Source organism: Nonomuraea sp. NPDC003727 (genome assembly GCF_053586935.1).
The window spans coordinates 537,049-591,837 of record NZ_JBSFNE010000002.1; the positions used below are offsets into that span (position 1 = coordinate 537,049).

General features: G+C 71.8%; 56 protein-coding genes (2 of these 56 cut by a window edge). 28 read left to right on the forward strand and 28 right to left on the reverse strand.

What is annotated here, in order from left to right; translation table 11 throughout:
• A protein-coding gene (locus ACWDLG_RS07775; protein ID WP_449917129.1) for an AMP-binding protein crosses the window boundary here: on the forward strand, window positions 1-527 show its 3' end. 946 nt of this gene lie to the left of the window's left edge; the window shows 527 of its 1,473 coding nt (coding positions 947-1,473); the start codon falls outside the window, past its left edge; its stop codon occupies window positions 525-527.
• A 171-nt stretch (window positions 528-698) separates the two neighbouring features.
• On the opposite strand, the gene ACWDLG_RS07780 is transcribed toward ACWDLG_RS07775, so the two are convergent.
• Complete coding sequence (locus tag ACWDLG_RS07780) at window positions 699-872, reverse strand: hypothetical protein (protein WP_449917131.1); 174 nt, start codon at window positions 870-872, stop codon at window positions 699-701.
• A gap of 43 nt (window positions 873-915) precedes the next feature.
• Here ACWDLG_RS07780 and ACWDLG_RS07785 point away from each other — a divergent pair, with 43 nt between their 5' ends.
• The 3 genes from ACWDLG_RS07785 to ACWDLG_RS07795 are packed head-to-tail and all read left to right on the forward strand — an operon-like array spanning window position 916 to window position 3,430.
• The gene (locus ACWDLG_RS07785) at window positions 916-1,371 is read left to right on the forward strand and encodes a MarR family winged helix-turn-helix transcriptional regulator (protein ID WP_449917133.1); all 456 of its coding nucleotides are present in this window, start codon (window positions 916-918) and stop codon (window positions 1,369-1,371) included.
• Between the two features lie 6 nt (window positions 1,372-1,377).
• Window positions 1,378-2,790: a glycosyltransferase family 39 protein gene (locus ACWDLG_RS07790; protein WP_449917135.1), complete on the forward strand. Its 1,413-nt coding sequence runs from the start codon at window positions 1,378-1,380 to the stop codon at window positions 2,788-2,790.
• A gap of 40 nt (window positions 2,791-2,830) precedes the next feature.
• Entirely contained in the window at window positions 2,831-3,430 is a 600-nt protein-coding gene (locus tag ACWDLG_RS07795; protein ID WP_449917137.1) for a TetR/AcrR family transcriptional regulator, read from the forward strand.
• Here the strand turns inward: ACWDLG_RS07795 and ACWDLG_RS07800 are convergent.
• Window positions 3,408-4,310: a cyclase family protein gene (locus ACWDLG_RS07800; protein WP_354906813.1), complete on the reverse strand. Its 903-nt coding sequence runs from the start codon at window positions 4,308-4,310 to the stop codon at window positions 3,408-3,410. The genes ACWDLG_RS07795 and ACWDLG_RS07800 overlap by 23 nt on opposite strands.
• A gap of 31 nt (window positions 4,311-4,341) precedes the next feature.
• On the opposite strand from ACWDLG_RS07800, the gene ACWDLG_RS07805 reads away from it, so the two are divergent.
• A complete protein-coding gene (locus ACWDLG_RS07805) occupies window positions 4,342-5,502 on the forward strand; it encodes a serine hydrolase domain-containing protein (protein WP_449917141.1) in 1,161 nt (386 codons plus the stop codon).
• Between the two features lie 101 nt (window positions 5,503-5,603).
• Here the strand turns inward: ACWDLG_RS07805 and ACWDLG_RS07810 are convergent, their stop codons facing one another.
• The 9 genes from ACWDLG_RS07810 to ACWDLG_RS07850 form a co-directional block, all read right to left on the reverse strand.
• A complete protein-coding gene (locus ACWDLG_RS07810; RefSeq protein ID WP_354906847.1) occupies window positions 5,604-6,347 on the reverse strand; it encodes an SDR family NAD(P)-dependent oxidoreductase in 744 nt (247 codons plus the stop codon).
• Entirely contained in the window at window positions 6,347-6,937 is a 591-nt protein-coding gene (locus ACWDLG_RS07815; protein WP_449917144.1) for a cysteine hydrolase, read from the reverse strand. Before ACWDLG_RS07815 ends, ACWDLG_RS07810 begins: the two co-directional genes overlap by 1 nt.
• A 170-nt stretch (window positions 6,938-7,107) precedes the next feature.
• Window positions 7,108-11,676: a ThuA domain-containing protein gene (locus ACWDLG_RS07820; RefSeq protein ID WP_449917147.1), complete on the reverse strand. Its 4,569-nt coding sequence runs from the start codon at window positions 11,674-11,676 to the stop codon at window positions 7,108-7,110.
• A gap of 30 nt (window positions 11,677-11,706) precedes the next feature.
• Window positions 11,707-12,522 (reverse strand): sugar phosphate isomerase/epimerase family protein, encoded by an 816-nt coding sequence (locus tag ACWDLG_RS07825; protein WP_449917150.1) that lies wholly within the window; start codon window positions 12,520-12,522, stop codon window positions 11,707-11,709.
• A complete protein-coding gene (locus ACWDLG_RS07830) occupies window positions 12,519-13,757 on the reverse strand; it encodes a substrate-binding domain-containing protein (protein ID WP_449917153.1) in 1,239 nt (412 codons plus the stop codon). The genes ACWDLG_RS07825 and ACWDLG_RS07830 overlap by 4 nt, the downstream gene beginning before the upstream one ends.
• Window positions 13,744-14,724, reverse strand: coding sequence for an ABC transporter permease (locus tag ACWDLG_RS07835; RefSeq protein ID WP_449917156.1), 981 nt, complete (start codon window positions 14,722-14,724; stop codon window positions 13,744-13,746). The genes ACWDLG_RS07830 and ACWDLG_RS07835 overlap by 14 nt, the downstream gene beginning before the upstream one ends.
• Window positions 14,721-15,746: an ABC transporter permease gene (locus ACWDLG_RS07840; RefSeq protein ID WP_449917159.1), complete on the reverse strand. Its 1,026-nt coding sequence runs from the start codon at window positions 15,744-15,746 to the stop codon at window positions 14,721-14,723. The genes ACWDLG_RS07835 and ACWDLG_RS07840 overlap by 4 nt, the downstream gene beginning before the upstream one ends.
• On the reverse strand, window positions 15,743-17,176 hold the full coding sequence (locus ACWDLG_RS07845; protein ID WP_449917578.1) for a sugar ABC transporter ATP-binding protein: 1,434 nt from the start codon (window positions 17,174-17,176) through the stop codon (window positions 15,743-15,745). Before ACWDLG_RS07845 ends, ACWDLG_RS07840 begins: the two co-directional genes overlap by 4 nt.
• A gap of 2 nt (window positions 17,177-17,178) precedes the next feature.
• Window positions 17,179-18,213, reverse strand: coding sequence for a Gfo/Idh/MocA family protein (locus ACWDLG_RS07850; RefSeq protein ID WP_449917161.1), 1,035 nt, complete (start codon window positions 18,211-18,213; stop codon window positions 17,179-17,181).
• A 127-nt stretch (window positions 18,214-18,340) separates the two neighbouring features.
• Here ACWDLG_RS07850 and ACWDLG_RS07855 point away from each other — a divergent pair, with 127 nt between their 5' ends.
• Genes ACWDLG_RS07855 through ACWDLG_RS07885 form a run of 7 tightly spaced genes read left to right on the forward strand, consistent with a single transcriptional unit; the run spans window position 18,341 to window position 24,789 of the window.
• Window positions 18,341-19,471: an inositol-3-phosphate synthase gene (locus ACWDLG_RS07855; protein ID WP_449917164.1), complete on the forward strand. Its 1,131-nt coding sequence runs from the start codon at window positions 18,341-18,343 to the stop codon at window positions 19,469-19,471.
• On the forward strand, window positions 19,468-20,280 hold the full coding sequence (locus ACWDLG_RS07860; RefSeq protein ID WP_449917167.1) for an SCO3242 family prenyltransferase: 813 nt from the start codon (window positions 19,468-19,470) through the stop codon (window positions 20,278-20,280). The genes ACWDLG_RS07855 and ACWDLG_RS07860 overlap by 4 nt, the downstream gene beginning before the upstream one ends.
• Window positions 20,277-21,107, forward strand: a complete 831-nt coding sequence (locus ACWDLG_RS07865) for a sugar phosphate isomerase/epimerase family protein (protein ID WP_449917169.1) — start codon at window positions 20,277-20,279, stop codon at window positions 21,105-21,107. Before ACWDLG_RS07860 ends, ACWDLG_RS07865 begins: the two co-directional genes overlap by 4 nt.
• Complete coding sequence (locus ACWDLG_RS07870; protein WP_449917172.1) at window positions 21,088-21,576, forward strand: EboA domain-containing protein; 489 nt, start codon at window positions 21,088-21,090, stop codon at window positions 21,574-21,576. The genes ACWDLG_RS07865 and ACWDLG_RS07870 overlap by 20 nt, the downstream gene beginning before the upstream one ends.
• Complete coding sequence (locus ACWDLG_RS07875; RefSeq protein WP_449917175.1) at window positions 21,576-22,403, forward strand: TatD family hydrolase; 828 nt, start codon at window positions 21,576-21,578, stop codon at window positions 22,401-22,403. The genes ACWDLG_RS07870 and ACWDLG_RS07875 overlap by 1 nt, the downstream gene beginning before the upstream one ends.
• A complete protein-coding gene (gene eboE, locus ACWDLG_RS07880; protein ID WP_449917177.1) occupies window positions 22,403-23,467 on the forward strand; it encodes a metabolite traffic protein EboE in 1,065 nt (354 codons plus the stop codon). The genes ACWDLG_RS07875 and eboE overlap by 1 nt, the downstream gene beginning before the upstream one ends.
• On the forward strand, window positions 23,467-24,789 hold the full coding sequence (locus ACWDLG_RS07885) for an alkaline phosphatase family protein (RefSeq protein ID WP_449917180.1): 1,323 nt from the start codon (window positions 23,467-23,469) through the stop codon (window positions 24,787-24,789). Before eboE ends, ACWDLG_RS07885 begins: the two co-directional genes overlap by 1 nt.
• Here the strand turns inward: ACWDLG_RS07885 and ACWDLG_RS07890 are convergent.
• Together ACWDLG_RS07890 and ACWDLG_RS07895 are read right to left on the reverse strand one after the other, a co-directional pair.
• Complete coding sequence (locus ACWDLG_RS07890; protein WP_449917182.1) at window positions 24,767-26,818, reverse strand: protein kinase domain-containing protein; 2,052 nt, start codon at window positions 26,816-26,818, stop codon at window positions 24,767-24,769. The two genes, ACWDLG_RS07885 and ACWDLG_RS07890, sit on opposite strands and share 23 nt — an antisense overlap.
• A gap of 102 nt (window positions 26,819-26,920) precedes the next feature.
• Window positions 26,921-27,943, reverse strand: coding sequence for a phosphotransferase (locus ACWDLG_RS07895; protein ID WP_449917184.1), 1,023 nt, complete (start codon window positions 27,941-27,943; stop codon window positions 26,921-26,923).
• Window positions 27,944-28,008: 65 nt separating this feature from the next.
• Here ACWDLG_RS07895 and ACWDLG_RS07900 point away from each other — a divergent pair, with 65 nt between their 5' ends.
• The 4 genes from ACWDLG_RS07900 (at window position 28,009) to ACWDLG_RS07915 (ending at window position 32,497) form a co-directional block, all read left to right on the forward strand.
• Window positions 28,009-30,507, forward strand: a complete 2,499-nt coding sequence (locus tag ACWDLG_RS07900; RefSeq protein WP_449917186.1) for a LuxR C-terminal-related transcriptional regulator — start codon at window positions 28,009-28,011, stop codon at window positions 30,505-30,507.
• Window positions 30,508-30,588: 81 nt separating this feature from the next.
• Window positions 30,589-30,942: a GntR family transcriptional regulator gene (locus ACWDLG_RS07905; RefSeq protein ID WP_354906833.1), complete on the forward strand. Its 354-nt coding sequence runs from the start codon at window positions 30,589-30,591 to the stop codon at window positions 30,940-30,942.
• Window positions 30,939-31,799, forward strand: a complete 861-nt coding sequence (locus ACWDLG_RS07910; RefSeq protein ID WP_449917188.1) for an ABC transporter ATP-binding protein — start codon at window positions 30,939-30,941, stop codon at window positions 31,797-31,799. Before ACWDLG_RS07905 ends, ACWDLG_RS07910 begins: the two co-directional genes overlap by 4 nt.
• Window positions 31,796-32,497, forward strand: a complete 702-nt coding sequence (locus ACWDLG_RS07915) for a hypothetical protein (RefSeq protein WP_449917191.1) — start codon at window positions 31,796-31,798, stop codon at window positions 32,495-32,497. Before ACWDLG_RS07910 ends, ACWDLG_RS07915 begins: the two co-directional genes overlap by 4 nt.
• Before the next feature lie 113 nt (window positions 32,498-32,610).
• Here the strand turns inward: ACWDLG_RS07915 and ACWDLG_RS07920 are convergent, their stop codons facing one another.
• A complete protein-coding gene (locus ACWDLG_RS07920) occupies window positions 32,611-33,411 on the reverse strand; it encodes an alpha/beta fold hydrolase (protein WP_449917194.1) in 801 nt (266 codons plus the stop codon).
• A gap of 90 nt (window positions 33,412-33,501) precedes the next feature.
• Here ACWDLG_RS07920 and ACWDLG_RS07925 point away from each other — a divergent pair, with 90 nt between their 5' ends.
• A complete protein-coding gene (locus tag ACWDLG_RS07925) occupies window positions 33,502-33,639 on the forward strand; it encodes a hypothetical protein (RefSeq protein ID WP_354906837.1) in 138 nt (45 codons plus the stop codon).
• 131 nt (window positions 33,640-33,770) lie between these two features.
• Entirely contained in the window at window positions 33,771-34,070 is a 300-nt protein-coding gene (locus ACWDLG_RS07930) for a hypothetical protein (RefSeq protein ID WP_449917197.1), read from the forward strand.
• Here ACWDLG_RS07930 and ACWDLG_RS07935 read toward each other — a convergent pair whose 3' ends face one another.
• Window positions 34,071-34,700: a hypothetical protein gene (locus tag ACWDLG_RS07935; protein WP_354913829.1), complete on the reverse strand. Its 630-nt coding sequence runs from the start codon at window positions 34,698-34,700 to the stop codon at window positions 34,071-34,073.
• 20 nt (window positions 34,701-34,720) lie between these two features.
• On the opposite strand from ACWDLG_RS07935, the gene ACWDLG_RS07940 reads away from it, so the two are divergent.
• The gene (locus ACWDLG_RS07940; protein WP_354913835.1) at window positions 34,721-34,885 is read left to right on the forward strand and encodes a hypothetical protein; all 165 of its coding nucleotides are present in this window, start codon (window positions 34,721-34,723) and stop codon (window positions 34,883-34,885) included.
• A 2-nt stretch (window positions 34,886-34,887) separates the two neighbouring features.
• On the opposite strand, the gene ACWDLG_RS07945 is transcribed toward ACWDLG_RS07940, so the two are convergent.
• Window positions 34,888-36,456 carry an ABC transporter substrate-binding protein gene (locus ACWDLG_RS07945; RefSeq protein WP_449917199.1) on the reverse strand — a complete coding sequence of 523 codons (1,569 nt, stop codon included), beginning with the start codon at window positions 36,454-36,456 and terminating at the stop codon, window positions 34,888-34,890.
• 163 nt (window positions 36,457-36,619) lie between these two features.
• Here ACWDLG_RS07945 and ACWDLG_RS07950 point away from each other — a divergent pair, with 163 nt between their 5' ends.
• On the forward strand, window positions 36,620-38,512 hold the full coding sequence (locus ACWDLG_RS07950; RefSeq protein WP_354913506.1) for a sensor histidine kinase: 1,893 nt from the start codon (window positions 36,620-36,622) through the stop codon (window positions 38,510-38,512).
• The gene (locus ACWDLG_RS07955; RefSeq protein ID WP_354913508.1) at window positions 38,505-38,861 is read left to right on the forward strand and encodes a DUF742 domain-containing protein; all 357 of its coding nucleotides are present in this window, start codon (window positions 38,505-38,507) and stop codon (window positions 38,859-38,861) included. The genes ACWDLG_RS07950 and ACWDLG_RS07955 overlap by 8 nt, the downstream gene beginning before the upstream one ends.
• On the opposite strand, the gene ACWDLG_RS07960 is transcribed toward ACWDLG_RS07955, so the two are convergent.
• The 7 genes from ACWDLG_RS07960 to ACWDLG_RS07990 all read right to left on the reverse strand — a co-directional run bounded on the left by ACWDLG_RS07960 (window position 38,862) and on the right by ACWDLG_RS07990 (window position 44,931).
• Window positions 38,862-39,737, reverse strand: a complete 876-nt coding sequence (locus ACWDLG_RS07960) for an ABC transporter ATP-binding protein (protein WP_354913510.1) — start codon at window positions 39,735-39,737, stop codon at window positions 38,862-38,864.
• A complete protein-coding gene (locus ACWDLG_RS07965) occupies window positions 39,734-40,582 on the reverse strand; it encodes an ATP-binding cassette domain-containing protein (RefSeq protein ID WP_449917204.1) in 849 nt (282 codons plus the stop codon). The genes ACWDLG_RS07960 and ACWDLG_RS07965 overlap by 4 nt, the downstream gene beginning before the upstream one ends.
• Window positions 40,579-41,424 (reverse strand): ABC transporter permease, encoded by an 846-nt coding sequence (locus ACWDLG_RS07970; protein ID WP_449917207.1) that lies wholly within the window; start codon window positions 41,422-41,424, stop codon window positions 40,579-40,581. Before ACWDLG_RS07970 ends, ACWDLG_RS07965 begins: the two co-directional genes overlap by 4 nt.
• Window positions 41,421-42,437: an ABC transporter permease gene (locus tag ACWDLG_RS07975; RefSeq protein WP_449917211.1), complete on the reverse strand. Its 1,017-nt coding sequence runs from the start codon at window positions 42,435-42,437 to the stop codon at window positions 41,421-41,423. Before ACWDLG_RS07975 ends, ACWDLG_RS07970 begins: the two co-directional genes overlap by 4 nt.
• Window positions 42,434-44,059: an ABC transporter substrate-binding protein gene (locus ACWDLG_RS07980; RefSeq protein WP_449917214.1), complete on the reverse strand. Its 1,626-nt coding sequence runs from the start codon at window positions 44,057-44,059 to the stop codon at window positions 42,434-42,436. The genes ACWDLG_RS07975 and ACWDLG_RS07980 overlap by 4 nt, the downstream gene beginning before the upstream one ends.
• 105 nt (window positions 44,060-44,164) lie before the next feature.
• Entirely contained in the window at window positions 44,165-44,638 is a 474-nt protein-coding gene (locus ACWDLG_RS07985; RefSeq protein WP_449917217.1) for an anthrone oxygenase family protein, read from the reverse strand.
• Window positions 44,635-44,931 (reverse strand): hypothetical protein, encoded by a 297-nt coding sequence (locus ACWDLG_RS07990; protein ID WP_449917220.1) that lies wholly within the window; start codon window positions 44,929-44,931, stop codon window positions 44,635-44,637. Before ACWDLG_RS07990 ends, ACWDLG_RS07985 begins: the two co-directional genes overlap by 4 nt.
• A gap of 82 nt (window positions 44,932-45,013) precedes the next feature.
• Here ACWDLG_RS07990 and ACWDLG_RS07995 point away from each other — a divergent pair, with 82 nt between their 5' ends.
• A complete protein-coding gene (locus tag ACWDLG_RS07995; protein WP_354913519.1) occupies window positions 45,014-45,943 on the forward strand; it encodes an AraC family transcriptional regulator in 930 nt (309 codons plus the stop codon).
• A 143-nt stretch (window positions 45,944-46,086) separates the two neighbouring features.
• On the opposite strand, the gene ACWDLG_RS08000 is transcribed toward ACWDLG_RS07995, so the two are convergent.
• Complete coding sequence (locus ACWDLG_RS08000) at window positions 46,087-47,049, reverse strand: DUF5937 family protein (RefSeq protein ID WP_449917223.1); 963 nt, start codon at window positions 47,047-47,049, stop codon at window positions 46,087-46,089.
• A gap of 67 nt (window positions 47,050-47,116) precedes the next feature.
• On the opposite strand from ACWDLG_RS08000, the gene ACWDLG_RS08005 reads away from it, so the two are divergent.
• The gene (locus tag ACWDLG_RS08005) at window positions 47,117-47,590 is read left to right on the forward strand and encodes a cupin domain-containing protein (RefSeq protein WP_449917226.1); all 474 of its coding nucleotides are present in this window, start codon (window positions 47,117-47,119) and stop codon (window positions 47,588-47,590) included.
• 60 nt (window positions 47,591-47,650) lie between these two features.
• Window positions 47,651-48,028, forward strand: a complete 378-nt coding sequence (locus ACWDLG_RS08010) for a DUF4267 domain-containing protein (protein WP_449917228.1) — start codon at window positions 47,651-47,653, stop codon at window positions 48,026-48,028.
• 95 nt (window positions 48,029-48,123) lie between these two features.
• Here ACWDLG_RS08010 and ACWDLG_RS08015 read toward each other — a convergent pair whose 3' ends face one another.
• Window positions 48,124-48,276 carry a hypothetical protein gene (locus ACWDLG_RS08015; protein WP_449917230.1) on the reverse strand — a complete coding sequence of 51 codons (153 nt, stop codon included), beginning with the start codon at window positions 48,274-48,276 and terminating at the stop codon, window positions 48,124-48,126.
• Window positions 48,277-48,322: 46 nt separating this feature from the next.
• Here ACWDLG_RS08015 and ACWDLG_RS08020 point away from each other — a divergent pair, with 46 nt between their 5' ends.
• Window positions 48,323-49,633 (forward strand): FAD-binding protein, encoded by a 1,311-nt coding sequence (locus tag ACWDLG_RS08020; RefSeq protein WP_449917233.1) that lies wholly within the window; start codon window positions 48,323-48,325, stop codon window positions 49,631-49,633.
• A 16-nt stretch (window positions 49,634-49,649) separates the two neighbouring features.
• Here the strand turns inward: ACWDLG_RS08020 and ACWDLG_RS08025 are convergent, their stop codons facing one another.
• Complete coding sequence (locus ACWDLG_RS08025) at window positions 49,650-49,808, reverse strand: hypothetical protein (protein ID WP_449917236.1); 159 nt, start codon at window positions 49,806-49,808, stop codon at window positions 49,650-49,652.
• A gap of 523 nt (window positions 49,809-50,331) precedes the next feature.
• Here ACWDLG_RS08025 and ACWDLG_RS08030 point away from each other — a divergent pair.
• Window positions 50,332-50,853 (forward strand): hypothetical protein, encoded by a 522-nt coding sequence (locus ACWDLG_RS08030; RefSeq protein WP_449917239.1) that lies wholly within the window; start codon window positions 50,332-50,334, stop codon window positions 50,851-50,853.
• 258 nt (window positions 50,854-51,111) lie between these two features.
• Here ACWDLG_RS08030 and ACWDLG_RS08035 read toward each other — a convergent pair whose 3' ends face one another.
• Entirely contained in the window at window positions 51,112-51,636 is a 525-nt protein-coding gene (locus ACWDLG_RS08035) for a hypothetical protein (protein ID WP_449917241.1), read from the reverse strand.
• Between the two features lie 260 nt (window positions 51,637-51,896).
• A complete protein-coding gene (locus ACWDLG_RS08040) occupies window positions 51,897-52,313 on the reverse strand; it encodes a hypothetical protein (RefSeq protein ID WP_449917244.1) in 417 nt (138 codons plus the stop codon).
• A gap of 394 nt (window positions 52,314-52,707) precedes the next feature.
• Between ACWDLG_RS08040 and ACWDLG_RS08045 the strand changes: the two genes are divergently transcribed.
• Both ACWDLG_RS08045 and ACWDLG_RS08050 read left to right on the forward strand, forming a co-directional pair.
• Complete coding sequence (locus ACWDLG_RS08045; RefSeq protein ID WP_449917247.1) at window positions 52,708-53,283, forward strand: ArsR/SmtB family transcription factor; 576 nt, start codon at window positions 52,708-52,710, stop codon at window positions 53,281-53,283.
• 111 nt (window positions 53,284-53,394) lie between these two features.
• A protein-coding gene (locus tag ACWDLG_RS08050) for an alpha/beta hydrolase family protein (RefSeq protein ID WP_449917251.1) crosses the window boundary here: on the forward strand, window positions 53,395-54,789 show its 5' portion. It continues 15 nt past the right edge of the window; the window shows 1,395 of its 1,410 coding nt (coding positions 1-1,395); it begins with the start codon at window positions 53,395-53,397; its stop codon lies beyond the right edge, outside the window.

Genomic DNA, 54,789 nt, shown 5'->3' on the forward strand with positions numbered 1-54,789 from the left:
CGCTGGTCCAGGTGCGCATCCTGGCCGCCGACGGGAGCGAGGTGCCCGCCGGCGAGGTGGGCGAGATCTGCGCCCGCGGCAAGACCCTATTCTCCGGATACTTCGCCCGGCCCGAGCTCAACGCCCAGAAATCCCTGTACGGCTGGCACCACACCGGCGACCTGGGCAGGCGCGAGCCCGACGGCACGATCACGTTCATCGGCCCCAAGCTCCGGATGATCAAGTCGGGCAACGAGAACGTCTATCCGGCGGAGGTGGAGCGGGCGCTCAGATCGCATCCCGCGGTGGCCGACGCCGCGGTCATCGGGGTGCCCGACGCCCGATGGCACCAGGCGGTGAAGGCCGTGGTGGCGTTGAAGGGCGAGGCGTCGGCGGACGAGCTGATCGAGCACGTCAGGGGGCAGCTGGCGGGCTACAAGCGGCCCCGGCACGTCGACTTCGTGGAATCCATCCCGAAGAAGGGCTTCACGCCCGACTACGACGCCCTGGACGCCGCCCACGGAGGGGGCAACTACCCGGGGAGCTGAATCACGCGGCGGGCGGGCCCTCGTGGCCCGTGGCCGAACACCCGGGGTGCTGACTCACGCGGCGCGCAGGCGGTCCTCGTGATCCGTGGCCGACTCCCGCATGCCCGCCGCGATCACCGCGTCGAACGCGGCCTGCTCGAGACGTTCCGGTAGCCCGCGCCGAGTCGCGCGTCAGCGCGTCATGACCGGCGGCGCCGGCCGGCCGAGGTCGCCGACCGCCGCCTCGACCCCGGAGGGGGCCTTCGACGGATCGCGCTCGAGGACCCTGCCATCCTGCCTGGTAGGGAGAGGCGAGCGGGGCGGAGAGGAGACGGCACCGGTCGCGCCGGTGATGAGAATCGTCACGCGAAGCGCGATATAGTAAGCATCAGTGACCAAAGGAGCCTCGTTGAGCCGCGCCGAACGCAAGCAGGCCGACCCCGATCTCGGTGTCATGGCAGGTCAGGTGCTGTTCTCCCTCCAGAAAGAGCTGTTCGGCACCCTGGCCGAGCAGGGCCACCCCCGGCTGCGCCCGCGGCACGGCGCCGTCATGGCCTACCTCGACGAGGCCGGTAGCAGGGCCACCGACCTGGCCCAACTGTCCGGCCAGCACAAGCAGGTGATCGGGACGCTGGTGGACGAGCTGGTCGAGCTGGGATACGTGCGGCGGGAACCCGACCCACGCGACCGCAGGGCCAAGCTCGTCGTGCCGACCGAGCTCGGCCTCGACCAGATGGCCAGGTCCGACCGGATCGTGGCCGACATCGAGCGGCGGCACGCCGAGGCCGTCGGCGAGCAGGAGTACGCCGCGTTCAGGCGTGTCTTCCGGCGGGTGGCCGAGGGCCAGCGCAGCGGACTACGTTGATCGGATGTGCCCTCCTTAGCCTGGCGCCCGCTCGCCTTCGTCGCCGCCCTGCTGTCGGCGCTCCTGCTCGTGCTCAGCCCGCTGTACGGCTACCACCGTGACGAGCTGTACTTCCGCCTGCTGGCCGAGCACCCCGCGTGGGGCTACGTCGACCAGCCGCCGCTCACCCCGATGCTCGCCAAGGTCTCGATCGCGCTGTTCGGAGACACGCCGACGGGGCTCAGGGTCCCGGCCGCGCTGTCGGCCGCGGCGCTGGTCCTCCTGGTCGGGCTGATCACCAGGGAACTGGGCGGCGACCGCAAGGCCCAGGTGCTGGCCGCCGCGGGGATCGGCACGGGCGCGTTCGCGCTGGTCGCGGGCCACTCACTGCTGACGCTCAGCGCGGACCTGCCGCTGTGGTCGGCGGCGATCCTGTTCGTGCTGCGCGTGCTCCGCACCGGAGACGGCCGCTGGTGGCTCGCGGCCGGCGCGGTCATCGGCGCGGCGACCTACAACAAGCACCTGATCGCGCTCCTGGTCATCGGGCTGGCCGCGGGCGTCCTCGCGGTGGGCCCGCGCAGGATCCTGCGCGACCCGTGGCTGTGGGCGGGCGTCGCGGTGGCGGCGCTGATCGCCGCGCCGAACCTGATCTTCCAGGCCACGAACGGCTGGCCGCAGCTGGCGATGGCGGCCGCGCTCAGCGAGACCAAGGGCGCCGAGATGCGCGCGCTGTTCGTCCCGATGCAGATCGTGCTGTTCGGCCCCGTCGTGGCCTTCGTCGCGGCGCGCGGCTGGCTGCGGCTGTGGCGCGACGAGCGGCTGCGCTGCCTGGCCGTCGCCTACCCCGTGGCGGCGGCGCTGACGCTGCTCAGCGGCGGCCGGTTCGACTACACGGCCGGGCTGGTCATCCTGCTGTTCTGCGCGGGGGTGACCGAGGGCCTCGCGCCCGCGCTGGCGATCAACGGCGCGTTCTGCGCGCTCGTCGCGCTCCCCTTGATCCCCGTCTCGCTGGTGGGGATGACGCCGGTCCCTCGGGTCAACGAGGTCGCCAGGGAGTCGATCGGCTGGCCGGAGTTCACCGCGGCGGTCGGCGCGGCCGTACGGACGCTGACACCCGAGGAGCGGGCCAGAGCGGTGCTGCTGGCGGGCAGCTACGGCGAGGCGGGCGCGCTGCACCTGGCGGGCGGCCTGCCGCCGGTCTACAGCGGCCACAACCAGCTCCACCTGTACGGCCCGCCGCCCGAGGGCGCCGACGTGGCGGTGGCGGTGAAGTACCCGCGCCGGGGGCTGGAGACGGTGTTCCGGTCCTGCGTCGAGCACGGCAGGGTCGACAACGCGGCCGGCGTGGACAACGAGTTCCGCGGCCTGCCCGTGCTCGTGTGCAGGGGGCTCAGGATGCCCTGGAGCGAGGCCTGGCCGAGCTTCCAGGAGTACAGCTGATATTTGACAGACCGTTCCAGAAAGATCTAGCGTCGGGCGCATGGCCAGGACGAAGGAGTTCGATCCCGACGAGGCGCTGCAGAAGGCCATGGAGCTGTTCTGGCGGCGGGGCTACGAGGCCACCTCCATGTCCGACCTGGTCGAGCACCTCGGCATCGGCAGGGCGAGCATCTACGCGACCTTCGGCGGCAAGCGGGAGCTCTACCTGCGCGCCTACGACCGCTATCTCGAGCAGGGCGTCGACTTCGAGGGTCTGCTGTCGGGGCCGGGGCCGGTACTGCCCGCCGTACGGGATCTGGTCCTGAGGTTCGCCGACGAGGCCGCGCACGACGCCGACCACCGCGGCTGCCTGGTCGTCAACACCGCGGTCGAGCTGGCCCCGCACGACGAGGAGCTGGCGCGGCGGGTGGCGGCCAACTGGGACTTCGTCGAGGCCACCCTCGCCGCCGCGCTGACCAGGGCCCGCGAGCGGGGCGAGCTGGACGACAGCCAGGACCCCCGGGCGCTCGCCCGGTTCCTGCTGACCGTGCTGCAGGGGCTGCGGCTGGTCGGCAAGGGGGCCACCGATCCGGCCCGGCTGCGCGACACCGCGACGCAGGCGCTGCGCGTCCTCGGCCTCACAGGATCGCCAGCGGGTTGACCGGGCTGCCGGTTCCCCCCTCGATCTTCAGCGGCGCGGCCACGAAGACGAACTCGGCGGGCCCGGCCGCGGCCAGTTCCTCCAGCCACAACATCTCGACCAGGTGGATGCCATGGCGGTGGAGCAGGATCAGGTGCAGGTCGTCGGCCGGGCCCTCGTCGGCGAGCTGGCGGGCGTTCAACCCTCCGATGGCGGCGTTGTCGCCGGCGACCGCCGCGACGTCGCGCGCGGCCAGCCAGCGCCCCGCCTCCGGCGACAGCCCCGGCTGCCCGGTCCAGTAGGTGTCCGGCCAGGTCAGCGGCCAGCCCGTACGGATCACGGCCACGTCGCCCGGCCGGACGTCCGCGTGGATCTCCTCAAGCAGCGCCGGCTCGATCCTGAAGTGGGCGGGCAGGTGCGGCATGCCGAGGTGGCCGGGGACGTCGAAGAGGATCCCGCGCGCCACGACGCCCCCTGCGTGCTCGATGCCGCAGCGGGTCGCGCCGTAGGAACGGACCCGCGCCGCGGGATGGCCGTTGTAGAGCTCCTCGCCCTCCCACATGTGGCAGAGGGCGTCCATGTGCGTCGTGGTGCCGTGGGGGGTGACGACCAGCGCGTCGTCGGCCACGCGCAGGCCCGCGCCGATCCCCCGGGCGCCGGCCGCGTAGTCGCCGCCGTCGACCGACATGAAGTGCTGGGGCAGCGGTCGGCCGCGCAGGTGGGGGACGGTGGTCGGGGCGGGCGACGACGTGGCGCCCCTGATCGGCATCGACAGGCTGAGCACCCTGCCGGTCGTGGCACTGGCCAGCGCGCGCAGCACGACCTCAGGCGTGAGCAGGTTGAGCGTGCCGCGCTGGTCGTCTGGGCCGAAGCGGCCCCAGTTGTTAGGCTCGGTAACCAAGCAAGCGCTTCCTTTCTTCCGGAGGGTGTCCATGCGGCTTGACGAGGTTTTCTCGCGCCACACCGAGCTCGGCGCGGCGTTCGCCGTCCACGTGGACGGGGAACTGGTGGCCGACCTGTGGGGCGGCGTCGCCGACCGCCGTACCGGGCGCCCGTGGGCCGCGGACACGCCCGTGCTGACCTACTCCTGCACCAAGGCGATCACGGCGACGGTCACCCTGCTGCTGGTCGAACGGGGACAGCTCGCCCTCTCCACGCCGGTGAAGGAGATCTGGCCCGAATTCTCGGCCGCCGGGGTCACCGTCGAGCACCTGCTCACCCACCAGGCGGGACTGCCGGTCATCGAGGAGCAGGTGCCGGTCGAGGAGTACGGCGACCACGCTGCCATCGCCGCCCGGCTGGCCCGCCAGTCGCCGCTGTGGGAGCCGGGCACCGCCCACGGCTACCACGCGCTGACCTACGGGTTCCTGATCGGGGAGGTGGTGCGCAGGGTCACGGGCAAATCGGTGGCCGATCTGGTCGCCGCGGAGATCGCCGGGCCGCTCGGCCTGGACATGTGGCTCGGCGCGCCCGACGAGGTCCTCCCGGCGGTGGCCAGGCTCTCGGCGGGCGACCCTGCCCCCTCTCCATCCGACACGCCACCCGCCCGGCCCTCCGACCCGGCCGCCCCGCGCCCCCGCCCGGCCGTACCGCCCGCAGGTCCGGCCGCCGCGCTGAGTGCCGCCGAGCGGGCGGCGCGCGACCCGTACAGCCTCATGAACAGGGCGCTCGGCAACCCCGGCGTGCACCGGCTCAAGGGCGGCGCCAACCACCCCACCGTCCTGCGCGCGGGCTGGCCCGCCATGGGGCTGGTGAGCACCGCGAGAGCGCTGTCCGGCTTCTACCGCGCCCTGATCGCGGGCGAGATCCTGCGGCCCGACACGCTGGCCGATGCCGTCCGGCCCAGGGTCGCGGGCCCCGACCGGGTGCTCCACATCGGCACCGCGTTCGGGCTCGGCTTCATGACCTCCTCCGAGAGCTTCGCCCCGTTCGCCCCCACCGCGTTCGGGCACACCGGCCTGGGCGGCTTCCTCGGACTCGGCGACCCCGCGCGCGGGGTGGCCATCGCCTACACCATGAACATGCTGTCCGCCACCTTCGCCGCCACCACACCCGCGTGGGAGCTGGCCGCCGCCGTCTACGACGCGCTCTGAGCCGCCACCGCCGCTCCCACCACCGCTCCCACCGACGCCCTCACTGACAGCCTCACCGGCACCCGCGGCGCCACCGCCGCGGCCGACGACACGCGCGGCGCTCACTGCATGGTCACCCCGCCGCTGACCGACAGCGTCTGGCCGGTGATGTAGGCCGCCCTGTCGGTGCACAGGTACGCCACCAGGCCCGCCACGTCCCCCGGCGCGCCCAGCCTGCGCAGCGGGATCCCCTTCGCGATCCTGTCGACCAGGCCCGGCTTCTCGGCGTCGACCCTGCGCAGCATCGGGGTGTCCGTCGGGCCCGGGCAGACCACGTTCGAGGTCACCTGCCCCCTCGCCGCCTCCCTCGCCAGCGTCTTGGCCAGCCCGAACAGGCCCGCCTTCGTCGCCGCGTAGGCTCCCTCGCCGCCCGAGCCCGCCCTGGCCCCGTCGGAGGAGACGAACACCAGCCGCCCCCAGCCGCGCTCGACCATGCCGGGCAGCAGCAGCTTCGTCATCAGCATGGGCGCGCGCAGGTTGACCAGCCACATCAGGTCCCAGTGGGCCGGATCGCCCGCGGTGAACGGCTCGACGATGGAGACTCCCGCGTTGTTGACCAGGATGTCCACCGGCCCGGCGGACCCGCAGAACGCCGTGATGGAATCCGGGTCGGCGAGGTCGACGCGGCCGGCCGTACCGGATCCCCCGGGCAGCGACCGCGCCACCTCGGCCGCGCCCTCCTCGTTCACGTCGGCGACCACCACCCGCGCGCCGAGGGCGGCCAGGTCCGCGCAGATCGCGGCGCCGATCGCGCCCGCTCCCCCGGTCACCACGGCCGTCCTGCCGTCCAGCCGCATGCCCTCCATCACCGGCCGCCCTCCCAGACGCGCGCGGCCGTGACCCTGGTCGCCAGCAGGCCGATGGTGTGGTCGAGGACGGCCTGCGCGTACTCCTCGGGGATGCCTGCCACGGCGTCGGTCACCACCGTGACCCGGTAGCCAAGGGCGGCCGCCTCGATGGCGAGGCCCTGGATGCCGAGGTTCAGGGACACCCCGAGGGCCACGACCCGCTCCACACCCAGCGAGCGCAGGGTCATGTCCAGGCTGGTGCCGGTGAACGGCGAGAACCCGTGGAAGCGGCGGCTCTCCAGGTCACCGGGGTCCCATAACTCCGGCAGCACCTCGACGGCCGGGGTGCCGTCGAGCATGTGGGCCGGGTCCTTGAGCAGGTGGGCGAGGAAGGGCGTGGTGCGGGCGTGGGAGCCCGCCCGGTCGGCACGGAAGGCGGCCGTGCAGTGGATCACCGGGATGCCGGAGTTCCGCGCGCCCCGCAGGACGTGGGCGGCGTTACGGAAGACGTCGCGTTTCTCGCACGCGGCCACCAGGTCGGGAAATCGCGCGATGTCTCCGACGACGCCCCTCTGCATCTCCATCACCAGGACGGCCGTGCGATCCACCCGCCACCTCCGCTCGATCGAGCGCTTGCTTGGTAGACGGAGGTTAACATTTCCCTGTCCGGGTTATAAAGCATCCTCATGGACCTCCAGCGCAAGGTGAGCGCCGCCTGACCTCAGGGTGGCAGGAGCCCCCGGACCGCCGGGTCCGGGGCTCCTTCATGTGCGGTGTCTCACTCCAGCGTGGTGATGACCTTGTCGGCGTCCCTGGTCAGGACCTGGCGGACGTCGGCCCTCGGCACCAGCCGCACGTCCGCCACCAGCTTCTTGAAGTCCTGCAGGTGCCGGACGGCCTTGGCGTCCCTGCCGGACGCCTCCGCCTTCCGCGCCTGGGTCAGCTCCCGGGTGAGCGACTGCGCCGCCGGCCCCGACAGCCAGCTCGTCGCCCTGAAGCGGTCGACGAGGTTCTGCATGTCCCGCAGCGACGTGGTCACCGCGTAGCGGACGTTCGTGGTGATCGCGTTGCCCGCGTTGTCGCCGGCCGTGACGGAGACGGTGTGCGCGGCCAGCGTCTGCGGGAACAGCGGCACCACCGAGTCGGGCGTGAGGGCCGAGCCGTCCAGCGTGCCCGTGGTGGCCTTGACGCCAGAGGTGGTGTCGACGGCCTGCCAGGTGATGCGCAGGTCCTGGGCGTCGCCGTACACCTCGCCGTCGGAGACGCCCGAGACCATGAGCGTGGGCTTGGTGCCGTCGATCTTCAGGACGGCGGCCTTCTCCTGCTCGGTGGTGCCCGCCGTGTCGGTCGAGCGGTAGCGCAGCTCGTGCGGTCCGTCGCCGCTGACGACCACGGGCCGGCCGGCGTAGGCCGTCCAGGCGCCCTCGTCGAGGGAGTACTCCGTCTTCGAGACCCCCGAGGTGGTGTCGGCGGCGGACAGCGTGACGGGGATGTCGCCGTCGTTCCAGCCCTCGGCGTTGGGCGGGGCGAAGGCGGCGGTGGTCACGGGCGCGGTGGCGTCGAGCTTGAGGTCGAGCGCCTTGGGCTCCTCCACGTTGCCCGCGGCGTCACGCGAACGGAACTCCACCTTCCTGGTGCCGTCCCCGCTGACCAGGACGGGCTCGGTGTAGGGCGTCCAGGCGCCGCCGTCGAGACGCCATTCGGTGGCGGCGACCTCCGACGCCTCGTCCGTGGCCGTCAGCGTGACCTCGACGGGCGCGGTGGTGTGCCATCCGGCCGCGTTCGGCTGGGCGGCCTTGGCGGTGGTGACCGGCGGCGTCCGGTCGGCGCCGGCGGCGGAGGTGAAGCGGAAGCGCTGGTTGGGGGCGTTCGCGCAGGTCCACTGGATCACCGCCGCGTTGTCGGCCTGGGAGACGCCGTTGACGTCGACGCACAGGCCGCTGGCCGCGGCCGTGACGATGTGGTCGTCGCCGGCGGAGGTGATGAAGAAGCGCTGGTGGACCTGGTGGGCGGCGCCGTCGGGGTGGCAGGTCCACTGGACGAGCTGGGTGCCCGCGGTGGTCGATCCGCCCGGCACGTCCAGGCACTTGCCGCTCTTGACGTTCTTGAGCTGGTAGCCGCCCGCGGTGGCGGGGATCGCCTCCCACTTCTGCTCGTCGCCCTGGGTGGCGCCCAGTTGCACGATCTTGGCGTCGTCGAGCAGAGACACCGGGGTGACGTTCTTGCCGCTGTGCTGGGCGGTGACGGTGTAGACGCCGGGCTCGAGCCCGCCGCCCGCGTCCTCGCCGGCGAACTGGACGGCGTCCAGGTCGAACCCGTTGTTACGGCTGTTCTTGAACACCGCGTAGATGGTCTTGGTGCGCACGTCGTTCTTCACCGGGACGGCGCTGGTCATCTGGTAGACGTCCCAGTCGCCGGTGTTCTGGACCGGGGCCGTGGCCAGGAGCGTGCCGTTGGGGGCGTCGGCGCGCAGCTCGATCATGCCTCCGCCGTACGGGCTGGAGACCCTGAAGGAGACGGACGTGACGCCGTTGAGGTCGAGCGGGGTGAAGGCGATCCAGTCGTTGTCGCTGATGTCGCCGATGCGCTTGCCGCTCTCGGCGCCCGCCTGGTCGATCACCCTGACGCCCGAGGAGGTCTTGAAGTACTCGGCCTGCTTCCGCCTCGGCTGCAGGACGACCTTGGCGTAACCGGTGAGCGGCTGCTCTCCCTTGTCGGTGTAGTGGGCGTTGATGACGTAGTAGAGGTTGGCGCCCGCGGGGTGCCCGCCGATGTCGCTGGTGGAGATGGTGCCCTCGCAGCCGGGGAGCTCGACGGTCTCGTGCTCGTGGTCGTCGTGGCCGAGCGCGGGGTTGGCGAAGACCTTCGCGCAGTCGACCGTCCCGTCCTCGGGATCGGTGACCTTGATCTTGTACGGCACGTCCTGGCCGAACTCGATCGTGCTGCCGTCGATCGGCGCCTCGAGGGTCACCACCGGCTTGGTGTTGCCGGCCGTGATGACGACGTTGGAGAAGCCCTCCTTGCCGGTGCTGTCCTTGACCTTGAGCTGCGCGGTGTACTGGCCCTTGGCCTCGTAGACGTGCGTGGCCTTGGCCGCGGTGGAGTCGAAGGTGCCGTCGCCGTCGAAGTCCCACGAGAACTCGATCGGGTCGCCGTCGGGGTCGAAGCTGCCCGCGCTGTCGAACTCCACGCTGAGCGGCGCCGGACCGTCGGTGCGCGAAGTGGTGATCTTGGCGATCGGCGCGCGGGCGCCGGCGGAGTAGTCGATCCGGTACAGGCCCGAGTCGTTGTTGCCGCCACCGAAGGAGCTGCCCCATTCCAGCAGGTACAGCGAGCCGTCCCGGCCGAAGGTCATGTCCATGGGCTTGACGAACGTGCCGAGGAAGGGGTCGATCTTGAGGAGCTTGTCCTGGTCGTCGAGGTGGATGGTCTTCACGTAGTGGCGCGACCACTCATAGAAGAAGTTCGTGCCGTCGAAGTAGGCGGGGAACTTCGTGGTGGAGGTGGAGGCCGCGTCGTAGCGGTAGACCGGGCCGCTCATCGGGGCCGAGCCGCCGGAGCCGAGCTCGGGGAAGGAGGGCGAGGTGCCGTAGCCGTACCACATGATGGGCGACTCGATGGGGGGCAGCTCGGTCAGGCCCGTGTTGTTCGGCGAGTCGTTGACCGGGTTCGCGCAGTCGAACTTGGGCCCGACGACCTTGGTGTCGGGGTTGTACGGGGCGTAGGCCTGATTGTCACCGTGGCAGAACGGCCAGCCGTAGTTGCCCGCCTTCTTGATGACGTTGTACTCGACCAGCCCTTCGGGGCCGCGGTCGGTGGTCGGGCCGCCCCGGTCCGGCCCGTAGTCCGAGACGTGGACGTAGCCGGTCTTCTGGTCGACGGTGAAGCGGAACGGGTTGCGGAAGCCCATCGCGTAGACCTCCGGCCTGGTCTTGGCCGTGCCGGGCGCGAACAGGTTCCCCGAGGGGATGTCGTAGCCGCCGTCGGCCTTCGGCTTGATCCGCAGGATCTTGCCGCGCAGGTCGTTGGTGTTGCCCGCGGTGCGGGCCGCGTCCAGCATGTGCTGGCCTGGCCGCCAGTCGATGGGCGCGTAGCCCTGCCAGTCCGGCGACAGGTTGGGCGGCACGTCGTCGCCGGTGCTGAGGTAGAGGGTGCCGTCGGGGCCGAACTCCACGGCGCCGCCGGTGTGGCCGGGCTCGGGGTAGGTGCGCTGCCGGTAGGCGGGCACGTCGATGATCTTCTTCTCGGACGCGAGGTCGATGCTGTCGCCCGTCACGGTGAAGCGGGAGAGCCTGTTGACGTCCTCGGCGCTGGAGGCGGGCGAGTAGTAGAGGTAGATCCAGCCGTTCTGCGCGAAGGCCGGGTCGAGTTCCATGCCGACCAGTCCGTCCTCGCCTCCGGTGTAGACGTCGAGGGTGGCCGCGGTGACCGTGGTGTGCGTGTCGGGCTTGAAGATCTTGATCTCGCCCTTGCGCTGCACGTAGAAGACGCGGCCGTCGGCGGCCACGTCCAGTTCCATGGGGTCGGCGGTGTTGTCGTCGAGAGTGATCTTCTCGAAGCTGCTGTTCACCGTTCCGCCGCAGTCACCCGCCGCGGCGCCCGCGGCCCAGTTGATCCCGCCGAGGACGTGCGTGCGGAAGGCGGGCTCGGTGTAGGAGGCGGTGTCGTGTCCCATGGCGGTCGCCCACACCTTGCCGCCTTCGGCGTTGCGGCACCAGGAGATGGGGTGGTCCGGTCCCATGGCCGAGGGGCCCGGGTTGTAGGTCTTCTCGTCGGCCGACACCAGCACGTGCACGTTGCCGCGCGGGTTGGGCGCGAAGTTGTACCACTCCTCGGGGCGCTCCCAGCGCAGGGGCAGTTCCTTGGTCGACGGGTGGACCCGGTCGGTGACCTTGGCCGTGCCCTGCAGCACGCCAGGTGAGTGGGCGGGCATGTGCGCGCCGCCGTTGACCAGGTCGTCCCACCAGGGGAAGTCGTTCTCGATGCCCATGTCGAGCGCGTTGTGGACGGCGACGACGCCCTTGCCCGAGCGGACGTACTTCTGCAGGGCCTGGCGCTGGGCGTCGTTCTCCCAGACCATGCCGGAGTTCTGCAGCATGATCAGCACGTCGTAGCCGGCCAGGTCGGTGTCGTTGAACACCGAGGAGTCGTCGGTCTGCACGACCGCGAAGTGGTTGGCCGCGCCCAGGTCCTTGACCATCTGGATGCCGGCCGGGATGGAGCCGTGGACGTAGCCGACGGCCTTGGTGAAGAGCAGCGCGCGGAAGGTCTCGTGGGCGGTGGCGTTCGCCGTGCCCGGTAACAACAGCAGGAAGGGGAGAATCAGGGCAGCGCAAAGACGACGCATGGCGGTGACTCCGGTGACAGAGGGGAAGAGTCAGAGGGTGCGGAGGAAGGCCAGCCCGTCGACGGCGAGAGCGTCCTGGCTGGATGCGAGCGGCCGCCAGATGGAGGCCGCGGTGGCGATCGTCCGGTTGTGGGCGGTGAAGGACTCGATGACGAGCGGCCCCTGGTAGGAGGCCGCGCGCAGGGCCGTCGTGAAGCCCGGCCAGTCGAAGCGGTCCTGCCCGGGGGTCCCCCGGTCGGTGCCGCACACCTGGACATGCGCGATCCTGCCGGCGGCCGCGCGGACGGCGGCGGCGGGATCCTTCTCCTCGATGTTCAGGTGGTAGACGTCGAGCGCCAGGTCGGCGCCCTCCGGCAGGGCTTCGAGCGCCTGCTCCACGGTGTTGAGCAGGCTGGTCTCGTAGCGGTTGAGCGGTTCGACGGCCAGCCGTACCGGGCTGTGGTCGATGACGGGCCTGAGGTTCTCGCGCAGCTCGGCGTAGGCGGCCGCGCGCTCCTCCCCCGACATCCGCCACGTACGGCCGACCGCGCTGTAGGCGGGTCCGGCGATGACGGGAGACCCGACGATCTCGGCCACGTCCATGCAGTGCATGAGGTAGTCCTGGGTCTCCTTGACCGTGCCGGAGGCGACCAGGTCCCGGCCCGGCGGCATGACCAGCACCACCGTGGCGGCCAGGCCGAGCTCGGCGAGCAGGTCGGCCGCCCTGGCGGGGTCCCAGTCGCCGGGCTGCTCCACGGGCAGTTCGATGACGTCGAACCCCCACCCCGCGACCTTGGGCGCGAGCGCCGCCAGGTCGCGGTCGGTGAGCGGCGAGGTCCACACCCAGGTGTTGACCCCGAGGTTCACTTCTTGCCGCCCCAGGTCTCGGGGAAGCCGGGCAGGGTCTCGCACCCGCACAGCGCGTAGTGCAGCGGCGGCATGTTCGGCTGCAGGTAGGTGTCCAGCGTGTCAGCGGTGATCTTCGGCTGGGGCAGCTTCCAGGTCTTCGGCACCTCCTCACCCTTGAGGATCTTGAGAGCGGCGATGACGGGCGTGCGCCACTGGTAGGTGGGGTAGGTGGGCGCGACGGCGGTCAGGTTGTTCTGCTTCCACTTCTGCAGGAAGTCCTGCTGGTCCTCGCCGACCATGGCGGGGACGGGCACGCCCGCGTCCTCGAAGGCCTCGACGGCGGCGACGGCCGTCGCGCCGGCGTCCATCCAGACCCCGTCGAGCTTGCCGTGGCGGGCCAGGTAGTCGCTGACGATGCTCTTGGTCTTGGCCGCGTCGCCGTCGGTGAACTCCACGCCGACGACCTGCAGCGCGCTCTTGTCGAAGGTCACCTTGGCGGCGGACCAGCGGGTCTCGAGCACGTCGACGCCGGGCAGGATGCGCAGGGCGAGGATCTTCCCGCCCGCGGGGACCTTCTCGACGAGGAACTCGGCGCCGTCGGCGCCGAAGGCGTAGCCGCCGATCGGGTTGATCATGGTGACGGGGCAGTCGGTCTCCACGCCCCGGTCGAAGACGATCACCGGCAGCTTCCCGCAGGCCGCCTTGACCGCGGGGGTGAGGGTGGCGGTGGTGTTCGGCGAGACGATCAGCGCGTCACAGCCCTTGCCGGTCAGCTCGGCGATGTCGGAGATCTGCTTGTCGTCCTTGCCCTCGGCGTCGAGAGCGGTGAACGTGGTGATCTCCTTGTGCAGCGCCACCTCGGCCTGCATGCTCTTCCAGCCGACCTGCCGCCACGGGTTGTTGACCGCCGCGTTGGAGAAGCACAGGTGGTATCCGCCGGCCTTCTTGTACTGCGTGGTGCTCACCATCTGCGGGTCGATGGCCTGCTCCCACGGCTTGTCCGCCGGGCCCTGCGCGGTCTTGGCGCGCATGGCGAGCTGTGCGTCGTAGTCGGCCTGGACGAAGAACGCCGACTGCCGGCCGGTGCCCGCGGCCGTGGTCCCGGAGGCTGTGGTCTCGGCGGCCGGGGCGGAGGAGGCGGGGCCCGACGACCGCGCGGCGGTGGCCGTGTCCGTCGGCTTGTCGCTGGTGCAGCCCGCGACGAGCAGCGCGACCGCCGTCACCGCGAGCATGAGGGGTTTACGACGCGACATGGGCGTCTCCTTTGAACTTCCGGGGGGTGTTTCGGGGGGTGTTTCGGAAGGTGTTTCGAGAGGTGAGGGAGAAAGGCAGTCGTACGGCTCCCGCCGCCACGGCGGCGATGATGATGACGCCCTGCACGGTGAACTCCAGGGCCCCCGAGATCCCGTACAGGTTGAGCAGGGTGAACAGCGCCTCCAGGGTGAACGCCCCGGCCATGGCGGCCACGACCGATCCCCTGCCGCCGCCGAGCGCCACGCCGCCGAGGACGACCGCGGTGATGGCGGAGAACTCCAGGCCCTGCCCGACCTGCGCCGACACGCCCGCGAACCCGCCGAGCAGGACGCCCGCGACCGCGGCGGCCAGGCCCGAGACGGCGAAGGCGAAGATCTTGACCCTGGTGACCCTGACACCCGACAGCGCGGCCGTCCGGGCGTTGTCGCCCGTCGCGATGAGCGTGCGGCCGACGTCGGCGCGCATGAGCAGGACCGCCGCGGCCCCGACAATGGCGAGGATCAGCACCGACCAGAGGGTGTCGCGCCCGAACACCCTGAAGGCCTGCGAGAGCGCGCCGCGCGGCGCGCCGCCCGTCCAGAGGAACACCGCGCCCGACAGCACGAGCATCATGCCGAGCGTGGTGATGAACGACGGCACCCGCAGCAGCGTCGTCACCGCCCCGTTGACCAGGCCGACCAGCAGGCCGATGACGACCACCAGGGCGAGGACGGGCCAGGTGGCCGCCTCGTTCCCGTCGATCAGCCGGGCGGCGACGACCACCTCGACGGTGACCAGCGAGCCGACCGAGAGGTCGAACTCGCCCGAGACGATCACGAAGTACTGCCCCGCCGCCAGGATCACCAGCGGCGCGGCCCGCTTGACGAAGGCGAGGAAGCCGGCGGGTTCGAGGAAGAACGGGTTGGCCAGCGCGATCGCCGCCAGCAGGACGGCCAGGACCGCGAAGATCGGGAGCGCGCGCTTCACGAGGTGCTCCTCTTCCTGGCGTAGACGGCCACGGCCACCACGATGACCACGCCCCGCACGACGTCCTTGACGAAGGAGTTGACCTCGAGCTGGTTGAAGACGCTGTCGAGCACGGCCAGCAGCAGCACGCCGCCGACGGTGCCGGCGACCCCGCCCCTGCCGCCGGCCAGCGCCGTGCCGCCGAGGACGACCGCGGCGATCGACTCCAGGTCGTAGCCGCCGTCGGTGCCCACGGTGGGGACTCCGGCGCCGAGCCGGCTGGCCAGCAGCAGGCCCGCGATGCCGGCGCACAGCGAGCACAGGACGTGCGTCACGATGATCACCCGGTCGGTGCGGACGCCGGACAGGCGGGCCACGTCGGGGTCGCCGCCGACGGCGTGGACGCGGTAGCCGTACCTGGTCCTGGCGAGCAGGAACCAGGCGGTCAGGGCCACGGCCGCCCACAGCATCGCGGAGACGGGGACGGGGCCGACGCGGTCGTAGCCGAGGTGCTGGAACGACTCGGGGACGCGCCCGGCGGGGCCGTCGTAGAGGTGGTCCAGGACGCCCTTGATGATCAGGGCGACGCCGAGGGTGGCGATGAAGGCGTGGACCTTCAGCTTGGTGATCACCACACCGTTGACCAGGCCCACGAGGGCGCTGACGGCGATGACGGCGGCGATGCCCCCCGGGACGCTGCCCGCCTGCATGATCTCGGCGGCGACCAGCGAGGACAGGCTGATGAGGTAGGCGACCGACAGGTCGAGCGAGCCCGCCAGGATGGCCAAGGTCTGGCCGACGGCCACGATGCCGAGGGCGGCGCTGCGCTGCTGGACGCCGACGACGCTCTCCATGGTCAGCAGGTTCCCGCCGTCGGCGGCCACGAGGATCGAGCCGATCACGATCGTGGCCGCGAGCGCGACGAACACCGCCCTGGTCGGGCCCAGGTTCGCCCATCGGCGCCGCGCCGCGCCCGCCCCGCGCCTGCGGGGGACGGCCGCCTCCCGTGGGGCCTCGAGCCGGGAAGGGGGCGCGTCGTTCATGCCGCCTCCTCGCCGGCCGCCAGCCGCATGACGGCCTCCTCCGACGCGCCCGCCGGCAGGGTGCCCGCGATGCGCCCGTCGCGCAGGACGACGACGCGGTCGCTCATGCCGATCAGCTCCGGCAGCTCGGAGGAGATCATCATGATCGCCGTCCCGTCCTCGGCCAGCTCCCGCATGAGGTCGTGGATCGCGGCCTTGGCCCCGACGTCGACCCCGCGGGTCGGCTCGTCGAAGAGCAGGACGTCGGGGGCGAGCGTCATCCACTTGGCGAGGACGACCTTCTGCTGGTTGCCGCCCGACAGGTAGCGCACCTCCTGCGAGGGGCGGGGCGGCGAGAGCCGTACGCGGTCGAGGAGGTCGCGCACGGAGCCGCCGCGGCGGCCGACCGCGCGCGCGACCAGCAGCGCGTTGTCCCGAACGGACTGGCGCAGGGCCAGTCCTTCGGCCTTGCGGTCCTCGGTGACCAGCCCGATGCCGGCGGCGACGGCCTCGCGGACCGAGCGGGGCCGGACCGGGGTCATCGTGCCCGTGGTGAAGGGGGCGGCGCCGAACAGCGCCTTGGCCAGGGAGGAGCGGCCGGAGCCCTGCAGGCCCGCGATGCCGACGATCTCGCCCGCCCGCAGCTCCAGCGAGATGTCCGACAGGCGGGCGTTGCCGCCGCCGGTGACGCGCAGGCGCACCTCTCCGGTCGAGGCGGCGCGCGGCGGGTAGTAGGTGCCCAGGTCGCGGCCCACCATCAGGCGGACCAGGTCGTCGGCGGTGACCTCGGCGGCGGCGGCGGCGGTGGTGACGAGGCGGCCGTCCTTCAGCACCGTGACCCGGGAGGCGAGGTCGAAGACCTCGCGCAGGCGGTGCGAGATGTACAGCACCGCGATCCCGCGTTGCTGTAATCGCCTGACCAGCCGGTACAGCAGCTCCACCTCATGGTCGGCGAGCGCGGCCGTCGGCTCGTCCATCACCACGATGCGCGCGTCGAGCGAGAGCGCCTTGACGATCTCCACGACCTGCTGCTGCGCGACCGAGAGCCGCTTGACCGGGTCGCGCGGTCCGAAGGAGTCCTCGCCGAGCTCGGCGAGAAGCGCGGCGGTCGCGGCGTCCATCGCGGCCCGGTCCACCAGGCCGCGGCGCAGCGGCTCCCGGCCGAGGAAGACGTTCTCGGCGACGCTGCGCTCGGGCAGCAGCGTGAACTCCTGGTAGATGATCGCCACCCCGGCCCGCTGGGCGTCGAGCGGGTGGCTGAAGGAGACCGGCCGCCCGTCGATGGTGATCGTCCCCGCGTCGGGCGCGTGCACCCCGGCCAGGATCTTCATGAGCGTGGATTTGCCCGCGCCGTTCTCGCCGACGACGGCGTGCACCTGGCCGGCCTCGACCGCCAGGTCCACCTCCGACAGCACCCGCACGCCGAGGAAGCTCTTGCCGATCCCGGTCATGCTCAGCACTCGACCCACCCCCCTGACGCCGCCGAGGCGAGCACCGCGTCGCAGACGCGCGCGGCTCGGGCGCCGTCGTCGAAGGTGGGCAGGCCGTCGCGGCGCTCGCCGCGCAGCGCGGCGTAGCTGTCGGCGACGAAGGCCTCGAAGCACTCGTGGTAGCCCTGCGCGTGCCCGGAGGGCAGCGGCGAGTACGGCAGGGCGGCGGCGGTCAGCGTCTGGGGGTCGCGCACCAGCGCCATCGACCCCTCGCGCCTGCCCAGCCACAGCTTCTCGGGTTGCTCCTGGTCGAAGGCCAGGCTCTGCTCGGTGCCCGTCACCTCGAGGAAGAGCCGGTTCTTGCGCCCCGGTGAGACCTGGCTGGTGGTGAGGGAACCGAGCGCGCCGCCTGCCGTACGGAACTGGACGGTGACGACGTCCTCGGTCAGCACGGGGGCGTGGCCGGCGCGTTCCCGCTGGACGACGCCTGTCTGCGCGGACACCGCGCTGATGCGCTCGCCCGTGACGAACTCGGCCAGGTCGCACCAGTGCGAGCCGATGTCGGCGAACGTCCGGCTGGGCCCGCCGATCTCGGGGTCGACCCGCCAGTTGTCGTCCTCGGGGCGTAACAGCCAGTCCTGTAAGTAGCTGCCGTGGATCAGGGTGACCCTGCCGACGTCCCCGCGCGCCACGCGCTGCCTGGCCTCGCGGGCCATCGCGTGGAAGCGGTAGACGAACGGGACCGTGGCCACCAGGCCCGCCTCGTCGGCGCGGGCGGCCATGAGCGCCGCGGTCTCCGCGTCGGTGGCCAGCGGCTTCTCGCAGATGACCGCCACCCCGGCGGCGATGGCCTTGAGGGCGAGCGGCGCGTGCAGGTGGTTGGGGGTGCAGATGTGGACGAGGTCGATCGCGCCCGACTCGATCAGCTCGTCCGCCGAGGCGTAGGGGCCCTGCGACCTGTCGGGTCTGGACCCTGCGACGCCGACGATCGTGGCGCCTGCGAGGCGGGCGGAGCGGGCGTGTACACGGCCCATGAAGCCGGTCCCGATGATGCCCACTCGGGGATTATCAGCCGATTCCCGGCTTATGTCCTCCATGTTTCGTGATCGTAGATTCGACTTATGATGACGGTCAAGCAAAAGTCAGGCCTTTACTTCACAAGTCCCCCGGCTTATATACCGATCTATGGCTATTGGTGTTTGGCTCATCGGCGCCAGGGGCTCGGTCGCCACGACCGTCATGGTCGGGGCGGCGGCCATCAAGGCTGGACTGCTGCCCGCCGCGGGCTGCGTGGCGGAACGGCTGCCCCCGTGTGGCTTACCCGGTATCGCCGACCTCGTGTTCGGCGGTCATGACATCGCCTCCATCTCTTTGAGGAAGCGGGCCGAGCGGCTGGCCGAGGCAGGGGTGATCCCCGCCGCGCTCCCCGCCCTGCTGTCCGGCGACCTGGACGAGGCCGAGGCGGAGATCAGACCAGGCCACGCGCACGAAGGCGACCAGGCCGACGCCGCCGCCCGGCTGGCCCGCGACATCACCGCCTTCCGCGAGCGCAAGGGTCTGGCGCGCGTCGTGGTGGTGGACCTGTCCTCCACCGAGCCGCCCGTGCCGTGGCGGCCCGAGTTCGCCGATCTCGAGGCGCTGGAGGCGGCGCTGGCCACCGGGGCGTCGGTCCTGCCGGCCAGCTCGCTGTACGCGTACTCGGCCTTCCACGCCGGGTGCGGCTACGTGGCGTTCACCCCGTCGACGGGGCCCACGCTTCCCGCGCTGGCGCAGCTGGCGGCGGCCGAGGGCCTGCCGTACGCGGGACGCGACGGCAAGACGGGCGAGACGCTGGTGAAGAGCGCGCTCGCGCCGATGTTCGAGGGGCGGGGGCTGGCCGTGCGCTCCTGGTCGGGCCTGAACCTGCTCGGCGGCGGCGACGGCGCCACCCTGGCCGACCCCGCGGCGAGGGCGAGCAAGCAGACCTCGAAGGACAGGGCGGTCGAGGGCATCCTCGGCGGCAGGGTCGAGGGGCACACGCACATCGACTACGTGGCCGACCTCGGCGAGTGGAAGACCGCGTGGGACCACGTCACCTTCGAGGGGTTCATGGGCGTGCGGATGACCATGCAGTTCACCTGGCAGGGCTGCGACTCGGCGCTGGCCGCGCCCCTGGTGCTGGACCTGGCCAGGCTGGTGGCCCGCGCCCACGAGCGGGGCCGGCGGGGCGGGCTCGCCGAGCTCGGCTACTTCTTCAAGGACCCCCTCGGCGCCGCCGAGCACGCCCTGCCCGCACAGGACGCCATGCTGCGGGCCTTCGCGGGGTCGCTCGCATGAGAGCGCTGCTCGAACTGGTCAGGGCACCCGCCGCGCTGTCGGTGCCGGGCGACACGATGGCCGGCGCCGCCGCCGCGGGCTCGCCCGCCCGCCCGGGGACGGCGGTGGCCTCCACGTTGCTGTACTGGGCCGGCATGGCGCTCAACGACTGGTCGGACCGTCACCAGGACGCCGTCGACCGGCCCGAACGCCCCGTCCCGTCCGGCCGGATCAGCCCCGCCACGGCGCTCGCCACGGCGGTGGGCTGCACGGGCGCGGGCCTGCTCACCGCCTTCGTCGCGGGCGGCAGGCGAGGGCTCGGGCTCGCCGGCCTGCTCGCGGGCGCGGTGTGGGCCTACGACCTGGCGCTCAAGCGCACGCCGGCCGGTCCCGCCGCCATGGCCGCGTGCCGGGCGCTCGACGTCATGCTCGGCGCGGGCGGCGCGGCGCGGGCCGTTCCCACCGCGCTGGCCATCGGCGCGCACACCTACGGCATCAGCGTCCTCGGCCGCGCCGAGACCACGGGCGCCACCGGCGCGACCGTCGGGGGCGCGGTGGCCGCCTGCGCCACCGCCGCCGCGCTCGTCGCCTGGACCTGCCCCGGCGCGCCGCTGGCCGGCTACGTCACCACCGCCGGGCGAGCCCTGGCCGGCCTGCGCGCCGACCCCGATCCCGCCCGGGTACGGCAGGCCGTCCGGCTGAGCATCGTGGCGCTCATCCCCCTGCAGGCCGCCGCCGTCGCCGGCCACGGCCGTCCCGTCCAGTCCGCGGCGCTGCTGGCCGCCGCGCCCTTCGGCGGCCGGCTGTCGAGGCTGGTGGCCACCTCGTGAACTGGTCCTACTGCACCAACGGCTTCCGCGACCACCGGCTGCCCGAGGCGCTGGCCGTCCTGGCCGACCTCGGCTACACCGGGGCCGCGATCACCCTCGACCACGGCCACCTCGACCCCTACGCCCCCGGCCTCGCCCGTGACGTGGCGGCGACCGCCAAGCTGCTCGGCGAGCTCGGCATGACCGCGGTCGTGGAGACGGGTGGCCGCTACACCCTCGACCCGTGGCGCAAGCACCACCCGACGCTGCTCGGCGAGGGAGACTGGCGCAGGGCCGACTACCTGCGCAGGGCCATGCGGATCGCCGTGGACCTCGGCGCGCCCGTGGTGCACCTGTGGAGCGGGGCCCTGCCGGACGGCGTCGGCGAGCAGGAGGCGTGGGCCAGGCTGGCCGGATGGTGCGAGCGGCTGCTCGGCGACGCCGACGAGCTGGGCGTCACGCTCGCCTTCGAGCCGGAACCCGGGATGCTGGTCGCCGACCTGGCGGGCTACGAACGGCTGCGGGACCTGCTCGGCGGCCATCCCCGTTTCGGGCTCACGCTGGACATCGGGCACTGCAGGTGCCTGGAACCGCAGGACGTGCCGGACTGCGTCCGGCGGGCGCTGCCGTACCTGGCGCACGTGCAGATCGAGGACATGCGCAGGGGCGTCCACGAGCACCTGGAGTTCGGGGCGGGCGAGATCGGTTTCCCGCCCGTCATCGCCGCGCTCGCGGGTTACCGCGGCCAGGTGGCGGTCGAGCTGGCCAGGCACGGCCACGCCGCCCCCGAGGTCGCCCGCCGGTCGATCGACTTCCTGAGGAGGGCACATGGACGACTGGACGGCTGAGGCCGTGGCACAGGTGAAAGCCGACCAGCAGGCCGCGCACCGCCTGTTCCCGGTGGCGGCGCGCAGGGGCGGCCCATCCGCCAGAGCCGCCCTGCTCGACCACGTCGACGCCGCGACGGTCGCCGCCCTGTACCGCGACGGCGACGCCGGCGAGCGCCTGGCCGTTCTGGACGCGCTGGACCGGCTCGACCTCGGCGACGCGGCGCTGCCGCTGGTGGAGGACGCGCTGCGCACCAACGACGCCAGGCTCGTCGCCGCGGCCCTCGGCCCGTACGGCGCGCGGGTCCTCGACGACCACGCCTACCGCCAGGGCGTGCTGAAGTGCGTGTTCATGGCGATCCCGCTCGAGCGGGTCGCCGGCCTCGACGAACGCTTCGACCCCGAGCTGGCCAGGATGCTGGCCGCCTACGCCGACGAACGGAGGGCGGCCGGCAGGACCGTGCCCCCCGACGTGCTGGAGAGGATCTGATGCGCATCTTCGACCCCCACGTCCACATGACCTCCAGGACCACCGACGACTACGAGCGGATGCACGGGGCGGGGGTGCGCGCCGTCGTCGAACCGGCCTTCTGGCTGGGGCAGCCGCGCACCAACGTGGGCAGCTTCCTCGACTACTTCGACGCGCTGCTGGGCTGGGAGCCGTACCGGGCGGCGCAGCACGGCATCCGCCACCTGTGCGCGCTGGCGCTCAACCCCAAGGAGGCCAACGACCCGCGCTGCGCGGGCGTGCTCGGCGAGCTGCCCCGCTACCTGCTGAAGGAGTCGGTCGTGGCGGTCGGCGAGATCGGCTACGACTCGATGACACCGGCGGAGGACAGGGCGTTCGAGGCGCAGCTCGCCATGGCCGCCGAGCACGACCTGCCCGTCCTGGTGCACACCCCGCACCGGGACAAGGCCGCCGGCACCCGGCGCACGCTGGACGTCGTCAAGGGCCTGCCGCCCGAGCGCGTGCTGGTCGACCACCTCAACGAGGTGACGGTGGGCATGGTCGCCGACTCCGGCTGCTGGATGGGCTTCTCGATCTACCCCGACACCAAGATGGACCCTGGCCGGATGGTGGCGATCCTCCAGGAGTACGGCACCGAGCGGATGCTGGTGAACTCGGCCGCCGACTGGGGCCGCAGCGATCCGTTGCGCACCAGGGCCGTCGGCGAGGCGATGCTCGCCGCCGGTTTCACCGAGGACGACGTCGACAGGGTGCTGTGGCGCAACCCGTCCGCCTTCTACGGCGTCGATCCCGCCGCGCCCGCGCCGGGCGACGACTACGCGGGCAACACGATCAGGCGGGGTGGCTGATGCGCCTGCTGCACCCCGGCGGTCCGGTCGTGCACCTGGCCTACTGCACCAACGTCCACCCCGCCGAGGACCTGCCGGGCATCCACGCCCAGCTGTCCGGCTCCTGCGCCCGCGTCCGCGCGCTGCTCGGCGTGCCGCGCCTCGGCGTGGGGCTGTGGCTGCCCGCCGGAGCCGCCCGCGCGCTGCTGGCCGACCGCCGGGAGCTGGTACGGCTGCGCGCCGCGCTCGACGACAACGGCCTGGAAGTCGTCACGCTGAACGGCTTCCCCTACGGCGGCTTCCAGCGGGAGGTGGTGAAACACCGCGTCTACTCCCCCGACTGGTCCTCGCCCGCGCGGCTGTCCTACACCCTCGACCTGGCCGCGATCCTCGCCGCCCTGCTCCCGGACGACGTGGCCGAGGGCTCGATCTCGACCCTGCCGCTGGCCTGGCGCACCAGGGGCGCGCCGACCGCCCTGCTGGGCAGCCTGGTCGAGGGGCTGCGCGAGGTCGGCGATCGGACCGGCAAGACCATCAGGGTCGGCTTCGAGCCCGAACCCGGCTGCGTCATCGAGACCACCGCCCAGGCCGCGAAGCTGCTGCCGCGCGACGACCTCCTCGGCGTCTGCCTGGACGCCTGCCACCTCGCCGTCGGCTTCGAGGGGCTCGACTTCGGCGACCTGCCGATCGTGAAGCTGCAGGCGTCGTGCGCGCTGGAGACGCCGCCGGGGGCGCAGCGGGCGCTCGAGAGGTTCCACGAGGCGCGCTTCCTGCACCAGACCAGGTGCGCCTCCGGCTACGCCGACGACCTGGACGAGGCGCTGGCGCGCCTGCCGTACGGGGAGAGGTGGCGGACCCATTTCCACATGCCCCTGCACGCCGCCCCTCCGCCGCCGCTGACCACCACCGCCGGGTACCTCGGCGAGCTGCTGCGCGCCGTGCTGGCCGCGCCGCTCACCAGGCACATCGAGGTCGAGACCTACACCTGGACGGTGCTGCCCGACCAGGACGTGCTCGGCGGCATCGCCGCCGAGCTCACCTGGATGCGGCACGAGCTGGCCGCCCTCGGACTGAAGGAGCTGTGATGCCGCCGATCGTGGTGATCAACGTGGTGGGGCTGACCCCGCGCCTGCTCGCGCACATGCCCGGAGTGTCCAAGGTCGGCGCGGCGGCGGCGCTGCGCCCGATCCTGCCTGCCGTGACCTGCTCGATGCAGGCCACCCTGCTGACCGGCGCGCCACCGCGCCGGCACGGGATCGTCGGCAACGGCTGGTACTTCAGGGACCTGGGCGAGGTCTTCCTCTGGCGGCAGCACAACGCGCTCATCCAGGGCGGCCAGCTGTGGGACTCGGTCCCCGGCCTGCGCACCGCCAACGTCTGCTGGTGGTACGCCATGGGGGCGGCCGCCGACCTGCTCGTCACCCCGCGCCCGATCTACCACGCCGACGGCCGCAAGTCGCCGGACTGCTACACGCGACCGCCCTCCCTGCACGACGAGCTGCCGCCGTTCCCCCTCTTCAGCTACTGGGGGCCGGGCGCGGGCATCGCCTCGACCGAGTGGATCGTCGGCGCGTCCGTCCACATCCTGCGCGCCCACCGGCCCGACCTGATGCTCGTCTACGTCCCGCACCTCGACTACGACCTGCAACGGTACGGCCCCGACGGTCCGCAGGCGGTCGCCGCGGCCCAGGCCGTCGAGACCGCCCTCGCGCCCCTGCTGGCCGAGGACGCCACGTTCGTCGTGCTGTCGGAGTACGGCATCACGCCCGCCTCCAGGCCCGTCGACGTCAACAGGGCGCTGCGCGCGGCCGGGCTGCTGGAGGTGTACACGCAGGCCGGCATGGAGTACCTCGACCCGTGGACCTCGCGGGCCTTCGCCGTCGCCGACCACCAGCTGGCCCACGTCTACGTCCGCGACCCCGCCGACCTGCCGAGGGTGCGGTCGGTGGTGTCCGAGCTGCCCGGCGTGGACGAGGTGCTGGACGAGACGGGCAAGGCCGTCCACGGTCTCGACCACGAGCGCTCGGGCGAGCTCGTCGCGGTCGCCGAGCCCGACGCGTGGTTCACCTACTACTACTGGCTGGACGACGCCCGCGCCCCCGACTTCGCCCGGCTGGTCGAGATCCACCGCAAGCCCGGCTACGACCCGGCCGAGCTGTTCATGGATCCCGCCGATCCGTTCGTCAAGGTGCGCGCGGGCCTGGCGCTGGCCCGCAAGAGGCTCGGCCTGCGCTACACGATGCCGGTGGTGCCGCTGGACCCGTCGCCCGTGCGGGGCAGCCACGGCCGGCTGCCCGACAGCGCCGACGACGGTCCCGTCCTGCTCGGCCCCTTCGACGGGGACGCCTACCCGGCCACGGCGGTCAAGGGCCTGCTCGAAGGGCTCATCTCCAGGCGCGCAGGCTGAGGTCGTCGCAGTAGCCCTGGCCCGCTTCCTTCCGCCAGCAGAAGATCGTCGCCTTGGTCATGCCCTTGCCGGTGGTGAAGGTCATCGAGTAGTAGGCGTACTTCTTTCCGCGGTGCACCCTCCACCCGCCCCGGTGCGGGTCGGCGGTCTTGACGCCCAGCATGGTCCGCCTGCCGTCGGAGCGCACCCATCCGCTCAGGGTGTACCTGGTGTTGGGGCGCAGGTTGGTCAGCACCTGCTCGGCGGCGGCGTCCATGCCGGGGGTGGCGGCCAGCCAGACCGCGCCCCAGCCGCTGTGCTGGTCGCTGGTGACCTGCTTGACGGTGCCCCTGGGGTACCAGGGCGCCAGGTCGGCGTCGTTGAACCCGGCGTTCGCCAGGAGGTTGCGGTTGGTGAGGCGGAGCTTCCTGACCGGGCTCGGGACGGCGGTCGGGCTCGGGGAGGGGCTGGGCGTCTTCTTCCTCTTGGTCTTCGGCGTACGGCTGGGCAGCGGCGTGGACCAGGTGCCGGTGGAGGGGACGGCCACGGGCAGCGTGCTCGGCTGGGGATCGCGGGCCTGCGCTCGGGCTGTCCCCTGCGCCGTGGCGCCGTCCCTGGTGAGCAGGACGGCGGTCGTCGCGCCACCGAGCACGACGACGGCGGCGGCCGCCAGCACGGCGATCAGCCGCCGCCTGCCCGCCGGCCGCGAGCTTTCCTGCCCCGCGGCGCCGGGAGGGGGCGGCTGAACCATGGCCCCCGGCAATCCGGTGATGGTCGCCTGCGGCGGGATGGTCGCCCCCACGGGCCCGGCGGCCGGAACCGTGGGCCCGAGGGGCGGAACCGCAGGCCCGGCCGGCGGGACCGCAGGCCCGGCGGGCGGGACCGTCGTCCCCGTGAGCGCGGCGGGCGGCGGCTGCGGCGGGATCGTCGTCCCGGGAAGTCCCGCGAGCGGCGGCTGCGGGGGGAGCGTCGTCCCGTGCGGTCCGTGGAGGGGCGGCTGCTGGGCTGCCGGGGCGGCGGGCGGGGTGCCCGGGTGTGCCGGCTGCGGCCCCGGCGGCGCGACCTGCGCCGGATGGGGAGGCGCGACCGGCGCCGGATGGTGCGGCGCGACGGGCGCGGGATGGTGGGGCGGCGGCGCGGCGAGGGGCGGGACGGGCTGCGGCGCGCCGACGGGCTGGGCGGGCCGAGCGGGCTGGGGCGGCACCGGAGAGACGGGCTGGGGCGGCACCGGGGTGCGGGCCCCGCTCAGGTGGGCCACGAGCTGTTCGGCGGTCGGCCGCCGCACCGGGTCCTTGACCAGGCAGAGCGACACCAGATCCCGCAACGCTCCGGCGAGCACCCCGAGGTCGGGCTCCTCGTACATGATCGAGTGCAGCAGCCCCGGCAGGGTCTCGGTGACGAACGCCGGCCGCCCGTTGGCCGCGAACACCATCGTCATCGCCCACGCGAACACGTCCGCGGCCGGGCCGACCGGCGTCTCGGCGAACTGCTCGGGCGCCATGTACCTGGGCGTGCCGAAGACCTGCCCCTGGTGCGTCATCCCGGACAGCTCGCTGTCCAGCGCCCTGGCGATGCCGAAGTCGATCACCACGGGACCGTCGGGCCCCAGCAGGATGTTGGCGGGCTTGAAGTCGCGGTGCAGCACGCCCGCCCGGTGGATGGCCGCCAGCGCCATCGCGGTGTTGAGCGCCAGCCGTTCGAGCGCGGCTCCCGTGCGGGCACCCGTCTCCCGTACGGACTCCTCGAGCGAGGGGCCGGAGACGTACTCGCTGACGATGTAGGGGCTGTCGCCGACCAGGCCGGTCTCCAGGATCTGGGCGGTGCAGAACCTGGCCACGCTGGTGGCGATCCGTACCTCGCGGACGAAACGCTCGCGCGCCTCCGCGTTGGCGATCAGGTGGGCCTGCAGGACCTTCACGGCGACGCGCTGCCCGTCCGGCGCCTCGCCGAGATAGACGATGCCTTGTCCGCCCTCGCCTAACCTGCCGAGGATGCGGTGTCCCCCGACAGCCGCAGGATCCCCGGGAATGAGCGGTCTCAACTCGACCACGGTGCCCCTTTTCCCCCGTTAACTCCCCTAGAGAGGGCACCTGTATATCACCGAACCGGAACCCCGGTTCGGCGACTGCGCATACCCGTGCGTCCGCGCACGTCAGAGCCCGCGACCGAGGTCGGCGACGAACCTGGCCAGCCCCGCCCGCCGCCGGAACAGCTCGTGCACCTCGGGTGTCGGCTCGTCGGCCAGGCGATCGAGCGGCAGGGTCGTCCACGCGGCGACCAGCACGAGCGTGGCGGCGTAGCCGTAGGCGACCTCGTCGGCGGAGAAGCCGGACCCCTCGACGTAGGCCGCCTCGATCGCCTCGTGGACGGCGGGCAGCTCGGCCGGCGTCAGCTCGCCCGAGTGTGCCCGGCCGACCAGGAGCTGGCACAGGTCGAAACCCGCGCAGGTGGCATACGGCCAGCTCCAGTCGATGGCCACGAAGCGCGCCGAGCCGTCGGCGGGCACGAGCAGGTTGCCCGGGGAGGCGTCCCCGTGCGAGAGCGTGTGCGGCAGCTCGGCGACCGCCGCGACCAGCGGCTCGATCCTGGCGGCGAGCGCCAGCAGGTCGGAGCGCAGCAGCGGGTCGGCGTAGGCGGCGACGAGCGGGTGCCGCCACAGGTCCGGATCGCGCAGCGCGGGCAGGAACACGTGCTCGACCGGCCCGCCGAGGTAGTGGCGCAGCCCCTCGTTGGGCCCGGCGGCCGGATGCATGGCGGCCAGCTCGCCCAGGAGCCGGGCGGCGGACCGGTACCTGTCGAGGTCCCAGGGCGCGTCGGCGGTCCTGATGTCCTCCAGCCACATCACGTAGCGGTCGCCGCCCAGGTCCTCCACGTGGTGCAGGCGGGGCAGGCGCAGGCCGTCCGGCAGCGCGAAGCCCGCCAGGTAGGTGTCGAGGTCGACCCGCCACGGGAAGTGCGCCGCCAGCTCCTCCATGCCCGGACGGCGCCGCGGCGACTCGATCGACTTGACGACGAACGACCAGGGCAGGCCCGCCGTCGTGGTGCCGTGGAGCCTGCGCAGCGAGATGGTGGACAGCGCGCCCGACCCGTGCGCGGGCACGTCCTCGCTGCGCTGCTCGGCGATCTCGGCCGACGGGTCGCCGAGGCTGCGCCGTACCAGGTCCCTCAAGTCCATGGCCACAGCCTGCTCTCCCGGGAATGCCCTCGCATGAGTACGGGCTACTCAAATAGCCTTCCAGGGTGGCACGCGGGTGGCCCTTCGCGGGCCGGACGGCTGAGCTGGAGGAGATCAGGTCCGCCGCGGGCGGCCTGGTCGTCGTGGGCGCGCCCGGGGTGGGCAAGAGCAGTCTGGTGGCGCACGCCGTACGCGATCTCGACGGCGTGGCCTGGGTGCGGGCCACGGCCGCCGCCGCGGAGCTGCCGCTGGGCGCCTTCGGCCCGCTGCTGCCCTCCACGCCGCCCGCGGGCAACCCGCTGGGCTGGGCGGCCGACGCCGTGCGGGCGCCCGTCCTGGTGGTGGACGACGCGCACGTGCTCGACGCGGCCTCCGCCGCGCTCGTCCACCACTTGGTGGTGCGCGGCCGTACCCGGGTGATCGCGACCTTACGCACGCAGACGCCGGCGCCCGACGCCGTGCGGGCGTTGTGGAAGGACGGCCTGCTGCCGCGCATGGAGCTGGCGCCGCTGACGGTGGAGGAGACCAGGCGGCTGCTCGAACAGGCGCTGGGCGGCCGGGTGGAGCCGGGCACGGTGACGCGGCTGTGGGAGGCCAGCCGCGGCAACGCCCTGTATCTGCGGGAGCTGGTGCTGGCCGGGATGCTGGCCGAGCGCGCGGGCGTGTGGCGGTGGCGCGGGCCGCTGGCGATCACCCCGTCGTTGCGCGAGACGATCGCGGGCCGCATCGGCGAGCTGACGCCCGACGAGCGCGAGGTCCTGGAGCTCCTGGCGTACGGCGAGCCGCTCGGCGCCGACCTGCTGGGCGCGCTGGCCACCGCCGCCGCGGTCGAGCGCCTGGAGGACCGCCGGCTGGTCACCGTCGACGTGGAGGGCCGCCGCCTGCAGGTACGGCTCGGCCACCCGCTCTACGGCGAGGTCATCAGGCGCGGCTGCGGCACCCTGCGGGCCCGCAAGCTCCAGCGCAAGCTGGCCGACGCCGTGGCGGAGGCGGGCCTGCGCCGCCGCGAGGACGCGCTGCGGGTGGCCGTCTGGCGGCTGGACAGCGGCGCCGACAGCGATCCCGAGCTGCTGCTCGCCGCCTGCGACCTGGCCCGGACGGTGCGCGACCTCGTGCTGGCCGAGCGCCTGGCCCGCGCGGCCGGCGACGGTGTCCCGGCCAGGCTCGCGCTGGGCAGCATCCTGTTCTACGTCGACCGCTACGCGGAGTCGGAGGAGGTGTTCGCCGCCGCCGGTCGGCTGCCGATGGACGGGCACACGCGCGTGGAGTGGGCGTCCTACCGGGCCTTCAACCTGTTCTGGGGGCTGGGCAGGCTCGAGGAGGCGCTGGAGCTGATGACGGTGGCCGAGGAATCGGCCACCGATCTCGACTCGCGGCAGGGGGCGCGAGTCACCAGGGCCTCGGTGGAGGTCTTCGCCGGCGATCTGGAGGGCGCGAGGGCGTCGCTGCGTGCGGCTTCCGACATGGGCCCGACCACGCATCCGCGCAGCGTACGGGCGTCCGGCACGACCGAGGCCGGCATCCTGGCCGCGGAGGGCAGGGCGGCGGAGTCCCTGCGGCTGGTCGCCCGCACGCTCGACCTGGTGCCGGACACGTTGCCGAGTCTCATGGCCGCGCTGATGGAGGCCGCCACGGACGCCGCGCTCTATCTGGGCGATCTGGCGGCGGCCGAACGTCATGCCGAGCGGGGGCGCGGCCTGGACGGCGAGCTCGGCATGTGGGCCAGGACCACCATCGTCTTCGGCAGCCGCACAGCGCGGGCGCTCAGGCTGCGCGGCAGGGTGGCCGACGCGCTGGCCTGGTGCAGGGAGACGGTCGCCCATCTGCCCGAGCGCAGCGTGTGGGCGGGCCTGTGCCTGGGCGAGCTGGCCCACGCCCACGCGCTGCTCGGCGAGGTCGGCGCGGCGGAGGAGGCGATCGCGCGCGCCGAGCGGACCTGGCTGCCGGTCGGCCCGCCTGTCGTGGTCCCGCTCCAGCAGGCGAAGGTGTGGACGCGGGCGGCGCGCGGCGACGTGCCGGGCGCCGTCGCGACCGCGCTGGCCGCGGCCGAGCGGGCGCTGCCCGTCCAGGTGCCGTTCGTCCTGCACGACGTCGTACGGCTCGGCCACCCCGCGCTGGTCGCCGATCGCCTGACCGGTGAGGGCCCGCTGGTCGCGCTCTTCGCCCGGCACGCCGCCGCCCGCACGGGCCCGGAGTTCGACGCCGTCTCGGTCGGTTTCGAGGGTCTCGGCCTGACCGTGCACGCCGCGGAGGCGGCGGCTCACGCGGCCCGCCGCTACCGCGATGACGGGCTGACCCGTGCGGCCAGGGCCGCGGAGACCAGGGCGTGGGCGCTGTCGCGCCGCTGCCAGGGCGTCCGCACTCCCGCGCTGCTCGACCTGGACGTGCCCGCGCTCACCCCTCGCCAGCGTGAGATCGCCCTGCTGGCCGCCCAGGGCCTGACCAACAGGGAGATCGCGACCAGGCTCGTGGTCTCCATCAGGACCGTCGCCAACACCCTCTACGCCGTCTACGAGAAGACCGGTGTGAGCGACCGCGCCGACCTGGCCGACCTGCTCGGCTGAACCGATCCCGGGGAGTTGACGCGTTTCCGCACGGCTTCTATGGTTCATTACAAGAGTAATGAACCACAGAAGCGAGTAACCATGTTCGACGACCGGAGCCCCATCTACCGGCAGATCGCGGACCGCATCAAGGCCGAGGTCATGAGCGGGGCACTGAAGGGAGACGAGCAGGTCATGTCGACCAACCAGTACGCCGCCTTCTACCGCATCAACCCCGCGACGGCGCAGAAGGCGTTCCAGCAACTGGTCGACGAAGGCGTCCTCTACAAGAAACGAGGTATCGGCATGTTCGTCAGCCCTGCCGCCCGGGACACGCTCCGCGCGGAGCGCAGGGAGGGCTTCTTCACCGAGGTGGTCGACCCGATGGTGGCCGAGGCCAAGGCCATCGGCATCCCGCTCGACGACGTGATCGACCGCATCAGGAACAGCCGATGAGGATCGACATCGACGACCTGCGCGTGAGCTACGGGGACGTCCACGCCGTCGAGGGCCTGTCGCTCACGCTCGAGCCGGGCAAGATCTACGGCCTGCTCGGCCGCAACGGCGCGGGCAAGACGAGCCTGCTGTCGGTCCTGGCGGGCTTCCGCAGGCCGAGCGGCGGCAGCGCGCTGGCCGACGGCCGCCCGATCTTCGAGAACACGGCGATCACCAGGGACATCTCGCTGATCCGCGACGCCGGCGAGACGATCGACCTGGGCACCGTGGAGGACGCGCTCTACTTCGCCGAGCACCTGCGCCCCCGATGGGACGCCGCCTACGCGAAGGAGCTCATCGACCTGTTCGAGCTCGACCCCAAGAAGAACGTCAAAACCATGTCCAAGGGCCAGCGCTCGGCCGTCGGCGTGGTCATGGGCCTGGCCTCGCGGGCCCCGCTGACCATGTTCGACGAGTCATATCTCGGCATGGACGCCCCCAGCCGGCAGGCCTTCTACGACGCGCTGCTGGCCGACTTCATGGCCCACCCCCGCACGCTGATCCTCTCCACCCACCTCATCGAGGAGGTCAGCGCCCTGTTCGAGGAGGTCGTCATCATCGACAAGGGCCGCCTCGTCGTCCACTCCCCCGCCGACGACCTGCTGTCCATGGGCACCTCCGTCACCGGCCCGACGGCCCAGGTCGAGGAGTTCACCAAGGAGCTGACCGTGCTCGGCGTCAAGCGGCTCGGCCCCACCAGCTCCGCCATGGTGTACGGCAGGCTCGACCACGCCGAGGCCCGCCGCGCCGGCCTGGAGACCGGCCCCATCGCGATGCAGGAGCTGTTCATCCACCTGACCGGAGGCCCGGCCTCATGAGATTCCCCAGCCGCCTCCTCGGCGCCAACATCTGGCTCGCCTCCTTCGCGTGGCTGGCCTATCTCGTGCTCATCACGCTGGTCACCGTCGGCATCGCCATCTGGGGCAACCTGGACGAGAGCGTGTGGGAGAAGGCCGTCCAGCTGACCCGCTGGTACGCGCTCTTCGCCGGGATCGCCCTGGTCAACGAGTTCCTGCCGCTCTACATCGCCCACGGGCAGAGCCGCCGCCAGTTCGGCTTCCAGGCGGCGGTCACCATCGCGCTGTTCGCGCCGTTCCTGGCGGCCCTGCTGGTGATCAGCTTCCTGCTGGAGTCGCTGCTGTACGGCGTGACGGGATGGACGTGGGCGCTCGGCCAGGCCCACCTGTTCACCGCGCCCACGCAGGTCCCGCTGATCTTCCTCGAGTACACGGTGATGTTCCTGGCCTGGCTGGTGACCGGCGCGTTCGGCGCGGCCGCCTTCTACCGGTGGCAGGGCGGCGGGCTGCTGGCCGTACCGGTCGGCATCCTCATGGTCCTGGTGGCGCAGAGCGCGATCGGCGACAGGATGCCGCTGCCGTTCATCACCGACCGGCTCGGCTTCGACCTCCCGCAGTCGGTGCCGCTGGCGCTGGCCGCGGGGCTGGGCACGTTCGCCGTCGGCCTCGGCCTCAGCTGGCTGATCATCCGCGACGTCCCGCTGCGGAACCAGCGGTGAGCGGGTGCGGCCATGCCGCTCGGGGCTTCGTCCGGCACCGCCGGGCCGCCGAGGTCGCATGGCGCCCCCGGTGAGGCGGACGCCGTGACGCCGCCGGTCATGGACGCCGTTCGTCAGCTGGGCGGCGCCGGGGCGAGCAGGCGGTCGAGCTCGGCGGCCACCGCGGCGGGGCGCTCCAGGTGGAGGTCGTGTCCCGCGCCGGGCACGGTGACGAACCGGGCGTCGGGCCGCAGCCGCCGCATCTCGGCCACCTCCTCCGCCGGCAGGACGCCCCGCTCGCCGAGGACGACGGTCGTCGGGCAGGCGATGCGCGCCCAGTCGTCCCAGTTCGAGCGGCGGGCGTGCGCGGCGATGACGTCGACGACGACCTCGCGCTCGAACGTCGGGCGCAGGCCGTCGGCCGCGGCGACCAGCCCGGAGGCCCAGCCCTCGCCGACCGGCCCGCCGCCGAAGAACCGCACCGCGTCCTCATGGGCGGCGAAGGGAACCGGCCAGGAGCCCAGCCAGCCGTCGATCTCCGCGGGCGTCTCGTCGTCACCCGCCGCCGCGCCCGCCTCGACCAGCAGCAGCGCCCGCACCAGGTCGGGACGCGCGGCGGCGGCCTGGATCGCGGTGACGCCGCCCAGCGACTGCCCGGCCAGGATCACCGGCCCGGCGGCGAGCTCCCCGATGACGGCGACCGCGTCGGCGACGAAGGCGGCCCTGGAGGTGTCGCCCGGGCGGGGTTCGCTGCCCCCATGGCCGCGCTGGTCGAGCGCCAGCAGCCGGTAACGGCCGCCGAGGTGCGCGCCGAGCGCCTCCCACTCGCGGGACTGTCCGGCCAGGCCGTGCAGGAGCAGGACGGCGGGCCCCGGGCCGCCGCTGTCGCGGCAGACCAGTCGCACGCCGTCACGTCGCACGGTCGTCGTTCTCATGTCGTCTTCCCCATCGCCGGGACACTCTACGCAGCCGCCGGCATGCGCAGGTGCGCGCGTGCTGGGTAGAGGACGCGTATGTCGAGCCTCATGGACAAGGTGCGCGCGTATCTGCGCAGCCCGGAAGGCAAGCAAACGATCGACAAGGCCAAGCGCATGGCCAGCGACCCGCACAACCAGGCGAAGGCGAGGAGGTTCCTGGACAGACTGCGCCCGAAGCGCCACTGAGCCGCCCGGTGCGGACGGCCGAGGGCACGCGGGTGCCGTCCGAGCCCGTGGCTCCGGCGGCACCCGCGCGCGCCGTGTTCAGGGCGCTGGCGGCCGGCGGAAGTGTCGGTCGCGCCTCCTAGAGTGGGCGCGTGCTTCCAGATCTACGTGAGCCCGTCATCAGGCAGCTCGCCGAGTCCGACCTGGCCCGCCACCACTGGCGGGCCGACGACGGCGACGGCGGCGTGTGGCTGTTCGAGAGCGTCGAGGGCGACGGCGAGCACTGGGCGATCAGGCAGATCGAGATCCGCGCCGACCGCTCCGTCCACCGCTACTGGTGGCGCCACCTGCAGGACGAACACGGCTTCCTCACCGACCAGCCGCTGGAGATCTGGGAGCTGGCCGAGATCAGCCAGGAGGCGTTCGCGTCGGTGTGGGAGCTGGCGGGCTGATCAGCTCTCGCCGGGCGGCACCGCGACGGAGATCTCGCCGCCCAGCTTGTGCCCCAGCAGCAGGTCGAGGTCGTCGCCGCTCCAGAACCGTCCGGGGTCGTACCAGTTGGGCCTGCGGCCGACCGGCAGCAGGCCCATCTCCTCGTAGGTGACGGCGACGACCTCGGCGCAGTAGGCGCGCTCCAGCGTCCGCTCCCCCACCTCGCGCCGCAGCCGGGGGATCCTGCCGCGCAGCCATCGCCCCGCCAGGCGCGCGGTCGAGGGGAACGGCGTGCCGTCGAGCCTGGCGACCGTGCGCAGCGCCGCGTCCTCCATCTCGGCGGTGGCCTGCGGTTCGAGCTGGCGCAACCAGCCGCGCTGGCCGTACCGCCGGCCCCAGACGGTGACCGCCTCGCGCAGGTCGTGCAGCTGCACCCCGCGCTGGTGGGTGCCCGACCACAGGTCGAGCAGCGACTTGCCGAGCTCGGCGTGCCACATCATGGGTGGCATGTCCTCGATGACGATCGACATGCCCACGTGGTTGACCGGGCTGTTGGTCACTGTCTGGATCGCCCGGTCCGGCACCGAGCGTCCCCTGAACACCCAGAGGTCCCCGGTACGGGTGAGATCTACGGCCTCGTCGAGAGTCAGCACGCCACTACCCTAGGCACATGCGGACGAAATGGTGGAAGATTCTCGGCCTGGCGGGCGTGGCAGGAGTCGCCGCGACCGGCGTGGTCATGGCCCGCGCCGAACGGCGGCGCCGCGCCTACACCCCGGAGGAGATCAGGTCACGGCTCCGCGAGCGCGTCGAGGCCGAGGTCGAGCAGGGCTGACCTCAGCCGACCGGCCGCAGTTCGTGGACGAAGACCACGTCCGGATAGGCCGGGTTGTCGTTGTAGCCCTGGATGCCGCTCAGGTAGGCCCGCTGGTAGTTGACCACCCACGGCACCGCGGCCGCCGCCTGGACGTCGAGCAGCCTCCTGTCGAGCTTGGCGTAGGCCTCCTGCGCCGCCGCCCGGTTGGTGACGGTGAGCTCGGGCAGCGTGTCGATCAGCGCGTCGGCCTCGCGGTCCTTGAGGTAGGTCAGGTTGAACTGAACGCCTTCCGCGCTCCTGAAGACGTTGGTGAACCACGAGTAGGCGTCGGCGTAGTCGGGCCACCAGTACATGAGGAAGATGTCCTGACCGCGCCGCTTGCCGCGGGCCCACTGCTCCTCCCACGGCAGCGCCTTGGCCACCAGCGTGATGTTGAGCGGTTCGAGGGTGGCGGCCAGGCGCCGGACGAAGACCCGCTGGTCCTCGTCGCCCTGGGCGTAGGTGAGGGTGAGGCGCAGCGGCAGGCGGCCGGGGCCGTAGCCCGCCCTGGCCAGCAGGTCCGCCGCGCCCTGGAGGTCCTGCCTGGGCGTACGGCCGGCCGAGTGGCCGAACAGCCCTTCGGGGATCACGCCCGTCGAGGGAGAGGCGGCGCCCCGCAACACGCGCAGCGTGCCCGAGTAGTCGATCGTCTTGCGCAGCGCCCTGCGGATCCGCACGTCCGCGAGCGGTCCGGCGGAGGTGTTGAAAAGCAGCATCGCGGTCTGGAACGACGGCATGGCGGCGGTCCGCACGCCCGCCGTCCTGCTCGCCCTGCGGTAGAGGGACGGGTTGAGCCGGTGCACGAAGCTGACCTCGCCGCGCATCAGGCGCCGCCAGGCCTCCTCGATGTCGGGCTCGACCACGTACTTGACCGTGGTGTAGTGGGGCCGGTCCCAGCCGCCCCAGTAGGCCTGGTAGGCCTTGAGCGTGAGCTCGTCGCTCTTGCCCTTCCGCCAGCCGGCGACGGTGTACGGGCCGGTGCCGGCGTCCCGGCCGGCGGCGAACCACGCCTTGAGGTCGGGTGCGGCCGCCGTGTCGTAGATGTAGGCGGCGTACCCGGAGGAGGCGACGAGGTCGAGCGGCACGGCGTACTTCAGCGTGAACGTCACCGTGAGCGGGTCGTCGGCCCTGATGGACTCGACCGCGCCCCAGATGTAGGAGGGCCCGCTCTTGGAGCGCATGGTGCGCTCGATCGACGCCTTGACCGCGGCGGCGTCCATGGGCCTGCCGGTGTGGAAGGTGACGCCGGAGCGCAGGGTGAAAGTCCAGGTCCGGCCGTCCGCGGAGGCGCGCCAGGAGGTGGCCAGGCGCGGGCTCGCCTTCTTGGTGACCGGGTTGTAGATCGTCAGCGACTCGTAGATGTTCTGCATCGCGATGATCTCGTTGGAGTAGGAGCTGGCCGGGTCCCAGTCGGTGACCACGCCGAGGTTCTCCACGTAGACGAACGTGGAGTCCTTCGCGGGTGGCCGCTGCTCCTGCCGTGCCTGCGGGGCGGTCGAGCAGCCCGCGAGGAGGAGCGCGAGCGCGGCCGCGATCAGCCGACGGCGCATCTGCCTCCCTCTACTCCCCGATCGTCCTGGGAAACCTACTGCAAGATCACGAAATGAGGCTCAAAATCCCGAAAAATCGGGAAATTGCGAGGTGCAGTTGCTAGGCTCTCACCTGTCCCAAATCCGGGGTTCCGATGCTAGGGACCGACCGGAGTGAGGTGCCATGGGCCGAAGCCGCACGATCAGAGTGAAGATCGTCGGCCTGCTGCTAGTTCCGCTGGTGTCGATGATGACCCTGTGGGGTGTCATCGTCGCGGTGACCGCGGGCGAGAGCCTGGAGCTGCGCTCCTACAAGGAGCGCTGGACCAATCTACGCCAGCCCGCGAGCAAACTGATCGGCGAGCTGCAGCGCGAGCGCCTGTCCTCGGCCCGGCTGGTGGTCCACCGGCACGCTCCGGCCGACCAGAGCGCCGCCTACGAGCAGCGGGCCAGGACCGACGCGGCCAGGGAGCTCTTCCGCCAGCTGTCGGACCGCTCGCGCGGCTCGACCACCGAGGCGGTGCGCCGCCAGATCGACGCGGTCCTCACCCAGCTGGTGCACCTCGAGGCCATCAGGGGCGAGGTCGACGCCGGCCTGTCGCCCCGGCTGCCCACCATCGAGGCCTACAACGCGATCTCCGACGCGCTGTTCGGCCTGCAGCGCAGCGTCGCGCTGATCGACGACATCCCGATCTACGAGCAGTCGCGCCTGGTCATCAACCTCGGCTACGCCAAGGAGTTGCTGACCAGGGAGCAGGCCATCGCCGTCGGCAACCCGGGTGACGAGGAGCGCAAGCTCTTCACCCAGCTCGTCGGCAACCGCCGCTTCCTCATCGACCAGGCGCTCGCCGAGCTGGACGCGCCGCTGCGCGAGATCCAGGTCGGCATCATCACCACCCCCGCCTACCAGCGGCTGCGGATCATGGAGGAGCAGATCATCGCGGGCCGTGCGCCCGCCGACTGGCCCTCCACCTCCACGGCGCTGGCCAACGCCATCCAGAACGCGCAGAACGAGGCGGGCGTCATGCTCACCGAGCGCGCCGAGCCCGTGGCCGACGCGGTGCTCGTGCGTGCCCTCGTGCTGGCGGGCACCGGCCTGCTCGTCGTGGTCGTCTCCCTCATGATCTCCCTGCGGATGGGCAACCGGCTGTCCAAGGAGCTGGCCACGCTGCGCGAGGCCGCGCTCGAGGTGGCCGAGACCCGCCTGCCGCAGGTCGTCCGCAAGCTGCGCCAGGGCGAGGAGGTCGAGGTGCCCGAGCTGTCCGTGCCGGGCAGGACGACCGAGATCGCCGATGTCGGCAAGGCCTTCGCCACCGTCCAGCAGACCGCCGTCGAGGCGGCCGTCGGCGAGGCGAAGCTGCGCGCGGGCGTCGGCCAGGTCTTCCGCAACCTGGCCCGGCGCAGCCAGACGCTGCTGCACCGCCAGCGCATCCAGCTGGACGGCATGCAGCGCACCGCCACCGACCCGCAGGCCCTGGACGACCTGTTCCGCCTCGACCACCTGACCACCCGCATGCGCCGCCACGCCGAGGGCCTGATCATCCTGTCGGGCGCCACTCCCGGACGTGGCTGGCGCAAGCCGGTGCCGCTGCACGACGTGGTGCGCGGCGCCGCCGCCGAGGTGGAGGACTACACCAGGGTGACCGTCTCGCCCATGCCCGCCCACTCGCTGGCCGGGCCCGTGGTCGGCGACGTCATCCACCTGATCGCCGAACTGATCGAGAACGCCACCGTCTTCTCCCCTCCGCACACCACGGTGACCGTGCGGGGCGAGCTCGCCGCGCACGGTTTCGTCGTGGAGGTGGAGGACAGGGGACTCGGACTCAGCGAAGAGGAGCTGGCCGAGCTCAACGAACGGCTGGCCAACCCGCCCGAGTTCGATCTCGCCGACAGCGACAGGCTCGGCCTGTTCGTCGTCGCCCGCCTGGCCGCCAGGCATGACATCCGCGTGACGTTGCGCGGTTCGCCATATGGAGGGACCACCGCCATCGTGCTGATCCCCGCAGAGCTCGTCGTCGCACCCGAGGAGCAGGAGCAGGAACCCGTGAGGAAGATGCGGGTGGTGACCAGTGAGTGAGGAGCGCTGGCTGGACGAGGACGCAGGTCCGATCGTTCCCGCCTACCTGCTGACCCGCGGTCGCACCGTGCCCGCCAGCGAGGCCATCGACCTCATCGCCGTGATCATCACGGCGGGCGGTCTCGCCATGCCCGTGGGCCTCGGCCCCGAACACCTGATCATCCTTCAGCAGTGCACCAAACCCACCCGTCTGGTGGACGTGGCCGCCGAGCTGAACCTGCCGATCGGCGTGGTGCGCGTGCTGGTCGGTGACCTGCACGCGCAGAAGCTGGTGGAGGTCGAGAAGCCACCGCCCGCGCCCGACGCCAAGGTTATGCTCGAGGTGATCAACGGGCTGCGCGCCCTGTGATCACCGCGCGGCCAGCCCTGTGAGCACCAGCTCGGCCCGGTGGCAGGCGACCGTCCTGCCCGCCACCTCGCGCGGCTGCGGGGCGGTCTCGCACTCCGGTACGGCCAGCGGGCACCGCAGCCGGAACGGGCATCCGGTGTCCGCGGGCGCCGACTCGGTTCCGCCCCTGGCCACCGGCGGCCGGCCGCCCAGCTTGGGCACGGCGTCACGCAGCGCCAGCGTGTAGGGGTGGGCGGGCCGCCGCAGCAGGTCCTCCGTCGGCCCCGACTCGACGATCCGCCCGGCGAACAGCACGTGAGAGGTACGGCACAGCCGCCCCACGACCGCCAGGTTGTGGGTGATGAGCAGCCGCTCGGTCCCCAGGCCCGCCAGCAGGTCGAGGATCCTGGCCTGCACGGTCACGTCGAGCGCGCTCGTCGGCTCGTCGAGGACGAGCAGCCTGGGACGCACGGCCAGGGCCCTGGCGATGACCACCCGCTGGCGCTGCCCGCCGGAGAGCTGGTGCGGCTTGCGTCCGGCCAGCGCCGGGTCCAGGCCGACCTGCTCCATCAGCGCGGGCACCGCCGCCCTGTCACGGCTGCCCTCGGCGATCGATCGGCCGACCGACATCCTGGGGTCGAGCGACTCGGCCTGGAACACCGGCTGGACGGCCTTCCTGAAGACCTTCCTGTCGACCTTGGACAGGTCCTGCCCGCCGTAGGTGACGCGGCCCTTGACGGGTCGGAGCAGACCGAGGAAGGCGCGGGCGAGCGTGGTCTTGCCCGAGCCCGACTCGCCGATGAGGCCGACGCCGCCTTCGGTGATGTCGAGGGTGACGTCGTGGACGACGGGCGTCCTGCCGTAGGCGAGGGTGACGCCGTCGGCGCGCATGATCATGGGAGCGCCTCCAGCAGCTCGCGGGTGTAGGGGTGGCCGGGACTGGACAGCACCTGGTGGGCCGGGCCCGACTCCACGACCTCGCCGTCCTTCATGACCAGCACGCGGTCGGCGATCGTGGAGACCAGGGGGAGGTCGTGGGAGACGATCAGCAGGGCGAGCCCCCGCTCCTCGCGCAGCCTCTGCAGCACGCCGACCACCTCGGCCTGGACGGTGACGTCGAGGGCGCTGGTGGGCTCGTCGGCGAGGATCACCTCGGCGCCGAGCGCGATGGCCAGGGCGATGGCGAACCGCTGGGCCTGGCCGCCGGAGATCTCGTGCGGGTAGCGGCGCAGGATGGCCGGGTCGAGCATCACGGCCTCGCACGCCCGCGCCATCACCGCCTCGATCCCGCCCCGCCGCGGAGCGTCCGCGCGCCCCGCGCCGCCCGCGGGTTCCCCTTCGGGGAGCACCCCGGCGTTCCCGTCGGGCATGGCGGCGGACGGCCCGGAGGAGGGGGTGCCGGTGATGCCATGGCGCTTGAGTGCCCTGCGCATGAGCACGCCGAGCCGCGTCGTCGGCGACAGCGCCGCCTGCGGCGACTGGATGACCAGCGCCGCCTTCGCCCCCCTGATCGCGCGCAGCGCGCGGGGCCTGGCCCGCAGCACGTCCACCCCGCACACGCTCACCTCCCCCGACACCGTGGCCCCCTCGGCGAGCCCCAGCGCGGCCAGCAGCGTCGTGGACTTGCCCGAGCCGCTCTCCCCGACGACGGCCACGCACTCCCCCGCCGCCACGTCGAGGACGGGCACGTGCGCCACCACCCTGGACCCGTAGGCGACCCGCAGGTCCCTGATGCTGATCATCGGACCGTCCTCCGCGGGTCGAGCGCGCCGCGCAACCCCTCGCCGAGCACGTTGAACGCGAACGCCGTCAGCAGGATCGCCAGCCCGGGGAAGGTGACCACCCACCAGTTCGTGGTGAAGAGCGTCTGCCCCTGGTACACCATCAACCCCCATTCGGCGGTCGGCTCCTGCGCGCCGAGCCCCAGGTAGGACAGGGCCGCCGCGGTCAGGATGACGCCGCCCGCGTCCAGCGAGAGCTGCACCAGGACGGGCGTGAGCGAGTTCGGCAGCACGTGCCGCAGCACGATCAGCGGGGCCGGCACGCCCAGGCAGCGGGCCGCGTCCACGTAGCTCCTGGTGGAGACGGAGGCGGCCACCGAGGCCGACAGGCGGGCGTACCAGGGCCACCAGGTCACCGCGATCGACAGGATCACCGTGGTCACGCTCGGCCGCAGCACCACGGCGAGCGCCAGGGCGAGCAGCAGGGCGGGGAAGGCGAGGAAGACGTCGGTGACCCGCATGATCACGTCGCGGGCCCAGCCGCCCGCGTAGCCCGCGACGAGGCCGAGCGTGACCCCGGCCGTCGCCGACACCGCCAGCACGGCGACGGCGATCGTCAGCGAGGTGCGCCCGCCGTACAGGACCTGGGTGAGGATGTCGCGGCCGACCTGGTCGGTGCCGAACCAGTGCGCGGCACCGGGCGGCAGCAGCGCGCGCAGCGGCTGCGTGTCGTTCTCCGGGTACGGCGCCAGCCACGGCGCGCAGATCGCCGACAGCACGATGAGCACGAGCAGCACCGCGCCGAAGGCCGCGAAGCGGTCAGGGACGCGGGGCAATCGCCGGCGCGGCTCGACGGCGGTCATCGCGCCCTCGCTCTCGGGTCGACGACACCCTGGAGCAGGTCGACGACCAGGTTGGCCAGCACGTAGACCACGGCGACCAGCACGGTGACGCCCGCGATGCCCGGCGTGTCCGCCGAGGTGATCGCGTTGAACGCGTAACGGCCGAGGCCGGGCCAGTTGAAGACCGCCTCGACCAGGAAGCCGTTGACCAGGGAGTAGGCGAAGACGAGCGCGATCAGCGACAGCACGGGGTTGAGCGCGGGCCGCAGCGCGAAGCGCGTCAGGATGGCGGTCTCGCCGAAGCCCATGGCCCGTTCGAACCGCACGTGGTCCTGCCCCGACTCCTCGATGAGCGCGGCGCGGGTGAGCTGGGCGATCACGCCCGCGGGGTAGGCGGCCACGACGAGCGCGGGCAGCACGAGGTGCTCGGCCGTGCTGGTGAAGATCGGCCAGTTGCCCGTGATGAGCGCGTCCACGATCGTGATGTTGGTCCACAGGGTGAGCGGGCTGGTGGTGTCGAGCGTGGTGTCGTACTCGCCCGCCACGGGGAACCAGCCGAGATGGGTGGCGAAGACCAGCTGGAGGGTGAGCGCCAGCCAGAACACCGGGACCGAGACGGCAAGCATGGAGCCCAGCCGTACCGAGAGGTCCGGCAGTCTCCTCTTGTGGCGGGCGGCGAGCACGCCGACCGGCACCCCCACCAGGATCGCGACGACCAGGGCCGCGCCCACCAGTTCCAGCGTCGCGGGGAAGGCGTTGAGCAGATCCTCCATGACCGGCCTGCGGGTGCGCAGGCTGACACCCCAGTCGCCGGTGAGCAGGTCCCTGGCGTAGTTCCAGAGCTGGACGTGGAGGGGCCGCTCCAGCCCGAACTGCTCGCGCGCCGCCGCGAGCTGCTCGGGCGTCGCCTTCGGCCCCGCGTACGCCACGGCGGGATCGCCAGGCACCAGCCGCATGATGACGAACGTGAGCGTGACCACGCCGGCCACGACCAGGAGAGCCTGGCCGAGCCGGCGAGCCAGGTAACGCGTCACCCGGTGGGCTTCAGGTCGTAGAAGGAGACCACGTTCGGGTAGGCGGGGTTGTCGACGTAGCCCTCCACGCCAGCCGACAGCGCCCGCTGGTAGGTCTGCACGTACGGCACCGCCACCGCGGCCTTCTCCTCGATGATCTTCCGCTGCAGCTCCGCGTAGGACCGCTCGGCGGCCGTCCTGTCGGTCGCGGTCAGCTCGGGCAGCGCGTCGATCTCCTTGTCGATGGCCTCGTCCTTCAGGTACGACAGGTTGAAGGAGACGGGGTCGGCGCTGCGGAAGACGTTGACGAACCACGAGTACGGGTCGGCGTAGTCCGGGAACCAGTACATGACGAAGATGTCCTGGCCCTTCTTCTTGCCGAGGTCCCACTGCGGGTTCCACTGCATCGGCTTGGCCTGCAGGGAGACGTTGAGCTTCTTCAGCTCCGCCGTCAGCAGCGTGACCAGCAGCTGCTGGTCGGCGTCGCCCTGGGCGTAGGTCAGGCTGAGCTTCAGCTCGTTGAGGTCGGGCCCGTAGTCGGCGGCGGCCAGCAGCTCGGCGGCCTCGGCGAGGTCCTGCTTGGGCTCCAGGCCGGGCGTGAAGCCGAGCAGGCCCTGCGGCACCAGGCCCGAGCCCTTCTGCCCCGCGCCCTTCAGCGCGGCGACCAGGCCGTCGTAGTCGAGGACCTTCTGCAGCGCCTGCCGTACGCGGACGTCCTTGAGCGGGCCGCTGTCGGTGTTGAACAGCAGCATCAGGTTCTGGAAGGACGCCGTCTGCGACGCCTGCACGCCGGCGGTGCCGCCGGCCTGTGCGAACAGCTGCGGGTTCAGCCGCTGGACGAAGTTGACCTCACCCTTCTGCAGCAGTTGCCACGCCGTGTTCAGCTCGGGCGTGACGCGGAAGGCGACCTTCTTGTACTGCTCGGGCTTCCAGCTGCCCCAGTAGCCGTCGAAGGCCTTGAGCGTGAGCTCGGTCTCCTTGCCCTTCTCCCACGTGTCGACCGTGTACGGGCCGGTGCCCGCGTCGGCCTTGCCGTCCTTGACCTGCTCGACCACGCTGGTGTCGTAGATGTAGGAGGCGTAGCCCGAGGAGGCCACCAGGTCGAGCGGGCTGGCGTAGGACAGGGTGAACTTCAGCGTGTGCTCGTCGGGGGTCTCGATCTTCTTGACCGCGTCCCAGACGTAGGCGGCGCCGCCCTTCAGCTTCATCGTGCGCTCGATCGCCTTCTTGGCGGCCTCGGCGGTCACGGGGTTGCCGCTGTGGAACTTCACGTTCTCCCGGAGCTTGAACGTCCACTCCTTGCCGCCGGCCGCCGAGCTCCACTCGGTGGCCAGGCGCGGCTCCGGCTTCTGGGTCGCGACGTTGTAGCGGGTCAGCGACTCGTAGATGTTCTGCATCGCGATGTTCTCGTTGGAGTACGAGGTCGCGGGGTCCCAGTCGGTCACCACGTCGAGGTTGGGCGCGTAGACGAACGTCTTGTCGTTCTCCGTCGCCGCGTTCGCCGTCGGGGAGGCGGTGGATCCGGTGGCGGGCGCTGAGGGGGGCTGGCTGGCACCGCGCACCTGTCCGCCCGCGCACGCGGATGCGGTCATGGTCACGGCCCCGACGACCCCTGCGGCGAGCAGACGCTTGTGCCAGCGCATGGGGAGTTCCTTTCGTAAGCCACTCTGACGGGATCCGCGCCTTTCGCCCGGCTTTCGCCCCGCCGGGCAAGATCGTAGCGACTTACGCCTCTCCCTTCCCCGGCATCACCACAACAACAGGCCCACCCCCGCGATGGCGAGAGACGCGAAGCTCACCAGCCCCCTCAGCGTGTTCCACCGCCGCCAGCGGGCGGAGTAGGCGGCCCACAGCCGCTCCGGCTCCCCCCGGCCCGCCTCCAGCGCGTTGTTCATCGGCACGTTGACCGCCGCGGTCACCGCGAACGCGCCGAGGACGTACAGGCCGCCCGCGACGAGGAAGGCGGTCCCCGCGGCCGGCACGTCCTGGACGAGGAGCAGCACGCCCGCCGCGACCGGGGCGACAGGCGCCGCCAGGTACATCAGCAGGAAGACCGGGTTCAGGATCTTCCTGTTCGCGCTGCGCATCGCCGCCACCGCCTGGTCGGGCCTGATCGCGTCGAGCCCGGGCATGACCGAGATCGTGAACCCGTAGAACAGGCCGGCCATCGCGCCCAGCAGAACCAGGCTGAGCACCGCGATCACCTGGGTCAGCGTCGTCATCGTCCGCCACCTCGCACCCCGGCGCACCGGGCCTTGACGGAGGGCCGGCCACCCTCGCCCGCCGACGGGCCGCCGTCCCCCGAGGACAACACGCCCGCACCCCTGGACCGGACAGCCTCCCCCGCGGAAAGGACGACCTCGCCCTCGCCCACGGGAAGGACGACCTCGCGCGCCGGCCCGCTCATGTTCACCGCCACCCAGGCCGCGTTCTCCGAGACCGAGGCCGCGTCGCCCGCGACACGGGCCACGTTGCGGCCGGTCCTCCCCGTGCCGCCCAGAACCAGGTTCGTCATGCCCTCAGCCTGGCCGCGACCCCCGGACGGCGGCCATCGTCGAGAAGCTCGCCCGCATCATCCAGCGTCTAGGCTTCGTCGCATGGACGCTCTCGCAGGACTCCTCGACGGGCCGCGAGCCCGTGGCGCCTTCCTGCTCCGCTCGATCATGACGCCCCCGTGGTCGGTGCGCATCCTCGACCGGGCCCCGCTGACGCTCGTCTCGATGCTGCGCGGTGAGGCGTGGGTGATCCCCGACGGCGGCGCCCCCGTACGGCTGACGCCCGGCGACGTGGCGATCATGCGCGGCCCCGAGGCGTACAACGTGGCCGACGACCCCGCCACCGAGCCCACCATCCTCATCCACCCGGGCGAGCGCAGCACCACCGTCGACGGTGTTGAGCTGTGCGCGTCGATGGACCTGGGCGTGCGCACCTGGGGCGACAGCCTGGACGGCCCCGCCGTCATGCTCAGCGGCACCTACCAGCTGCGCGGCGAGATCAGCAGGCGGCTGCTGAACGCCCTGCCGTCCGCGCTGGTGGTTCCCTCACTCGACACGCCCCTGCTCGCCCTGCTCGGCGACGAGATCGCCAAGGACCAGCCGGGTCAGGAGGTCTTCCTCGACCGGCTGCTCGACCTGCTGCTCATCGCCACGCTGCGCGCCTGGTTCTCCCGGCCCGAAGCCGGGGCGCCCGCCTGGTACCAGGCGCACAGCGACCCCGTCGTCGGCCGCGCGCTACGCGTCCTGCACAACGAGCCCGCCAGCCCGTGGACGGTCTCCGCGCTGGCCGACCGCGTGGGAGTCTCCCGCGCCGCCCTGGCGCGCCGCTTCACCGAACTGGTGGGCGAGCCGCCCATGTCCTACCTGACCAGCTGGCGGCTCACCATGGCCGCCGACCTGCTGCGCGAACCCGAGGCGACCGTGGCCTCCGTGGCACACAAGGTGGGGTACGGCAGCGCGTTCGCGTTGAGCACGGCGTTCAAGCGGGAGCGCGGGCTCAGCCCCCAGGAACACCGCATGGCCCCCGCCTGACCCGTTCCCTTGCTTGCCCCGAAGCGCCGACCAGACCCTCCACAACCCGGACACCCCCACCCGTCCCTCCAGGAGAACGTCCACCCCGCGACGCCCCCGCCCGACGACGTCCAGCCCGCAGAACATCCGCCCGCCCAGACCAGTCATGGTCGCGGCGAGGCCGCGTCCAGGAGAGCACGTCCAGCTTTGGTGAGCTCGTGCGTGGCCGTGCGACCGGCCCGGCTGCTGTCGATCAACCCGGCGTCTCGCAGGATCGTCAGGTGTTCGCTGGCCGTCGGGACGGTGACGCTCACCAGCCTGGCCACAATGGACGTCTGCAGCGGAGTGGTGAGCGCGGCCAGGATCCTCGACCGAGTCGTCCCCAGAAGCCGGTCAAGGGATCTCGGAGTGGGAGGTGCCGCCCAGAGGTACCGCCCGGATGCCGGGTAGTAGATCGCCGGAGTCCAGTGGTCTGAGGTGGTGCACTGCACCCGGTCGGTGATGAACAGCGACGGAATGAGAATGAGTCCCTCGGGGCAGTCGACGTCGAGGTCGGCGGACGACTTGACGGTGATGGTGTCGCCTTCGCACGCCGCGGAGTGGTGCAGGCGCGGAAGGACGGTGCGCAGCCCCTCGCGGTTGACCTGGATGGCCCGGTCCAGCATCTCGGCACGCAGCGCCTGCCGCATGGACGGCCACTCCGGTTCCATGGCCGCCGTCCAGAGGCGGCGCACCGCTTCGGCGGCCTCCGACCTGACTCGGTCGGGGTCATCGAGCAGTCGGCGGCCTATTTCTGCCCCACGCCCGATGCCGGCGTCGGCCAACTCGGCGTAGACCTGGTCCGCCGGGGTGGAGAGGAGGGCCTCCATGCCTTCTTCGAAGGTCGGCTCACTGGACATCGGCGATGGGTCGAGGAAGTCGGGCCGATACGCGCCATCGGCCATGAAGACCGTGAGCGCGCTCAGGTCCAGGCTGGAAAGGCGGTGGTGGCGACGGCGAAGCCACGGGTGGAACATCGGGTGACGCTGCGGTTCTGTCAACAGCCGGGCGAGACTGACCACTTCGTGGATCGGCGACATGGCCCATCGCACGCTCGCAGCGCCGGCACCCAATCGGAAGCGGATCACTCTCCCTATTGTTAGGCCACCGCCGAAGTGAGCGCGAGCGCGGCGGCGAAGCCCCGAGACTCGGGCCATGACCGAGACGAAGCCGACGGACTGGTTCCGCGGGCGACCCGAGCGCGCCGGAAAGACGCGAACGATCCAGCTAGGTGCCGGCGGATCGACCGTCGAAGTCCTCGCCGCCCCGGCGGAGACCGGCGGGCTCGTCAGCATCTACCGGTGGCGCATGTCGCCCTCCAGCCGGGGACCTGTCCCGCACTTCCACACGACCTTCAGCGAGACCTTCATCGTTGAAGAAGGCGAAGTCGACTACTTCGACGGGCGGGCGTGGCGAACACTGCTGCCCGGCGACACCGCGCATGCCGCGATGGGTGACGTCCACGCGCTTCGGAAGGAGCGCGCCGACCCTGCCACCCTCCTCATGGCACTCTCGCCAGGCGTACCCCGGGAGGAGTATTTCGCGCAGCTCGCCACCGTGACCGATCGGGACCTGAGCCGGCTTCACGAAGCCCACGACAACCACTTCGTCGACGACCACGAACGGTGATAGCGCCCCGCTGTCTGGAATGCGCTCGTACAACTGCTCCCGAAAGGGCGAGACACACTCATGCTCCCCACCATCGCCACCGTGCTCGCCGGACTGATCGGCGCGGGCGTCATCGTCATGGGCACCAGCTTCTTCTGGGCGCCGCAGGCCGCGGTCGGCTTCGGGATCCCCGACACGCCGACCGAGGGCCGGAGCTTCCATGCCTGGCTGTCCGTCAAGGGCGTGCGCGACATCGCCTCAGGACTTTTCATCCTCATCGTGCTGGCCGGCGGGACAACCCACCTGCTGGGCTGGTTCATGCTTGCCGCCGGCGCCATCCCCGTCGGCGACGCGGTGATCGTGCTGCGCAGCAACGGGCCCAAGGCGGCCGCCTACGGCATCCACGGCGCCACCGCCGTGGTGATGCTGGCGATCAGCGCGCTCCTGCTCATCGCGTAAACCAGGTGGTCCGGCGGCCGGAGCTCTTCGACGCGTCCCGCCATCGCCTCACCAGCGATCCAGCAGCCGGTCGACGTCGGGCCAGAACAGCGCGGTCAGGCCGCGCCGTCCCTCGGCTCGGCGAGAACCTGCTGAAGCAGCAGCGTGTTGACGTGCACCAGCGCGGACCGCCGCAGGTGCAGACATCGAGGTTTCGGCGTGGTCCTTGTCCGGGCGGTCAGGGCGCCGTCCTTCCCGTAGTGCAGCACGGTATTCCTTCGCATTTTCTGAGAACTCAAAAAAAGGGAGACGACGATGACGATCAACGATCTGCGCGGTGTCCTCAAGGGGCGCGTGCTCCTAGCCGATGACGACGGCTTCGAACAGGCGGCCACCGCGTGGAATCTGACCGTCAGGCAGCCGGTGGCGGCCGTGGCGGAGGCCGCGGACGCCGATGACGTGGCGGCGCTCGTGCGTTACGCGCGGCGGGCGGGTTTGACGGTGACCGCGCAGCCGAGCGGGCATGGCGCCTCCGGTGATGTGGAAGGCCTGATCCTGTTGCGTACCGGCCTGCTGAACGAGGTGGAGGTACGCGCGGAGGAGCGCGTGGTCCGGGTGGGCGCGGGCGTGAAGTGGGGGCAGGTGCTGGCGGCGGCCGGTCCGCTGGGTCTGACCGGCCTGGCCGGCAGCGCGCCGGGGGTCAGCGTGACCGGCTACACCCTGGGCGGTGGGGTCGGCTGGTTCAGCCGCAAGTACGGCTTCGCCTCCGACAGCGTGCGGGCCATCGACATCGTGGACGCCGATGGCGAGCCGGGCCGGGTGACCGCCGAGTCCGATCCCGAGCTGTTCTGGGCGCTGCGCGGCGGTGGCGGGGACTTCGCGGTGGTGACCGCCCTCGAACTCGAGCTGTATCCCGCGCCAGTCCTGTACGGCGGGCGCGTGATCTGGCCGGAGCACCGGACCAGGGAGGTGTACGACGCGTTCCTGGAGATCACCGCCGAGGCGCCGCGTGAACTCAGTGTCTGGATCAACCGGCTCCAGCCACCCGGCGCGCCGCCGATGGTAACGCTGGATCTGGCCTACCTAGGGGAGGCGGCTCAGGGGCAGGACCTGCTGGCGCGCATCGACAAGATCGAGGGCGCGATCTCCGACAGCCGCGGCGTCGTCCCGGTCGCCGACCTGGGTCACATCGCCGCCGAGCCCACCGATCCGGCCCCGTCCATCGCTCGTGCGGAGCTGCTCACCGGCCTGGACGCGGACGCGGTGGAGCTCCTGCTGGCCAAGCCGGTCGAACCGCTCATCAACCTGCAGATCAGGCACCTGGGCGGGGCGCTCGCCGAGCCGGGCGGCGGGGCCGGTGCGAGCGGCGCGGTGGCTGAGCCGTACCTGCTCGGCCTGGTGGGTCTCGGCCTGCCGCACGCGGCCGATGCGACGCGCGCCAAGCAGGCCGAGGTCGTGGCGGACCTGGAGGCCTACATCAGCGGCCGCAAGCCGTACACCGTGCTGTCCCCCGGCGACACGGCGGCGAAGTCCTTCTCCGGCAGCACGCTCGCGCGGCTGCGGGAGATCAAGCGGGCCCGTGACCCGCACAACGTGTTCCGCGCGAACTACCCGGTGCTCGGATAGATCGGTTCCCAGCAGGTCACAGCCCCGCTGGTCGCGGTCTGCCGTCGTGGTCGCACAGCATGCGCAGGACACTCGCGGCCGAGGAGTGACGGCCCTTTTTCGCGCCGCAGGTGATGACGAGGCGGGCGGCGATGTCGCGCAGGCTGAGGTTTTGCTCGCGCAGGTGCAGGGCCATGGGGACTGCAGAGAATGCGCCGGGGCGCAGTCAGATGACCTCACCCAACTGCTCGGCCAGCCGCTCCAGACCCCCTTGATGAGCCGCCCGTACTCGTCGTCGCCCAGCGCGCCGATCCCGGCCCGCGCCTGCTGGAGGTGCGGTGCTCAATCGGGGTGCTCCTCGTCTGGTCGTGTGCTGGCGGCGGCTTGGTTGTGATCGCCGGTCGATTCGGTTCCATTCGGCCGTCTGATCGCCTATCTTGCTCCGCTCGTCTCTTTTCGTCCGGGACGGAAAGACCCGTGTCTCCGCCTTGCCGTGGGTGGGCGGTGCTTTGGGCCGGGCGGCTCGGATCAGGCGGCTGGGGAACCGGCTGCTGCAGGGGTGTGCCGCGTATCGCTGTTGCGGTTGTTGCGGTTGTTGCCACTTCGATTCCGCAGCTCTCAGGGGGTGCGGGAGCGAACCGCGCGGGGGCAGCATCGGTCCAAGACGATCACCGATTCGTGATCGTCGTCATCTCGTTCGCCCCCTGGAAAGGACCCCTATGTCCACACGATCCGCTCTCGCACGCCTGGCGCCGGCGGTGGTCTTCACCACCGGACTCGTGGCCGCCTCTCTCGCCCCGGCCGCAACCGCCCACGCGGCGTCCCAGAGCGCCACTTGCAGCGGTGAGCGCATCGGCCGCATCCAGATCACAGCCACGACCGAAGACGGAAGCGCTTCGATGAAGGGCGCCTTCCTGCACATCTACCGCAACGGCGGCCAGGTGTGCGCTTTCACCAACACCAGCCTTGCAGCCGAGCGCCATCGCAAGGCCTTGATGGTCGAGCTCTATGCCTGCGGACGCACCGCCGGCCAGTGCCGGCAGGACCCGGATCTCGTCCTGCTGTCCGACTCCTCGAACAACGACCCGGAAGAAAGGGGGAGCACCCTCAACCGGACCGGCGCGGCCACCGTCAACGCCGGCGGACTGTGCATCTGGGCCTGGGGTGCCGTGCTTTTCAACGACTCGCGCGGCAGGCGGTTCGAGGGGAAGGCTAGGAGCGCGATCTCCTGCCCGGGGTGAACCCATCCGAGGCCAGGCGAGAAGTGCGCCGCCTGGCGTGCGTGACGTAGGTGCTGCCGATCCGGTCGACGAGATCGATGCCGTCCTCGCCAGGCGGCGCTGGTGCCTGTCCCCAGCAGCGTCGGGCGGAGAGGCCTTCATCGTCCGATCAAGCGGTGCAGGTTTCCAGCCTGCACCCGCGAAAGGGGCCCTGCCACCATGATCGGTGAAGCCGGGCCCCTTATGCGCTGCAGCAGGTGGGTGTCGGCCCCTCAGGGATCAGGAGCAGACGCGCTTCAGGCTGGCGTACTTGCCCCAGCCGAGCGTGTATCCCTTCGGCCCCCTGTCCCAGAACTTGACGGAGGTGACGCGGTCGCCGGTGTAGATGGTGTGCCAGCCCTCCTTGTCGATCTCGTTGATCCCCGCGTTGGCGCCCCAGGTTCCGTGGCCCTCGTTGGTGATCCCCTCCACCCAGAAGTCGATGTAGCCCGTGGCCTGCCTGTCGGGCACGTAGAACTGGTAGGCGCAGTGCGCGGCGGTGAACGCCACCTTGTACTGGACCTCGATGCAGGCGTGGTCGCCGTTGGTGTAGGTCCACTCGATGGGCCGCTGCGTGTCCCAGCCGCTGAAGTACTGGTCGTTGCCGGGGCATGCGGTGGTGTCGCGCTCCAGCGTGGTGACGTAGGGGGTGAACGTCTCCTCGGCGGGATCGGCGACGGCGGGCGAGCCGGTCAAGGCGAGCGCGGGCAGGACGAGGGCCGCTGCTGCGACGGCCCGGGCGGCGATGCGCTGAACAGATCTCACTGCGTGACTCCTGTCGGGTCGAGATGGTGTGCCGTGATGGCACACGATCACTTTCGGAAAACCGGTGGCGCGTCCACGCCCGTGGACAGCGCATGCCGGCGACGAGCGGACACCTGCCAGGTCTGGACGGCGGCTGACCAAGCGAGGAGATGATCCGATCGCCGAGGAAGAACGTGGACACCGGCGAGGCCTGGGGAGGACCCGGTGGCCGCGTTCATCGCACGGTTACGGGCGCTGCATCAGTGGCAAGGGGCCGCTCGTCACTGCCCGGCGGACCTTGCGCACTTTCTGACCTGCTTGCGGATGTCGTCGCCGGTGTTGACCCACGCGTCGGTCAGCACCGTTTGCGTGCCGTAACCGCTGGAGCTGTAGCCGCCGCCCAGGGAGATCCAGGCGGTGGTCGAACCGTACGGGCCGGTGACCTTCGGGCCCTCCAGCCAGCACACCGGATGGACCGTTTCGCCGTAGGCGTACCACCGCACGGGGCGCTTGTTGAAGTCGATCCGGTACACCTCCTCATCGGCGGTCCCGCCGATGAGGGTCGCCTCGAACGTGACAAGCCCCGCCGTGTTGACCACCTTGCCGGTGAGTGCCTGCTCGGTCGCGGCCGCACCCGGCAGGGCCGTCATCCCTACCGCCAGGAGCCCGCCCGCCACCAGCGCGCCGATCTTCTTCATCGTCTGTTCCCTTCGTCGTCTCGAGCACTGCGAGATCACTTTCGGAGGGCCGGCACGGTGTCCACCACCGGTGGACAGCACCTGCGGACGACGACCGGACACCCGCCCGGCCCGGACAGCGGCTGACCAGCGAGGACACGAGACCGAAGGCGCGTGCCCGTTCGTGATGACCCGGTGTCCGAGCGTGGATGAGGACACCAGCCGGGGAGCAGACGCGCGGCGAGATGACGCCGGCGGATGGACGGCTTCCGCCGGGCATGAGACCGGCTCCCGCGTCGAGGCGATGCGAGGGCCGGCGTGATGGCCGTTGCTTCCCGGAGCCCCGGACTTCCGGCCGGGCACGCATTCGCAAAGCGCCTTTGCAAACACCCTTTGCGAACGGTACGGTGCTCTCGTGGATCTCGTCCCGCAGGAGATAACCGATGTCGAAGCGCTGAAGCTCCTGGCGCACCCCATGCGACAGCGGATCGAACGGCAGTTGCGCAACGGTCCTGCCAACTCCGCGACTCTCGCCCGAGCACTGGGCCAGAGCACTGGCCTGACCAGCTATCACCTGCGCCAGATGGCCAAGCACGGGTTCATCGAAGAGGTGCCCGAGCTGTCGAGGGGACGAGAACGCTGGTGGCGCCAGGTGCCTGCTGATCGCAGGATCCCGCCCTACAGCCGCCAGACCCCCGAGATGCGGGCGGCGGTCGAGGAGATGAACCGGCTCGACTTCGCCGACGAGCTCGAGCAACTCACCCGCTTCCAACTCGAACGCGACGACCTCGGTGAATGGGCCGACGCCCTGGTCTGGTCGCGCTCGGCGATGCGCCTCACCCTCGACGAGCTCAAAGAGTTCCTCGAGGAGTACGTGAAACTGCTCTACCGCTACAAAAGGCCGGACGAGGCGACGCCACCCGGAGCGCGCACTGTGCTCGCCCGGATGCTCGCGTTCCCCGCCCCCACATCCGCCGACGACGGCGAATGAACTGGGCCGCCGGGTGCCAGCCCGACGGCCCAGAGACGAAATCCGCATCACCACGCCCCGCCAAGGGCGTGTCTTCACGTGCACGGATTCCCATAGAAAGGAGAGCACCTCATGCTGCTCTCACGCAAACGCTGGACGGGGTCGCTGCTGCCCGTCATACTCGCGATCGCCTTGTGCGCCCTACCCGTACCCGCACACGCCGACGCGCTGGTCACCAGCGACGTCGCCTTCACCGGGGACGGCGGCGTGACCTTGCACGGAACGGTCGTGGCGCCAAAATCGGCGAAAGGCCGCAGGCCCGGCATCGTCATGGTGCACGGCGCCGGGCCCGTCACCCGGGAGGAATTCCGGGACGAGGCCGAGGCCTACGCCAAGCGCGGCATCGTGACCCTGATATACGACAAGCGCACCATCGGCTACTCCATCCTGCGGCGGAACTACGAGACGCTCGCCGGTGACGCGCTCGCGGCGGTGCGCACACTGCGGGCCCGCGCCGAGGTGAACCCGGCGATGATCGGCATCTGGGGACTGTCGGAGGGAGCGTGGGTGGCGCCGATCGCGGCCGCCCGATCCTCGGACGTGGCCTTCCTCGTCGTCGCCGGTGCGGTCGGAACGACGCCCGCCAGGCAACAGGCATGGGCGTACGGCGAGCGGCTCCGGCACGCGGGCGTGCACGGATCGCTGACCCACATGCTGCAGCAGCGCGCCATCAGGTTCGGGATCGGGAGCGGCCTGTTCGGCGAAGAGGACCGCGACCCCATGCGCAGCTGGGAACACGTCCGCCAGCCGGTCCTCGCGCTGTGGGGAACCCTCGACCGGGAGGCGATGCCCGCCGAGAGCTCCCAGATCATCCGGCAGGGCCTGGAACGCGGCGGCAACACCCACTCCACCATCCACTTCATCACCGGCGTCCGCCACAACCTCAACCGCACGTTCGACGACGGCTTCGACCGTCCCGACAGTCTCCCTGCCGACTTCGCCGAGTTCGAGGCCGCCTGGATCACCAGCCTGAGCGATGGCCCGCCGAAGGCCGGCGCGGACCAGCCGCCGTCCCAGGATCTGCTGAGCCGCCCGGTGGACGGACCGTTCGCCTGGTACGAGTCACCCTGGCTGCAACTCGCGGCTTTCACGATCTTCCTGGCCGCCTCCCTCGGCTACGCGCTGGCCGCGATCGTCAGGCGGCTGCGGCGACGCCGCGGCGCACCCCCAGCCTCACGACCGGCTCGCTGGCTCGTCATCGCCCTCATGGCCTCCACACTCGGCTTCCTCGGCTACTTCTGTGTCCTGGTGCTCACCGGCGCCTACCTGATCGGGCCCGTGGTCCTCGGCCGCTCCCTGCCATGGCTGGCGCTTCAGCTTCTCGCCGTGGCCACGGTCGTCGCCGCGGTCGCCACGGCCACCGCTACCTGGCGCCACCGCCGCGAGCTGTCCCCCGGAAACCGGATACGGCTGGGAATGACCCTGGCAGCAGCCGCGGTGTTCGTGCCGTGGGCGGCCTACTGGGGC

Coding starts and splice junctions, on each gene's coding strand:
- ACWDLG_RS08005 (WP_449917226.1), top strand. CDS start 47,117: ATGACCGAGACGAAGCCGACGGACTGGTTCCGCGGGCGACCCGAGCGC.
- ACWDLG_RS07805 (WP_449917141.1), top strand. CDS start 4,342: ATGCGGCTTGACGAGGTTTTCTCGCGCCACACCGAGCTCGGCGCGGCG.
- ACWDLG_RS07860 (WP_449917167.1), top strand. CDS start 19,468: ATGAGAGCGCTGCTCGAACTGGTCAGGGCACCCGCCGCGCTGTCGGTG.
- ACWDLG_RS07875 (WP_449917175.1), top strand. CDS start 21,576: ATGCGCATCTTCGACCCCCACGTCCACATGACCTCCAGGACCACCGAC.
- ACWDLG_RS07970 (WP_449917207.1), bottom strand. CDS start 41,424: ATGACCGCCGTCGAGCCGCGCCGGCGATTGCCCCGCGTCCCTGACCGC.
- ACWDLG_RS07895 (WP_449917184.1), bottom strand. CDS start 27,943: ATGGACTTGAGGGACCTGGTACGGCGCAGCCTCGGCGACCCGTCGGCC.
- ACWDLG_RS07840 (WP_449917159.1), bottom strand. CDS start 15,746: ATGAACGACGCGCCCCCTTCCCGGCTCGAGGCCCCACGGGAGGCGGCC.
- ACWDLG_RS07960 (WP_354913510.1), bottom strand. CDS start 39,737: ATGATCATGCGCGCCGACGGCGTCACCCTCGCCTACGGCAGGACGCCC.
- ACWDLG_RS07945 (WP_449917199.1), bottom strand. CDS start 36,456: ATGCGCCGTCGGCTGATCGCGGCCGCGCTCGCGCTCCTCCTCGCGGGC.
- ACWDLG_RS08025 (WP_449917236.1), bottom strand. CDS start 49,808: ATGGCCCTGCACCTGCGCGAGCAAAACCTCAGCCTGCGCGACATCGCC.
- ACWDLG_RS07995 (WP_354913519.1), top strand. CDS start 45,014: ATGGACGCTCTCGCAGGACTCCTCGACGGGCCGCGAGCCCGTGGCGCC.
- ACWDLG_RS07910 (WP_449917188.1), top strand. CDS start 30,939: ATGAGGATCGACATCGACGACCTGCGCGTGAGCTACGGGGACGTCCAC.
- ACWDLG_RS07820 (WP_449917147.1), bottom strand. CDS start 11,676: ATGCGTCGTCTTTGCGCTGCCCTGATTCTCCCCTTCCTGCTGTTGTTA.
- ACWDLG_RS07990 (WP_449917220.1), bottom strand. CDS start 44,931: ATGACGAACCTGGTTCTGGGCGGCACGGGGAGGACCGGCCGCAACGTG.
- ACWDLG_RS07855 (WP_449917164.1), top strand. CDS start 18,341: ATGGCTATTGGTGTTTGGCTCATCGGCGCCAGGGGCTCGGTCGCCACG.
- ACWDLG_RS07915 (WP_449917191.1), top strand. CDS start 31,796: ATGAGATTCCCCAGCCGCCTCCTCGGCGCCAACATCTGGCTCGCCTCC.
- ACWDLG_RS07870 (WP_449917172.1), top strand. CDS start 21,088: ATGGACGACTGGACGGCTGAGGCCGTGGCACAGGTGAAAGCCGACCAG.
- ACWDLG_RS07925 (WP_354906837.1), top strand. CDS start 33,502: ATGGACAAGGTGCGCGCGTATCTGCGCAGCCCGGAAGGCAAGCAAACG.
- ACWDLG_RS07940 (WP_354913835.1), top strand. CDS start 34,721: ATGCGGACGAAATGGTGGAAGATTCTCGGCCTGGCGGGCGTGGCAGGA.
- ACWDLG_RS07905 (WP_354906833.1), top strand. CDS start 30,589: ATGTTCGACGACCGGAGCCCCATCTACCGGCAGATCGCGGACCGCATC.
- ACWDLG_RS07965 (WP_449917204.1), bottom strand. CDS start 40,582: ATGATCAGCATCAGGGACCTGCGGGTCGCCTACGGGTCCAGGGTGGTG.
- ACWDLG_RS08010 (WP_449917228.1), top strand. CDS start 47,651: ATGCTCCCCACCATCGCCACCGTGCTCGCCGGACTGATCGGCGCGGGC.
- ACWDLG_RS07885 (WP_449917180.1), top strand. CDS start 23,467: ATGCCGCCGATCGTGGTGATCAACGTGGTGGGGCTGACCCCGCGCCTG.
- ACWDLG_RS07920 (WP_449917194.1), bottom strand. CDS start 33,411: ATGAGAACGACGACCGTGCGACGTGACGGCGTGCGACTGGTCTGCCGC.
- ACWDLG_RS07845 (WP_449917578.1), bottom strand. CDS start 17,176: ATGACCGGGATCGGCAAGAGCTTCCTCGGCGTGCGGGTGCTGTCGGAG.
- ACWDLG_RS08030 (WP_449917239.1), top strand. CDS start 50,332: ATGTCCACACGATCCGCTCTCGCACGCCTGGCGCCGGCGGTGGTCTTC.
- ACWDLG_RS07830 (WP_449917153.1), bottom strand. CDS start 13,757: ATGTCGCGTCGTAAACCCCTCATGCTCGCGGTGACGGCGGTCGCGCTG.
- ACWDLG_RS07795 (WP_449917137.1), top strand. CDS start 2,831: ATGGCCAGGACGAAGGAGTTCGATCCCGACGAGGCGCTGCAGAAGGCC.
- ACWDLG_RS07985 (WP_449917217.1), bottom strand. CDS start 44,638: ATGACGACGCTGACCCAGGTGATCGCGGTGCTCAGCCTGGTTCTGCTG.
- ACWDLG_RS07950 (WP_354913506.1), top strand. CDS start 36,620: ATGGGCCGAAGCCGCACGATCAGAGTGAAGATCGTCGGCCTGCTGCTA.
- ACWDLG_RS08040 (WP_449917244.1), bottom strand. CDS start 52,313: ATGAAGAAGATCGGCGCGCTGGTGGCGGGCGGGCTCCTGGCGGTAGGG.
- ACWDLG_RS08020 (WP_449917233.1), top strand. CDS start 48,323: ATGACGATCAACGATCTGCGCGGTGTCCTCAAGGGGCGCGTGCTCCTA.
- ACWDLG_RS07980 (WP_449917214.1), bottom strand. CDS start 44,059: ATGCGCTGGCACAAGCGTCTGCTCGCCGCAGGGGTCGTCGGGGCCGTG.
- ACWDLG_RS07810 (WP_354906847.1), bottom strand. CDS start 6,347: ATGGAGGGCATGCGGCTGGACGGCAGGACGGCCGTGGTGACCGGGGGA.
- eboE (WP_449917177.1), top strand. CDS start 22,403: ATGCGCCTGCTGCACCCCGGCGGTCCGGTCGTGCACCTGGCCTACTGC.